Origin of the sequence: Glutamicibacter sp. BW77 (assembly GCF_002332285.1) — a bacterium.
Lineage (GTDB): Bacteria > Actinomycetota > Actinomycetes > Actinomycetales > Micrococcaceae > Glutamicibacter > Glutamicibacter bergerei.
In genome coordinates, this window is record NZ_NRGT01000086.1 from 27571 (window position 1) to 76098 (window position 48528).

Consider the following 48528-nt stretch of genomic DNA (forward strand, 5'->3'; position numbering starts at 1 on the left):
AAGTCCTACGGCGATAAGCCTTACGGCAATCGTTCCGAGGGTAACAAGCCTTACGGTAACCGTTCCGAAGGTGGCAAGTCCTTTGGCAATAAGCAGGGCGATCGTTCCGGTCGACCAGGCGCAAGCCGTGACAAGTCCAGCTCCTCAGCATTTGGAAAGAACTCCGAGGCGGCCTTTGGTAAGGAACGTTTCGGTAACTCGGTGCAGTCAAACTATGCCCGCCCAACCCAGCGTGCTCGGGCCCAGGCTCGCGTCGAAAACCAGGCAAACCGCACCGATAGCCAGGACGGCGTTCGTCTGCAGAAGGCCATGGCTAACGCCGGAGTCGCTTCACGGCGCGTCTGTGAAGAAATGATCACCGAGGGCCGCGTTGAGGTCAACGGCAAGCTCATTGTTGAACTCGGCGCCCGCGTGGATCCGACCAAGGATTCCATCCACGTCGACGGCATGCGTTTGCAGCTGAACCAGACGAACAAGTACTTCGTTTTTAACAAGCCAAAGCACGTGATGTGCACGATGGATGATCCTGAGGGTCGTCGTACCATCGCCGATTACTTCCGTCACGAGCATGCTCAGCTGCGCCTCTTCCATGTGGGCCGCCTGGACTACAAGACCGAGGGTCTGCTGATCCTGACCAACGACGGGGAACTGGCCAACCGCCTGCAGCACCCGAAGTATGAGGTTCCAAAAACTTACCTGGTACAGGTTCCTGGCCCAATTTCGCGCGCCGCGAGCAACGCCCTGCGCGAAGGCGTCCGCTTGGAAGACGGCTGGATCAAGGTTGACGATCTTAAAGTAATCGACACCACGCCGAAGTCCGTGATGGTTGAGGTGACCCTGCACTCGGGTCGCAACCGCATCGTACGTCGTATGTTCGATGCAGTCGGACACCCTGTAGAGCGCCTCGTGCGCGTAGGTATCGGTCCGATCCAGCTCGGCGATCAGAAGCAAGGCGTCATCCGACCTCTGGGTAACCAGGAAGTCGGACACCTGATGTCCATGGTGGGGATGTAACCTATGCCCACTTCTCACCTTGCCGGCCCAGTGCTGGTGATTGGCACCGGACTACTGGGCACCTCGGTGGGTCTGGGGCTGCGCGCTAAGGGCGTAGCAGTTTACCTGCAGGACATTTCGCCGACCGCACAAGCTGTGGCTCATGACATCGGCGCTGGCCAACCGCTGGATTCCGAGGCGCGAGTCGCCCCGGAACTGGTGGTCATTGGCGCTCCGCCAGATGTCACCGCGACATTGGTGGCCGAATCGTTGCTAAAGTACCCGAATTCGACGGTGGTCGACATCGCCAGCGTGAAGGGTTCAATCCTTGACGCGGTGAATGCCGATGTGCGGCTCAGCGACGCAGATCGTGCCCGCTATGTGGGTACACACCCGATGGCAGGACGGGAGAAATCAGGTCCGGCCGCCGCGCGTGGCGCGTTGTTTACCTCGATGCCGTGGGTGATCTGCGCGCACCAGTTGGCCTCCGCCGCGAGCGTGAAAACCGCCGAGGCGTTGGCCATCGATCTGGGGGCGACCTTGCACCGCATGGACGTCACCGACCACGACGAATCGGTCGCGCTGACCAGCCACTTTCCACAGGCTGCCAGCTCGATGATCGCTTCGCGTTTGTTAAACGCTCAAGCCCACCAGTTGGGTTTGGCCGGCAACGGACTGCGTGACATGACGCGCATCGCTGCAAGCGATGAAAAGTTGTGGATCCAGATTTTCTCACATAACGCGAAAGCGTTGATCCCGATCCTTTCGGGTATGAAAGAAGATCTGGACCGGCTGATCAATACGTTGAACAATCCAACGGGCCATGGCGCCTTACTGGATTTGTCGCAATTGATGAGCGAGGGCAACGCCGGGCAGGCTCGAATTCCGGGCAAGCACGGTGCCCCACCGCAAGCTTTCGCACTGGTTACCGTCGTCGTTGATGACAAACCCGGGCAGATCGCGGCACTCGTGGCGGATATCGGCGAGGCAGGTATCAACCTTGAAGATATGCGCATGGAGCATTCCGCCGGACACCAGGTAGGACTGGTGGACGTGTCGGTATTGCCCGGACGGCGCGATGAACTGATCAACGTATTGACGAACAACGGATGGAAAGTAGCCCAGTGACGCACGCAGCTAACCCAACGAACCTTGTCATCGCCATTGACGGACCAAGTGGTTCTGGCAAGTCCTCGGTTTCCAAGGCAGTGGCCCGCGCACTAGGCGCTGCCTATCTGGACACCGGAGCAATGTACCGGGCGATCACCTACTCGGTGCTCGACGCGGGAACTGACCTGTCCGATGCTGCCGCGATAGCTACCGCGGTGCGCGAAGCAAAGCTGGAAATCTCGGTAGATCCGGATCACGAACATGTGGTGATCGGCGATACCGTGGTGACCGACGCGATTCGTGAACCACGCATCTCAGAGCAGGTTTCTGCGGTGGCAACCAATCTGGAAGCGCGTGCTGAGCTGGTCCGCCGACAACGTGAAATCATCGCAACCAACGTGCGCATTGTCGCAGAGGGTCGCGATATCACCACCGTTGTCGCCCCCGATGCAAATGCCCGAATCCTGCTGACTGCTTCCGAAGAGGCGCGCCTGCGCCGTCGCGGAATCCAGCTTGGCGGAACTCAGGACGCTAGCGCGCTTGCATCCCAGGTGCTTGAACGCGATAAGAAAGATTCGACGGTTGTGAACTTTACCCAGGCCGCCGATGGAGTGATTACGGTTGACTCCTCGGACCTGGATTTTGAGCAGACCATCAACGCCGTGCTTGACGCAATCAATACGGCTGCGAAAAAGTAGTACTAACTAAGCCTTAACCGGCGCCCATCCTCGGCGAGAGCCGATGAAGATTCACGTTCCGCCCGCCACCTTGGGCAGGACCTATCGCCTTGAAGGGAATATCATGAGCGACCACAACAACTCCCACGATGGGGAATACATCCCCGTTGTAGACGACGATATCGCCGAGCGCCTAGCCGAACTGAGCGAGGAAGACGCGGAAATCCGTACTCGAGCTCTGCTCTCCGGACTCGATGACTACGATCTGGACGCCGAAGACGCCGCGCTGCTCTCCGGCCTGGATGACGACTCCGAAGATGATGCAGACGTCATCATCCCACCGGTGCTGGCCATCATCGGTCGCCCCAACGTGGGCAAATCAACGCTGGTCAACCGCATCCTCGGTCGCCGCGAAGCAGTAGTGGAAGACGTTCCGGGAGTCACCCGTGACCGTGTTTCCTACTCGGCCGAGTGGCTGGGCCGCCCGTTCACCGTGGTGGACACCGGTGGTTGGGAGCACGACGCGAAGGGCATCCACGCTTCGGTTGCCGAGCAGGCTGAAATCGCTGCAGACGTAGCCGATGCAATCCTTTTTGTAGTCGACTCACATGTGGGCGCTACCGCGACCGATGAGGCCGTAGTGAAGATGCTGCGCAAGAAGCGCAAGCCAGTCTTCCTGGTCGCCAACAAGGTTGATGATTTTAACCAAGAAGCCGAAGCAGCCTCGCTGTGGGGTCTGGGCTTTGGTCAGCCATGGCCAGTTTCCGCACTACACGGCCGCGGTACCGCGGACTTGTTGGACGCGGTGATGGAAAAGCTTCCCGCACATTCGGCCTTCGGTGGAATGATTCCTTCCGGTGGTCCGCGACGTATCGCGCTGATTGGCCGACCAAACGTGGGTAAGAGCTCGCTGCTGAACAAGCTTGCAGGCTCCGAGCGCGTGGTTGTTGACGACTATGCCGGCACCACCCGCGACCCGGTCGATGAGCTTCTGGAACTCGGTGGCGAGGTATGGCGCTTCGTAGATACCGCAGGTATCCGCCGCCGTCAGCACATGGCTCAGGGCTCGGATTACTACGCGTCGCTACGAACCCAGACCGCCTTGGAAAAGGCTGAAGTCGCAGTAGTGCTGTTGGCCGCGAATGAGACCGTCTCCGAGCAGGACGTACGCATCATCCAGCTGACCATCGAAGCCGGCCGCGCGCTGGTGCTCGTGTTCAACAAGTGGGATGAAGTCGACGAAGATCGTCGCTACGTCCTGGAACAGGAAATTGAGCGCGATCTGGCCCACATCGAGTGGGCGCCGCGTGTGAACATGTCGGCGTTGACCGGCTGGCACAAGGACAAGATCGTTGCCGCTCTACACACCTCGCTGGATTCGTGGGATAAGCGCATTCCAACTGGCAAGCTCAACGCGTTCCTTGGCGAGCTCGTCGCGGCGCACCCTCACCCGGTACGCGGTGGTAAGCAGCCACGCATCCTGTTCGGTACCCAGGCGTCTTCGCGTCCGCCGAAGTTCGTGCTCTTCACCTCCGGATTCTTGGATCCAGGCTACCGCCGTTTCATCGCGCGACGTCTGCGTGAAACCTTCGGTTTTGAGGGTACTCCGATCGAAGTTTCGATGCGCATTCGTGAGCGTCGTAGCCGTAATCGGTAACGGTTCGAAAATTACACCTCGTTTGAGGTAGGGTAATTAAGGAGCTTTTCGTAGACGGCACCCTCGCCTTCGGGCGCAGGGATAACGGCTGCGAGAGCATCGGGCTATGGCGCAGCTTGGTAGCGCGCCTGACTGGGGGTCAGGAGGCCGTGGGTTCAAATCCCGCTAGCCCGACCGATTCACGGCCTAGAATTCAACGAAGTTCTAGGCCGTGTGTCCAAATCGCTCGAAACTGTGTCCAAGGTCGATTAAACTTGCCTATATGGCGAGCATTCAGACACGAAAAAACAGCAAAGGTGTCACCACCTCATACCGCGTACGCTGGCGCGAAAAAGGCCAAAAAGGCGCGGATTCATACGAAACTTTCCACACTCTCGTAGATGCGGAAAACTACAAACGCTACCTAGAATTGAACGGCCACGACTCCGCAAAGACGAATCGTGACATACTCCGTGCGGCCTCTAATAGCCCCACAATTGAAGTCGTAGCGCAGTATCATTTGAAGCGACTCACAGACATTACCGTGCACACCATGCACACTTATGAGCGCATGATCGAAAACCATATCGTGGACAAGATCGGCAATATTCCAGCAGACATGCTCTCCGAAGAAGACATGGCCGAATGGGTCATGTGGATGCGTGAGAAGAAGCTAACCCCCAAGACGATCAAGAACGTTCATGGGTTCATCTACTCGATCATGGCCACCGCTATCTACCGCGGGTATCGCGCTGACAATCCATGTGAGCATACGCGCCTGCCAAAGAATGACCACACCGAGGATAAGACGACATTCCTTACCAAGGCTGAGCTGGCACTGATCCTGCGCCACCTAGATAAGCACTTCCACCCGTTCATCCTTTTCCTTGTCGGCACCGGCCTACGCTTCTCAGAGGCGGCAGCACTACAGCCAGGGGACTTCTCTCACGATAAGGATGACTTCAACGTGCGAGTGACCAAGGCGTGGAAGCGTGACGATAAGAACGGGCGTACCATCGGCGTACCTAAGACTGAGCGCGCTCGACGCACCGTGTCGATGGATAAGAACTTAGCTCTCACGATAGCCCCGCAGATCCAAACCTGCGCCCCCGAAGATTATGTTTTCAAAATGAAAGCCGGGGGAGAGATGACCACGCAAGCACTCCACAACAAGGCATGGAAGCCGGCGCTTATCGCAGCCAAGAAAGACGGACTCAAGAAGGCCCCACGAATCCACGACCTGCGCCACACGTTCGCCTCATGGATGCTCACCGGCGACGAGCCCATGTCTATCTTTGACCTCTCTGTGCTGATGGGTCACGAGTCCACTAACACCACATCTAAGGTGTATTCGCACCTCATGCCAGAATCCCGCATGAAGGGCGCAAGGAACATGGGAGCTTCGATGGCAGGGCTATTCACTATCGAGACGCAGAAAGAGATTGACGCTAAAGAATCGCTTGAGGTAGAGCGGTAGACGCTAAAAGACCCCGTTAGAATTTCGGTTCTAACGGGGTCTTTTCTGTTTAACGCTTAGTTCTCGAAAGTTTTGGTGTCGTATTCGAAGCCTGGTGAAGCGTCTAGGGTTATATCTTTCTTGTCAATGACTGCAAAGCCGATTTTGAACTTCACGGTCTTGCCAGCTTTGACGGTGGTGCTAGGGGAGCCGCTTAGCTTCTTCTCGGTGTCAAAGATTTGTTCTGCTTCTTCGCCGGCTGATGATGCGGTGAAGTTTGCAAGGTTGGGGTCGTACGCTTCTTCGGAGTTGTTTGCAATCGTCACGTCAAAGGTAACGAATTTCTTGCCCTCTGGTTCGGTGACGAGCATTAGTCCGACTTCGCTTGGCTTGAAGTCTTCTGGCTTGCTGATGGAAAGCGATACGCCGTTTTCGTAGGTGTATTTGTCGCCGAACTGAAGCTCTTTACTCTCTTCGGCTGCTGCCTCTACCGTTGGGCTTGCTGCTGCGGCTGGCTTTTCAGCTCCACCTTTTTCAATTTCTCCACTGTCGGAGCAAGCGGAGAGTGAGATTGCGAGCGTGGCGGCAATTGCGAGTGATGCAAGTTTTTTCACGGTTTTCCTTTTGGTGGGAGTTGTCGGGCAGAACTTCTAGGCTATCTGGTTGGCTCGCATGGTTTGGTTCATCGTCTGGCTGAATAGGTTTTTTGAAACCAAAACGTTATGGAAATCCGTAACAACTGGCCATTTGTCGGTGCGCTCGGTTAGGGTTAGTGCAACCTCTCAATCGAACATACTTTCGAACAATTGGAGAAGAAGTAGTGCAGGAAAGCACCGACGAGAAAAAGAAGAGCGCCACCCCGTTAGAGGTGACGCTCTCCAAGTTGACCGCAACTGATGTTTACCTCATCTGCGATGCGGCAGGCATTGATCCAATACTACTGATTCAGAGCTAGGGTCATAATCTCTGCTGGATCAAGGTCAAAGGCTTTGCAAATGGCCACATAAGCGGGCATTGGTATTGCGCGTTCACCCTTGAGGTATCGCCCTATCGACATTGCGGTTATCCCGGTTTTCTTGGATACCCACTCATTCGATGGGGCGACACTTTTCTCTGCAATCGCCAGGCGTATCTGCCTAGCAATCTTCTCTGTTGTGTCACTGACTTCTTTAGCCATATGGTTAGTCTACCTCATTTTGGTTAGATAGCAACATTTATGACTACTTTCCTAACCGCTTGCATTGTTACTAACCGTATGGTTAGACTATGGGTATGGACATCAACGAAACGGTCACAGGCCGAATTGAAACGGAGAAGGCAAAGCGCCGTATCCCATGGGTGGCCATCGCGGAAGCAGGGAGCATGTCAGTTGACCAGCTCAAGCGCCGACGTGATGGAAAGGTCAGCTGGGGAGCGAACGAGGTTATGGATATTTCCGAATTCCTCCAAATCCCAGTGCAAGAGTTCTTCGCCGCCGCATAAGAAAGGCCTCCGATGCACGAACATCGAAGGCCAACATTTCAACAATCACCAAATTAGAAAGGTTGTCAAAATGACTACCACCATCGTACCAATGATCGAAACCAGCAACAATGAACTAGTTGTCTCGTCCGAGCAGATCGCAACCGGCGCAGGCGTTGAGCACCGCGCAACCTTGCAGCTGATCAAGGCGAATGAGGCTGAACTTGAAGAATTCGGACAAGTCGCATTTGAAATGCGACTTACCGGCAAGGCCGGTTCGGACATTCGCGTCGCTCTGCTGAATGAACCGCAGGCAATGCTTCTCATGACGTTCCAGCGGAACACTGCCCAGGTGAAAGCGTTCAAGGTTGCATTGATCAAAGAGTTCAAGCGCCTCGCAGAAGCGCAACGCTTCGACCCAGCCACCCTCACCCGCATGGACATCCTCAAAATGGCTATCGAATCCGAAACGCGAGTCCACCAGCTCGAATCAAAGATCGAAGCCGACGCCGGGAAAGTCGCCTACGTAGACGAGCACGTAGACCCGAAAGACGTAACCCTATTCCGCACCGTCTGCCGAAACCTACAAATCAACGAATCAGACCTACGCAAAGCCCTGATCTACCGCCGGTGGATCTACGTATCCAACACGTACATCATGGGTGGCTACACGGTCAAAGAGTACGCCGCACACCATAACTTCCAGGCCTACTTCAAAGTCTGCAAGTACCACAACAAGAAGACCGGCAGTGTGACCAACCGGGAAACCTTGAAAGTCACCCCCGAGGGCGTGGCAGCAGTAACCCGGTTCGTGGAAAAGCTCACCAAAGAATACGGATCAGTTCGAGATGCCCTACCGCATCTGGAAATCAAGTACAACCAGCGCAAAGGAATCGCAGCATGAGTGCCACCGACGACGAAGAGTTCCTAACTCCGGCGCAAGTCGCCGAGAAGCTGAACATCTCCAAAACAACGGTGCTAGCCAAGATCCATAACGGTGACTGGGAGTGCACGAAGTTCTCAGACCGAATCTACCGATTCAGCGCCTCGCAGTACGAAGTAATCAAAATGGGTACCGAATACCGCAAGACCCGAACAAACAAGACGCGACTACGCGCAGCACTCAAAGCAATCAGCTAAGAGTAACCCCGCCCCAAGTCTGGGCAAACAATCACCGCATTATCCCGCTTGTCTTTCGAGACTCGCGTTACCTAGGGAGAACTCTATGTTTTTCAAGGCTGTAGACCGTAAGGCTACTAAGAATGAGATCCGCGATGCACTGTTAGTGCTCGCTACTGATAACGGTGAGGATCTTTCGAAAGCTCGTGCCGACAAGCTGGCGAACAATTTCAAGAAGGGTCACTATGACCCGGACTTGATGCGGATCATTCACTATTCAGATCCGGTAGGCGAAGAAGCGACGGCTTGTGTTGATGCCGATCAGCCGTGGCATGAGTTGTGCCGTAACTGTGCAGATGTTGCACCATTCCACCCCAACGCGGTACGCCGCATACGAGAGAAGGTAACAGCATGAGCAAGTCTTATTCAGAATCCGTAAGAGATATCCTGCGCGCTCAAGTCTATGCACTGAGCACTGGAGACGATGCCAGTTATCGCAAGCGTGTTTATGAGATGAATACCTTGGCTATTGATATGGCGCTTCGTATCGATTCGGCTCTTGAAGAATTTGCCAATCTCAGCTAACCCCAACCCCAAAAGTAAAACCCGCTAGCAGTCACTAGCGGGTTTCGTCGTTTCAAGGAGAAACAAATGAATAACCCTATTGTACCAACCATCGAGCACAACGGTCGCGTCCTCGTGGTCACTTCCGAAACCATTGCACAGGGAGCAGGCGTCCAGCATAAGAACGTCCTAGAGATGATCGCCAAGCACTCTGACCAGATCAATAGGTTCGGACCGATCGCGTTTGAAACGCGACCGCTTCCTGGTGGTGGCAATCCAATCCGGGTTGCCCTGCTGAGCGAGCAGCAATCAACGCTGGTCATGTCGTTCATGCGGAACACTGACAAGGTTATCGAGTTCAAAGTGTCGCTCGTTGATGCATTCTTCAAGATGGCCGAGCGGATCAATAACGCGATGCCACTCACCGAGGATGAGATTGTTCACCGAGCACTTGAGATTCAGACGAACAAGGTTCTGGCACTGAGTTCCAAGCTGGAAGCGATCCAGCCCAAAGCCGATTACGTGGACACGTTTGTTGCTGACGAGGATCTGATTACGTTCCGCACGTTGGCTTCTGACCTTGAGGTTGGTGAGCGTGACCTGCGGGATGCGCTGATTTATTCTGGCTGGATTTATTCGCAAACGAAGTCCCGCTGGTCGAACAGCAAAGAGAAGCTGGTCCCAGTGGCCCGGTACTCAGCGATGGCTGACAAGAAGCAGTACTTCCAAGCCGTGCTCAACCATGATGTTCCCCGGTTTGGTGGCGAGGTCATGCACACACTCAAGGTCACGGCTCCTGGCGCTAGTGCTATTGCCCGGCTGCTTATCCGCCTCGCAAACCAGTACGGCTCATTCGAAGAGTCAATCCTCCCACTCGAAACCCGTTACAACGAAAAGAAGGCTTCCTAATGCGTCTCTACAAAGCTGTTATCACTGACATTCCCGCCGAGGCGAAGGTCAACTTCTGGAAGCATTTCCCGGAGCTTAGTGCTATCGATGATTCGCCGGAAGAGTGGGGTTATTCTACTTGGGATTTCGCGGAAACGCTGATTCAGAATCCCGACTGGAAGCCGATCGGATGGGAGAAGTTCATCAACGAAATGGCAGAACGTGGCGATTGCCAGTGGGCTGTGGATCTCGCAGTTGATAGCTATCCTTTCGTGTGGCCGAACATGGGTGGAATGTTCCAGTCTCGTTCGGCGGCTCGTGCCCGTGCTAAGCGAGCCGAACGTTGGGGCGCGACGGTAACCATCATGGAAGCCGAAGTTAGCGAGTTTGTTCCGGTTGCTGAGGCTAATGCGCGTCGGAAGATTCAGGCGATGAACGAGCGTGCTGATCGGTTGCAGTCGAAAGTTGATCTGATCCGCACACAGTCTGAGTTTGTTGCTATCAAGGCGGGAATCAATGACTTGCCATTCTGATTCTGACGATACCCCTACCGGTTACTGGTTGGAAGTTATCGCCGTCGCATCCGCCTTGTTCATCTGGTCGATCTTCAGCCTGGTCGGCGCATGGGCTACCTGAGATTTGACTTCATCCTCGCCGGACTGTGTTTCGTAGCATTCATGGTTTGGGCACTAATTGAAAGGAGCGCGGCGTGAGCATCAACGACATTCCACTACAGCGCTTGAAAGAAATCCTTGCGTCTGACATGCCACTAACGATCGTGACCACCGAGGCGTTGATTGCCCGCCTCGAACAGGCCGAGCGGGATCTTGTCGTGGTCCGCGAGTCCCAGAAGAAGATAGCTAAGCAATTCGCGGCAATGGGAACTGAGAAGGGTAAGGCTGAGTGGCGTGCCCGCGAGGCCGAACAGTCCGTAGCAAGAGTGCGGGAGGTGGCGACTGGTGACCCAACCGAGTACGGCTGGTCTGAGGCCATGCTCGCCGTACTCCGCGCACTGGACGGTGATAACCGTGGCTGACCGTCTAAAGGTTCGCAGGCTCGGAGGTAAACATTGGGCGTGGTGCGTGGAAAGCAGAAACGGGCGCATCCTACCGGCGCATGGCTGGCTAGCCCGGTTTCACACCCACGCTGAAGCTATTGCCTACGCCGACCGTATGGCACGAACCAACCAAGGAGAAAACTAGTGATCCCGCGTGGCCTATTGCCCGGAACCCCAATCCAATTCGATGACGTGCAGCGAGGCGACATTATCGATACCTACAGCCCAGATAAGGAAGAGCGCAGCAGGTTCCACAAGCGCATGGGACAGAAAGTCGTGAGCTCGGGAGACTTTGGCTGCGACTTCCACACTGACTACGACATGATCTGCATCAACTTGGGGCTGTGGATACAACTACGCCACCGCACCAACCAAGGAGAAACCCGTGAGTAAGCACTTGTACAGGGTGACTATCAATTCCTACCCAACCGAGGACGGGAAGCCGTTCGTGGATCAGTCGGTGGAGTTCTGGCAGAAATGCTTGGACGCGCACTACGACCCTAGCTTGTCCGAACAGCTACCCGCATTCATGGACTGGGACTTCGAAGGATGGATCTACCAGCAGGGCAACAGTTGGTACGAAAACAGCCTCACCCCACCATCTGAAGGCGCCGGCAAGCACGTCCAAACTGACCCGCCAATGATCGTCCCATTCCAGCACCGCAAGCACTGGATGAACGGACACTCAGCACGACTCATGGCGGACCGGCTCCGAGAGTGGGGCTGCATCGTCACCGTAGAGAAATCAAAGCCGATCGAATTCGAGGAAACAGATGCCTAACACCCCGCTAAACCCGGACGCGCTCGAAGCGGCAGCTAAGGCGACGATGGGCATCGTCTATGGAAAATTGCCTGCCGAGGAAATGCACGTAGCTGTAGCTCGCGCCGCCGTGTCCGCTTACCTCGCCGCCGCCCAGTCAGTAGTGAACAGCGTGGAAGAACTCGATGCGTTGCCACATGGCACCGTGATATTCAACAGTCTTGATGAAGCAGTATCGAAGTACGGCGACGACTGGTATTTTCCCGGCATAAAACATCGATTTGCCACCGTCGTATCACTCCCCGCCCGTGTCCTGTACCTGCCGGAGGTGCCAGGTGCCTAGGAAGCCGTACGTCAAGCAAGCCAAAGAGGGTATGGCGCACTGGTGGATTCGACCCTCGGCTATACGCCTATATCTTCATAGGTATTTCCAGGGACAAAGATACTGCCAAGTTGGATCTGGAATCCGCAACCCGCGCATGAAGCCACTACTACACCGAGGGGGTAAGCCATAACCATCCAAGAAATCCTCGAAGTGCACGTGGTTGAAGTTGGGCGCAACGTTTTTACCCGTGAGGAATGGCTCAGATGCAAATGCGGTTGGATCGGCGCACGTGTCCTTTCGGAGGGCTTTGATTGGGAACCAGTGAAGCGTGACCATGTAGCCGAGGTGCTGGAAAAGCACATGCAGGAACGGGAGGCAGATGCACTTGAAAGCTTCGTATCCAGCCAGAGACAGATGTTGGAAGACATGGAGACATTCGCAGACGAGGACGACCGCGACGAAGTAGACAGGTGGTGCTCAATGATAAGCAATCGAGCTAAAGAAATTAGGGAGCTCACCAATGGGCGCTAATGAGAAGTACGAGGCGACTTACCACGGTGGGGAGTATGGGGAGATCCTAGATAGCAGCCGCTTGAATTACGCACTATCAAAAGACCCTGGCAATGGCCGAACAACAGAAGAATGGTGGGCAGTCAAGGATGAAGCGTTCAAGGAATTCGACCGTGCCATCGCCAAGGTCCGCGCCGAAGCGAAAGCCGAAGCGCTCACGGACCTAGTAAACACAAGCCTTGAGACCCGTAAGATATCCAAGTTCCAAGCAGCTTGGATACGCGGACTAGCAAGAGAATACACGCAAGGCCCTCACAAAATTGTGGGGGCCTTCACTACACCCGAAACCAACAAGGAGAACAAAAAATGAGCACCATTGAATCGCTTGAAATTACCAACTTCCAACGTATCAGCGCAGTGAAGATCGAACCAACCAACAGTGTCATCCTGCTATTCGGAAAGAACGCGGCAGGCAAGACCAGCATCTTGGATGCCATCGAAACCGGATTCTGCAAGTTCAACGCAAAATTCATCAAGCGCCCGATCCGAGACGGCGCAGGGCGAGCCGATATCAAGATCAAGCTGACCGATGGCACACAGCTACACCAAAAGTTCACACCGTCCGGCCCCACACTTACGGGCAAGAAAGCGAATGGCGACAAGCTAGGGCAGCGTGACCTTGACCAGGCGTTGAGCGTTCTCGGTGTTGATGCTGCATCGTTCATCATGTCTGGCGAGAAGAAGCAGCTTGAAACGTTGCTGAGTATCGTGGAATTGCCGTTTGTTCCTGCTGAACTTGATTCTGAAATCAAGGCTCTGGAAGCTAAGCGACTATTGGCCGGACAGCAGGCCAAGGTGATCGGTGACTTCGATGTGGACGCGAACATTCCAACCGATGAAGTCAGTCTGAATGAATTGATCATCCAGTACCGCGCCGGACAGGAATCCAATGCACAGCTCGATGCTGCACTTGATGGTGTGGAAGCCGCTACCGAATACGTGACGGTTCTTGAGCGCCAATTGATCAAAGCAAAGGAAAGCTTGAAGACGGCTGGCGAAGTATTGAAAGCCGCCCCTGACCGCGTGGAGCTTGAATCTCTCCAAGCGCAGATCAACAATGCCGAGGCTTCCAACTCGGCTATCCGAGCAAACAACTCGGCTCGTGAACAAGTTGCACGCAAGGACAAATTGCTCAGCGAATGGGCTTCATTCGATGCGCAGATTAAGGAAGTGCAGAAGCGTAAAGCCGATGGACTCGCAACTGCAGAAATGCCCGTCGAAGGACTGTCTTTCGATGAAGAAGGCGTGCTGTACCAAGGCGTGCCGTTTTCGCGGGCATCCGGCGCTGAGCAGATCATTGTCAGCGCGGCAATGATTATCGCCACCGACCCAGAAGTGCGCACGATGGTGATCCGCAACGGCAACGTCATGGATGAGCGCTCATTGCAGGTGCTCCAGTCCATGTGCGAAGAGAACAACTTCCAAGCATTTGTTGAATTCGTGTCTGATTCCGAAGACCACGAGTTCCGACTAGTAGACGGAGAACTAGCGTAATGGTTATCAAGACAGGGGCTCGGGTGGCAACTCCAAAACCGGAGACACCACCCGCAGTCGTATCCAAGACGTTCACCGAACCGAAGCCAGCAAAGGTTGAGAGCCAGCCGGAGCCGGTAAATACTATTCCGGAACGGGCGCTATCCAGTGAGCCAGTGATTTTCGAGAAGATCGAGCAAGGCACTGACGAATGGTTCGAACAGCGCAGAGGGATAGTGACTGCCTCAGTGGTCGGTTTGCTAATCACTACTAAGACTATGAAGCCCGCGAGCAACGAAACTTCGAGAGGACTAACCCGCTCGCTCGCTGCCGAAAGAATTACCGGCTTCGTTGAACCGTCATTCACGTCGCGAGACATGGAACGCGGCAACCTTGACGAACCAATAGCCCGAGAGCACTACAGCGAGCACTATGCCGAAGCGCGAGAAGTTGGTTTCATAACCCGCGAAATCGACGGTTATAAGATCGGCTACTCACCAGACGGTCTTGTTGGTGCCAAGGGGCTAATCGAAGTCAAGTCACGTGCACAGAAAAAGCAACTCGAAACGTTCCTCGAGGATTGCGTGCCACCTGAAAACATGGCGCAAATCCAATGCGGACTCTTGGTCAGTGGCCGCGAATGGTGCGACTACCTCAGCTGGACGGGCGGCATGCCAATGTACGTCAAACGCGTGTACCCGATCCCGGCATGGCAGGAAGCGATCAAGCTTGCTCTGCGTGCGTTTGAAGAAAATGCTGAGGAAATGATCAGCGAATACTACGAGCGCATCACCGGGTTGCCGGCAACTGAGCGCATCGACCACTTTGCAGATATGGAGGTTTGGTAACCATGGACATGACCGAGAGTATTGCCCCGAAGAGTGATCAGCTTAACGCTGAGGATCTTCGCACGGGGCCGCGGACTTTCACTATCGAGAACGTGACGAAAGGTAGTAGAGAGCAACCTTTCAATTTCCATCTCGCGGAGATACCTGGGAGGCCTTACCGCCCCTCAAAATCTATGCGTCGAATCATGGTGAGCGTTTGGGGTAAAGACCCGCTGGCCTATATCGGTTCGCAACTGACCTTGTTTCGCAACCCCGACACTACTTTCGGTCCGGACAAGGTTGGCGGTATCGAGATTAGCCACATGTCTGGTATCGAAAAGCTAAAAAGCATTGTGTTGCCAGCTTCGAAGAATAAACGCAAAACCCACAAGATTGAGCCCCTAACCGTAGCCGCAGTAAACGCAGAGCCAACGATTAGCCCGGATCAGTGGAACGAAATCAACATGGCTGCCACGAACGCCGGTATCGAGAATCCTGCCCAGTTTGCGGCGCAGGTACTTGGCCGACAGCTCAACGGGCCGCATGAAATCACTTTGCACGATTACGCGGTAATCATGGAAAAAATAGGAGGAAACACGAATGGCTGAAATGACAGTGACCGGCAACCTGGCCGCTGATTCCCAGTTGAAGACCACGCCGAGCGGTTCTAACGTGCTGAACTTTCGTGTCATCGAAAACAAAGACCGTAAACGCCAAGACGGCACTTATGAGACTTTGAAGACGCAAGGGTTCAACGTTTCGATCTGGGGATCACTCGGTGAAATGCATTATGAGCGTGGCCTAAAACAGGGCGACCGCGTGAAACTTGTAGGTGAGTTTTGGTCCCGCGATTACGACAAGCAAGACGGAACACGCGGTGTTGCATTGGACTTCACGGCTTGGGGGATTCACCCGTTCGAGAAGGCGCGCAATAAGCCAACACCTCAGCAGAACGTGCCTCAGCAGGGCGGTGGCAACGCGAACACCTATGAGCCTGGCGGGTGGGGCAACCCACCACAAGGCCAGCAAGGCCCGCCGCCTCAGCAGAACAACGGGGGCGGTTGGAATCAACCACAACCGCAACAGCAACCGCCACAACAGCAGCAGCCGACACAGGGTGGAGGCTGGAGCCCGCCACCTGCTAACGATCCTTGGACGCAGAACGCCAACCCCAACGGTGGCTGGGCCAACTAATAGCACCCCACAGTAAACACAAGCCGGTCTGAACAGATCGGCTTTCCTTATGCCCGAAAGGCAAAAACATCATGGACATCATCCAAATCATCCTCGTAATCGGCGCAGTCATCGCAGGCCTTTTCATCCTGTGGGCAATCATCGCCAGCGTCTTAGCAGTAGCGGCGAAGAAACAATTCGATCAGGCCGTTGCTAAGCAGGATGCCGAGTACGACGCTTTCCGCAAGCGCCACGGACTCCGCTAAACAACCTCACCTCCACCTCACGCCCGAAAGGCAACCATGAAGAAGAAAAGCATCATCGCAATGTCCGCACTCGCCGTAGGCGCGCTTGCGCTCGCCGGCTGCACCAACGCCGACGTGGCATCCCGCAACCTGTCCAAGGAAGCAGACCATTTCGAAGTTCAACGCCACATCGTAGGTGTCAACGGCATCACGAATGACTTCGCGTTCGAAGTCGTCGGGCGATGCTCAATCGCTGACCACGGCCACCAACTCGAAGTCACATGCAAGCACGGGCCCGACGAATACCGCAAGCACATCATCGGCCTGTCAGACAACACCTTCTACGTGGCCGAGCAGATGGAATCCATCGACGTGAGCGTTTATCACACGAAGGTCATCGTGAAGCCAGAGACGCTGATCCCTGAAATCGAATTGCAGACCGGCAAGCAGTAGTCATCAAGCCAGTGCATAACGTACTGGCTTTTTTAGTACCCAAAACGGGGCTGGCATCCATCACGGATGCCAGCCCCAACCCATCCCCAAAGGAACTTATTTTGCGCGCAATCACCGTACACACCACGGCCTCCTGCCAGAAATGCCGGATCACCAAACGCAAACTCGATGACGCGAAAATCCCATACGCGACCATCGACGCATCGACCAAAGAGAACGAGCCTCTAGCCGCCGCGATCAGGGCACGCGCAGAGGAACTAGGCGAGCGCTCTGAAATGCCTTATGTGACGGTCTACGACGAGCACAACGTGCTCATAGCCGATTGGTTCTCGTTCCGACCCGACCTAATCAACGAACACATCTTGGAGGCGAACTAACGTGCCGACTAAGAGGAAAGTCATCACGCCGCGGCCCTCCCACGAAGAAAACCTTCGGAGCTCCAAAGCATTCCAAGACAAGCTCGCTAACTCTCGAAACAAGGATCGACGCAACCGCAAAGTGCGCATGGTGACCAAATGATGACCGACACCCCGCCATGCTGCTCACTCTGCAAAGGCACCGCACCACACATGTTTTGCCGGTCCGGTTCCTGCCTATGCCACAGCACAGCACGACAGAAACAATCCGGGCGCGAACTCTACCGCGACCCAGTAGCCGAACAAGCCATCGGACGCACCATGCGAGACCGCAACGGCATCGGCTACCAAGGCCGGCCCATCTACCTAAAAGGAACCCGACGATGACCACACCACAAAAGCAAGCCGACGCCTTTCGTGCGCTCGCAAACCTCATCGAGTTCGGCAACGCGCCAGGCAACGAATACCGGGGCATCCCACTGCATACCTGGCTCGCATTCCGAAGCGACGAAGAGCGACAAGCATTCATACGCAAAGCCAAATTTTCAGGCTTCGAACTACGACAAACCGAATCTGAAATACACGTAAGCGTTACTCACGGCGGCCCAATCCAAACGGCGGGCCTAGAAGTATCGCTCACCGTTCCAACCCTCGACAACGAATAGGAAAACAATCATGAAGTTCTCCATCGACCCCGCAGACCTCAAAGAAGCCGTACGGTTCGCACAAACCGCGATCGCTGGGCGGCCCACCTCGCCTATCATGAGCGCCGTACTGCTCGAAGTTCAACCGCACGAGCTGCGAGCCAGCGGATCTGATTACCTTCGCTATTCAAGAGTTGCCGTACCAGTAGACGTTGAACAGTCTGGCCAGGCTCTCCTATACGGGCAAATGCTTGGACTAGCCGTCAACAAGTTCAAATCGAAGAAGCCAGTCACAGTCCGCGTCGAATCAGACCGTGCGTACCTATCGCAAGGCTCCATGAAGTTCGAAATGCCAATCATGCCCGCCAACGAGTACCCGAAGAACCTCAACGGCAACCCCGAAGATATCGGTACCATCAACGGCAACGACTTCTCCACGCTCATCCACGCACTCGAAGGCTGCGCATCAACAGACGAAGCCCTGCCCGTCCTGAAAAGCATCCACCTTGAACTGGGGGAGCGGATCGACGCGATGGCCACCGACCGCTACAAGATCGGTACCGACTACACCAACTGGGAACCAAACGCGGAAATGAAAATCTCCGCAACCGTCTCAACGGACTGGCTCAAAAACATATCCAAAACCATCGCCGGCGAAACCACCCTACACATCAGCATGGACGGCGGCGAGCCATCGCGGATCGGAGTCACCTCCGGCCCCTACACAAGCAGCATCAGCCTACTCAGTGGCGACTACCCGAAAGTTCGGGCGCTCTTCACCAACGCGAGCACCGACACCCACACCATCGACCGAAAAGAACTCATCGACGCTGTTGACGCGGTAAGCGTCATGGCTGAACGAAACACGCCAGTACGCCTCACTGCCAAAGATTCAATGATCGTGCTCGACGCTGGCGGTGGCGACAACGCCGCGTCAGTAGCTATCGAAACAGACTCTTACGAAGAGTTCATTCTTGCATTCAACCCAAGCTTCCTCCTGACCGTTCTTCGATCCATCGACACCGATCAGGTGAAGCTCTCACCAGCAGGCGCGAAGCCAGCGACCATCGAGCCAGGCGACGGTAGCAGCCGATACCTACTCATGCCAATTCGCCTGCCCAACCAATAGGAGCTTCTAAGTGTCCACTAAACATTTGGACTGGAACCCGCCACGTATAAGTACCCCATTGAATCATCTTTCCGCGGGGCGATACCTATCACCTCAGCGCTACGTTATTGGCTGGCCCGACGGCGTAGTGAAGATAGGCGAAACGTGGCACAGTTCGCGGCGCTGGTCACGTTTGCTAGCGCGTGGAGGTCAAATGATAGACCTAGCGAACTACGCAGAGCTGAGTCATTCGGTGACGGCTGAGGCTTGGCTAATTCGTAGGGTCTCGGCACTTTATCCCCGAGCCTACGAGCACAAAAGTGAGGCGGCAGAAAAGCTCGGATCGCGGGGTGCTGGTTACCTCGAATGTTTCGAGATACCTCCCGCTGACTGGGAAAACCTAAAACAGATTGCGAGGTCTGACTAGTGGCCTGGTTCAATGCCGATGACAAAATGCATTCGCATCCGAAAGTTCGCAATGCAGGCCTCGAAGCGATCGGATTATGGCTCGTTTCCGGCACATATTGCACCGACTATCTGACTGACGGAGCGGTGCCCGAATGGTTCGTAACCTCGTGGCCTAAAGGTAAGCAACTAGCCGCGAAATTAGTCACCGCAGGGCTATGGGAAACCGCCCCGGACGGATGGAAATTCTTATCTTGGACGGAGTACCAAAGAATAAAAACCCAAGTCATCGAAGAAAAGGCAAGGGCTGCTGAGCGAAAAAAACGTTTCAAATCGAAGAGTGAAGAGCAGTAAGGGAACGGCGAAAGAACGCCGTTCTGCCAGCGTTCCAAAAGCGTCATAGGCGATGGAAGAACGCCGTTCGAAAAAGTGCCCAAGACCAAGACCAAGACCAAGACCAAGTTAAGTACTTACGTAGCGTCGATAGCTTAGTTAGTTTTTGGTCATCAATTCAAAGAAAGTCAGCAGCAAATCGTTGCGTAAGTTAACGCGACGGACGCAACAAATTGCTGCTGATTATTGGAGACAAAAATGATACTCACACGCTCACAAGGCGAACGGCTGGCAGTGATCATCAATGCATCAAGGCCTGAATGGGCAATCGCAAGCATCTCGAAAATCCTACAAACCGCCAACCAAGGAAACGGACTACCCGCACACGATTTCAACCATGCAATCAGGGCTGCGGTTGCCTACGCCACGGCAACCGGCAGTGGTGGCGAATACGTCAAGCAGACACCGGGATTCATTCACGAGCCCTCGCGGTTCTGGGATGACACTGCACCCGCTGGCAAGGGTTATCAGAGCGCCCCTCGCCCATTGTGCGAAGAACACTCAACGTTCGAAGCTCACAGCTGCCCATGCTGCTGGGCCGACATAAAAACCGGCCTACGCCCCGACAACATGCTAGGCAAACGAATGACCCCGGCAACGCCCTCGAATCCGGCCGGAGTCGAAGCCGTAAAGCAAGCAATCAAATCACTGCAAGTCGCTCAACACTGAGCGGCTTTTCCCATGCAAGGAGGCAAATAGATGAGACCCACCATGGACGGTCAAATAGACGCATTTGATTTGCTCATGGCGTTACAGCCCGCGCCAGAAGCACCACCAATGGGCGACATTGGAACATTCCTAGATCCCGGTGACCTAGAAGCGATGTACGACGCGAAGATAGCTCACCATCGAGAGTTTCACGTGGACAAGGGCAACTGGAAGCCGTACCGGGGTTGGTCGGCTCAGGAAGCATCGGGAAAAGACTCGGCACATCAAGCGACCTGCTATGACGCGGAGCTTAGGTGCAGCGCCCATTGGGGCAAGGGATGCCAGTGCGTCGGAAGCCTCGTATACCGGGTCTACTGCCACGACTGCGAACACTGGACTGGGATCTATGCGCAGGCCAGTCAGGCGTGGGAAGCGCACCTAGACCACTGCTGGACTGGTTGGCGCGACCTGCCAGTGCTCGAAAGCAAGCCGTCCGGGTATTCGTACAAATGGAACATTCCAGACGGCTACCCGGAGAAGTTCACTCAACCCGGCGCACCGATCCGCGACTGCCGAGGAAACAGTAAATACGGTACGCGCCACGTTCCCAGTCACAGCCAATACGGCGGGGTGAAAGTCGGAGTCACCCAAGACTGCAAGACACACAACCAGAAAGGCGAAAAGTGATCTTATTTCACGTGTCCGGTATCCCTGCCCCTCAAGGATCCAAAACGGCGATGCCGGTCAGGAAGAACGGGAAGCTGACCGGCAAAACGAATCTAGTCGAATCATCCAAAGCGCTGAAACCCTGGCGAACACTTGTCACCCATCAAGCACGACGCGCTAAACCGAAAGGATTCACACCATATGCCGGCGCAGTGCGGGTTGAAGTGATATTCAGATTCCCGCGCCCCAAAGGCCACTACGGAACCGGACGCAACGCCGGAACACTGAAACCCTCAGCACCGGAGCATCACACCACCAAACCGGACGTAGACAAGACCCTAAGGGCAATCCTCGATGGTCTAACCGCTGCCGGGATCTACCGCGACGATTCTCAAGTAGCGGAAGTGGAAACTTTCAAACGATACGCGGTGGGTGACAACTCAGGCGCGATGATCAGCGTGCAAGCACTCTGAACGCAACGCAGAGGCTTCACATTCGAACCGATCCAGGAAGGTGAATAGGATCAGGACATGATCACCGCGGATACCATAACTTGTCGAATACCTTCTGAGACGGCAATCAAGCTAAAAGAATTGTCTTGTAGTGTAGCCAATCCTGTCTCATCAGCCGACTCTCAAACGTGGGCGACGTGGATAAGCGCTGTAGCGACAGTTGTTTTAGCAGTATTTGCTATCGCTGCATGGAGAAGTTCTCAAGCACAGATAAAGCACATGAAAGATGAAAGCGTTAAGGCTACGGAACGAAATCATGACCAGATTCTTGCTAGTGCGAATTTGGAACATCAGCGCAATCTCGAAGAGTCGCTGTTTGACTACCTCGGTGCACATGCCGATATATTCGCAGCTGGTTCGGGCGATCAAGAAGCTTTGAGGCTGGCTAGTGTTCAATTGCGCAAAAAAAGTTTGAGATTCATTATCCTGAGGTCGCTCCCTGGACGCTCTGGAGAAATGACCAATCTAGACGATCTAGCCATGATGATGGCTGAGGCAGGAACGCATACGCCCCACGATGGGGATCTCAGATATGGGCGTAATGAGCTATTCAACGGTGTCCACAACATTTTGCGGGACTTTCATGAGGAAAAACTTCCACCTGAAAAGCTCCGCGAAGAGTTTCGTGAATTATTCGTCAGGATAATGAACGGATACGACGAATACCTCGACCCTGAGTACGTCAAATTAGCTGAAAATCGTGGTTGGCTCAACGAATAGCTAAAGCCAAGGAAAGGCACTCACATACGTGGGTGCCTTTTTTATGCCCAAAAACGAAGGAGAAAACCAGAATGAACCCGTTATTCATCTGCCGTCGTAGCCCGCTTGGTTATTGGTCGATCCAATACCGCGACGGGCAGCTCCTCGGTGAATACGAGCGCTACGAAGACGCGCTCGCCCAGATCCGAGCAATCCACGGACGAACCATCCACTCAAAACCGCATCTGACAAGCCCAAAAGCTTGTGAAACAAAGTACAAGGAGAGCTAATGAGAACCTTTGACCCGTGTCTGATCAAACGAATCGGTATCGCAGTCGAGATGGCTGACGGTGAGCAGATCATGTTCTACACCGAAAGCCCAGGCACTGAAATTCAGATCGAAAACCGAAACGAAACTCAACAAGTGTTCGTGGGAAACATAACCCGGACACTAATCACGGACTCGACCACCGAAATCACCATCAGTGGCATCCGCGGATACCAAATGCACACCCGCGCCCCCGAATCCACCGCGCAATCCATTGACCGCATCCACGAAATCACAGGAGGCAACCCCGATGACTACCGATGAACTGATCAGCCAAGCGATTCACATGATCGAAACGAACCAACCCCGCATGGCAAACCTCTACATGAAAAACGCCCTTGAGCAGACCGACAAACGCCGCCGAGAACTCAACCCGCTCGCATGGCAAACCCGGCAAATGGTTCAAGGATTCCAAAACATCGGCAACGCAATCGCAAAGGCCGGTCAAGCATGGGCGCAAATCATCGAAGACTTGACTAGAGCATTTGCGCCTGAATCCGGCATCGACCGCAAAACCAACTACGCGCTAGTAGGACCGGCCAAATGAACTTCACCCGCCGCACATACCGGATAGTCATCGCAAGGTCGATGGAACGCGAAAAGCAGCTGCGTGCCGAGACTCCATATCGAGACCCATATTCGGCAGGATGGCAAATCGCCACTGCCAAATTCATCAACCAAATCAACCACACCAAACAACTGCAACGACGCAAACGAAGGGAACGGAAATGAACCTCATTGGAACAGCCAAAGGCGCAAACGTACGCGAAGTAATCAAAGACGCTCAGGAACAAGCCAAAACCTACTACGGCACCACAAAGCACGAACTGATCATCGGAACCGCCACACTCGAAACGGAAAAAGCCTGGGGTGGAGAAGTCCTAACCCAAACATTCGAAGCCGAATTCGAAGCAACCCCGAAAGAAACAATCCTATGAAGTGGTGGCACAAGCTCAAAGGTCACAAGATCCAACGCCAATTCATGCCCGGCTACCCATGGGGCCCAGAAATCAAATGCAACTGCGGAAAATGGTGGAAACGATGAGCCTGAAACAACTGCTCGCGCCACTCATCAACCTATTCCGCAAACCAGACCCACCCAAAAACTGGACAATCGTCGAATGGATCTACGACGACAACGACGAAAAAGAAATACACGTACTCCCAAACAACGACCACATCATCCACGAAATCCCATCAGACCACTGCCCATGCGGAGTGCACTGGGAACGAGAAAACGGGATCAACCTCTACACCCACCACTCACTCGACGGACGGGAAAAACACGAATGACCCAATGCACAACCGCCGACTGCGCAAACCCAACAAACCTCTACCTCTGCAACTCATGCATTAGCGACCTGCAAGCATGGCTCGACAAAGTACCCGACATGATGGACGAACTATTCACCACCATGGCCAGACTCGACGCAACCGCCCCACGCAACCGCGAAGGCGGCGACGGCATGAGCACCGAACCAGTCATGCCAATCCGCGTCGGAGCACTCGAAGTACGCGCAGCACTCCGACTCTGGGTAGAACTAACACCACAAGGCGAAATGCTCCCGCTCAACGCAAAAACATTAGCCAAAGACAAATTCTCCGGAAACTTCCTCGACATGCTCGAAGGACTATTCGACAAAGCCGAACGAGCCATCGACAACCCCATGGAAAAACACGCATACGGGAACTGCACGGCAGAATACCAATGGGGTGACCCAGCAACATGCGGGGGAGAACTAACAGCAGCCCCCGACGCAGACAGTACCGAATGCCCCGAATGCGGAACCTGGTATGACCTCAAACAACTACGCGCCGAAAGGAAACAATACTTCCGCGAAACACCAATGCCGCCAAGAGAAGCTAGGGAAACCCTACAATCACAAATGGGTGTGAACGTCGTGAAAAAAACATTCGAAAACTGGGTGGATCGAAGACTACTCCGATACGTCCTAGACCGAATCGGGATCGGCGGCAAAGAGCGAAGACTCTACTTCCCAGTAGACCTGCTCGCCACACACCAAAAGATTCGCGAGTAAACAAAAAATCTGTTACCCTCATTTCTAGGGGAAAAGTGTTTCCCCTCCAAACCTCTTACCGAATACGGTGGAGGTTATTTTTATGCCCGAAAGGCGGTCACTCCCCAAAGTGACCGCCTTTCTTGCGTTAACGCCCTTGTAGCTCAACAGCAGAGCGGGCATCAATAAACTTTCAAAGAATCCCGAGGTAGCTCCTCGGGTTAGAAAACCTCGGCGTACTCCTGCGCCGGGGTTTTCGTGTTTCAGGAGACAAAATGGATTGGAAAACAGCCGAAGGACGTTCGGCATATCGCGCACGACGCTATCAAAGCCGAATGAAAGCAATGATTCGCTTACTCGGCGGGCATTGCGCCAAATGCGATTCCCAAACGAATTTGCAATTCGATCACATCGACCCGCGAACAAAGAAATTCACTATTGCCGAGCGATGGGATGCAAGCCCGCTTGTCCTGATTCCAGAGCTCGCCAAATGCCAATTGCTTTGCGAACCCTGCCACATTCAAAAGAGCGCTGAGGAAAAATCAGTAGAACACGGTGGCGGCGAATCTGGCAAGCGAAATTGCAAGTGCGCGCCTTGTCGAGCTCGCAAAAACGAATACATGCGCCGCTGGAAAGCGGAGAGACGCAAACAGCTCATAGCAGCGTAATAACTCAGCCTGGGCAAGCTGCCAATCTGCCCAATGCCCTTGTAGCTCAATTGGTAGAGCAACCGTTTCGTAAGCGGTAGGTTCCGTGTTCGAATCACGGCTTCGGCACTTGACGGCGTGACCCCTAACTAAGCGTCCATGCGAGTAGGGTGAGTCAACGCCGTCACTACACTTCTCGGTCAAGCGACAACCTCAGCGCCTTCCATGTGGGCGACCGAGGCGTAAAGGACGGACACCACAAACGCTATTTACTCCTTGCGATAGCGGTTCGCCCTGCCGAGAACCTACTTAGATAAAGGGGAAAACGAAATGCTCAGCCAGCCATGCATTGACGCGATGCTGCACGAAATCGCATCAGGCCGAAACATCGCGATCATCCCCGAATCCCACAAAGCACTAACGGCCATCATTCGCCAGCTCACAGACCTGCTACCCGTCGAGATAGTAGACAGCGTTCGAATGATGAACGGGCAAGAATCCATAACGCTCACCAACGGCGCGAGAATCCTCTTCCCCCGCCAGGCTCGCAACCTCAGAGGCGAGAACCTAGGCCTAGCAATCATCCAAGGCCGAGGCATGACCGAGGAAGACGCCTTCCACCTAATCCCGGCGCTGGACACAACCAACGGGCCAATCCTCACGCGAGCCTAAGCATGGCAACCTCACGCACCGGCACAACCGCATGGCTCAACACCGCACGCCTAGTCATACGCGACGCACAAGACCGAGGCCAAACCAACTGCCTCTACTGCAAGCAACGCCTCAACTACAAAGACCGGCGAGCATTCAACGGCGCACAAGTCGAGCACATGATCCCATACTCAAAAGGCGGAAGCGATCACCCCTCGAACCTGATCGTCATCTGCCGAACATGCAACATCAGCAAAGGAAACCGGCAAGCACCAAAGGTCAAAACCGTAATGGCAAACAAGCCACTACGGACAAGCCGAAAATGGTAAACCCCGTTATCCCCAAATGTGCATAAGTTATTCACAGTTATCCACATATCCACAGCCTGAAGGGTAGGGGGTAGGAGGTTCCTGCCCCACCCCAGCCCCGCCCCACCTGGCATAGCGAAAATATCCCCCCGAGCTTGATTGTCAGGCTGACTAGGGATTTCTTTATTTTTGGCCTTTTGGTCTTTTTGGAGGTTCTCGGCATGGATGTTTTCGGTTTAGGTGAGCGCGGTCAAGAGCTTTGGGAGGCTCTGAAAACGGGCGAGGTTGGTCGCGATGCTTTGGTTTTGGAGGCGGCCCGAACGGCTGACCGGCTGAACGAGTTGGACAACATTATTCAGGGCAAAGGCGTCTTGGAATTGATGCAGTTCCGGCTTGATTTCCCCGAGGATGACGGCGAGCCCTTCACGGTTGAGGTCAAATTCCAGAATGTTCTCAGCGAGGCCCGGCAGCAGCAAACGGCGTTCGCGACTTTGATTGAAAAGATTTCTCGCTACGGCTTGACGGCTACGGCAACGAAGGGCGCACCCGCGGCCCCGCTTCCGACAGGCGTTACGGCGCTGGATAAGATGCGTGCCCGCGTGGCGGCTCAGAGCGGCTAAGAGGTGATGCTCCTTGTCTTTGGTTGGCTCTCAGGTTGCGCGCTATCAGATTTCGCCGAAGTGCCCGAACGTTTCGACGGTTCACGCTGAGGCTTGTATCGACCTTGCCGCGGCTTATGGCTTGACTCTTGATGAGTGGCAAGCGAATACGGTTCGCATTTGGTTCCGCATGACCCCCGAGGGGCGCTGGGCGGCTTCCACTTGGGGCTTGTCAGTTGCTCGGCAGAATGGCAAGAATGGCGCGCTTGAGGCTGTAGAGCTTTATTTGCTTGTCATGATGGGGTACAAGATTTTGCACACCTCGCATTTGCTCACCTCGGCGCGCAAGGCGTTCAAGCGCCTAATGCAGTTCTTCGGGCGCAAGGTGAATGACCCTAACGCGAAGTACCCCGAGCTAAACCAAATGGTTGTCGAGATTCGAAAGACCAACGGGCAGGAAGCAATCGAGCTTTCGAACGGTGGACTTATTGAGCTCGGAGCTCGCACGGGCGGCGCTGGCCGTGGTTCCTCTTTTGATTTCCTGATCGTTGATGAAGCGCAGGAATATGAAGAGGATGAACAGGAAGCGCTAGAGCCTACTACTTCGGCTTCACCTTCGGGTGACCCGGTGACCGTTTATATGGGCACGCCTCCGAAGGTTGTGGGGGAGCGCGGCGAACCGTTCATTCGCGTTCGCTCTGCAGCGGTTACGGGCCGTTCGAAGCGCACGGCATGGGTTGAGCATTCGCCACAAGGCGAGCTCGACAAGATGACCGAGATTGAATTGCAAGCTTTCGTTCGCGACCGTCGCAATTGGGCTGAGGGTAACCCGGCGCTCGGGATTCGTTTAGCCGAGTCCACGATTGAAGGCGAGATGGAACGGTGGTCTGCTAAGTCGTTTGCTCGCGAGCGCCTGAACATGTTCCCTTCGCCCGCCGAGGTGTTGGAACTTGCGTTCTCTGAAAAGGTTTTGAAGGCGCTGCAGGTTGGCGCCGATGAACTCGACCATGATTTGCCGGTGTCCGCGTTTGGGGTTGATATGAATCCCGAGAAAACGAAGGTTTCAATTTGCGCGGCCGTGCCAGGGGATACGAAAACCCACTTAGAGCTTGCGGCGAACTCGCCATTTAGCGAAGAGGGTATTTCCGCTCTTGTCAATTGGCTTTGGGAGCGGTGCAAAAGGCGCGTTCCTGTGGTTATGGATGCTTTCAGCCCGGCGCGTGACTTGCTCGAAGCGCCGCTGAAAAAGCGGGGTCTTACCGTTCGAATTCTTGACACGAACGAATTCATTCAGGCTTGCGGGCAGCTTTATCACGCGGTAAAGCGTGAGCGTTCGATTACGTGGTTTGTCGAGCAAGAGCATTTCTTTGTGTCTATGAAATCCACGGTGAAAGAGCCGATCAAGAATCGACCGGGTTCTTTCAAGTGGAATCGCTCGGATTTGGAAGTTGATCTTATGCCGACTATGGCCGCGACTTGCGCGCTTTATGGTTCGGTCAAATTTGGTCGTCGTAAGCGTTCTAGCGGTGGCCCTGATGGTGGCTCTTCGCGGAAGCGTCATGCGGTGGTTTTGTGATTGGAGGTGGTGCGTGTGCTACGTGAACTAGACGCTTCGGAGCGATCGAAGTTTGAAGAGATGCTGCGCACCATTCGGCAACGCTCGCCACGTAATCAGTTGCGCCGGAACTTGCATGATTCTAAGCGCCGGTTGGATCGGGTCGGGTTTTCGGTTCCGCCTCATATGGTGGATTTCCAGACACCGCTCGGCTGGGGCGAGAAAACCGTATCGGTTCCTAGTTCGCGCATTCGCCCTGAGGGTTTCCGCCTTCCCGGTAATGGAACTGAGCTTGACGAACTGCAAGAGGTTTTCGACGGGCGCTATGTGTCGCGTTCTTTGCGTGGCGCTATCAAGTCATCTTTGAGGCATGGCCCGGCGTTCGTCTTCACCGCGAGCGGTGACACTAGTGCTGGTGACCCTGAGGTTATCATCGTTGTGCGAACCGCCATGCAAGCTACTTGCATTCAAGACTCGCGCACGGGCATCGTGACGGCGGCTCTTGAAGTAGTGAGCGGCAACAGCGTGAATATGCACGTTCCCGGTTGGATTTTGGCGATTGATCGCGTCGATGGTCGATGGGTTGTCGTCGATGAAGCGCGCCAAGGCCATGACGTGGTTGGCTGTGAGCCGTTCGTTTGGGATTGGGATGTTGACCGCCCGTTCGGGCGTTCGCGCATCACCCGCCCGCTGATTGGCGCAATGGAACGCGGCGTGCGCACCCTGCTACGCATGGAAGTCACGGCTGAATTCTTCTCTGCTCCGCAACGGGCTTTGCTTGGCGCGAGCGAAGAGCACTTCACCGATGAAAGCGGCAACCGAATCGACTTGTGGAAGGCGATCACGGGCGGCGTGTGGGCTTTGCCTGACGTGTGGGATGACGAAGAGGGCAAGCTAGTTCGGGCGCAGTTGCAACAGCTTTCTCAGGCTTCGATGCAACCGCATTCTGAGATGTTCAAGTCAATTGGTTTGCAAGTTTCCTCGGAAACTTCGATGCCTATGAGCTATTTGGGCATTCAGGAGAATCAGCCCGCCTCGGCCGATGCTATTCGAGCAGCCGAGGCCGACATGCTCTCACTGATCGAGTATCAGATTGAGCTTTCCTACGAATCGGCGATGCTGAATCTTGCGCGCAAGGTTCTAGCGGTAAAGCGTGCAACATCGTTCGCGGCGATTGAGCGTGTCACTCGTGGCCTGTCGATTCGTTTCGCTGATCCTGGTACGCCTACTGTCGCGGCCCGTTCCGATGCGGCGTTGAAGTATGTTCAAGCGTTCCCTGATGGTGATCCTGAACTTGCTATGGAGCTTTACGGCTTGTCTGATGATCAGATCAAGCGCAACACGGAATACATGCGGAAGTCGAACGCTGGTTCGGTCTTAGATCGCCTCGTTGGCGGCGACGTGACCGGCGAACGCCCTCCGGCACCTAGTGCTCCTGAGGATTCGTAATGTCACGGGCTGTCCTTAACCGCTTACCTGCCGCGAATGACGACATTTCGCGTCGGGTTGCGGCTGATTTGCGTCGAATTTTGGCGCGTATCGATTTGGATAATCCGGTTTCGGCTCGTGCGGCGTTGTTTGAACTTGTTCCACCCTTGATTGAGCGGTGGGGCGATGTTTCTGCAACGGCGGCGGCTGAATGGTTCGAAGGATTTCGCGCAGCCAATGGCCTGCCTGGCCCGTTTCGATCAGTGCTAGCCCCGCCGTTGCCGATCGAACAGGTGAACGCCCGGATTGGTTTCGCAACTCGCGAGGCCGGTCACCTGTTCACTGGCCAGACTTCGGAATTCGCGGACTTTATGTTGCTGATCGCTAACGAATACTCGTTGGCGCCGGGGCATAACACGGTGTGGAATAACTCTGCTCGTGACGGTGCGGCATTTGCTCGCGTACCTGAGCCTGGTGCTTGCGATTTCTGCCTGATGCTTGCCAGTCGTGGATTCGTTTACTCTCGCGGCACTGTCGATCAAACTCAGGGCGCAGACGGTGAGATGACCCGCTTTCACGGCGGCTGCCGGTGCCATGCGATGCCGGTGTGGGAAGAAACCCGCGCACGCGTCGAGTACGGGTATGACCCAGAAAAACTGCTCGCCGAGCGTCAGGGCGCCTGATCGCCCGTAATTTTATTTTCCCGCCCTAGATGGTGCCGGGTTCAACCGCCGAGACGGCAAACAAAATGTGGAGGTAGCAATGCTGAAATCTGTCATGCCAACTTATGAGCCGTTGCCGTATTACATGTCCGCGATGGGCATGCAGGGCGCACGGTTCCTTGAAGGTAACGACGGCACTGGTTCGGACGATTCCGACAAATCGAACGAATCCGACGATGCTACGGACTTGAAAGAATCCGAGGGGCAAGCGCCGGACGAAGACAAGTCGAAGGAATCCGGCGACAAGGATTCGGAAGGCAAAGGCGAGGACGCGGCCGGTGAAGATGCGGACGCGGATAAGTCCGACGACGAATTCAAATCGGGCGAATCGAAGAAAGCCGTTCTGGCCGATCTTCGCAAGGCTCGCGACGAACGAAATACGTTGCGCACTGAGAACGAGACGCTGACCGAATCCGTATCTGAGCGAGACGCGGTGATTGCTACTAAAGACGCTGAGATTGCCTCGTTGAAAGCCGAAGCTCAGGTTTCTACGTTGGCAGCGACTCACGGAATTGTTGACGAAGCCGATGTTGAATTGTTGGCTTCAATCTCCGATGAGGAGAAGCGCACGAAGCTCGCTGAGCGACTCGCAAAGGACGCACGAAACCGAGTGAATCGACGTGTAGGCGCGTCGGGCAAAGGCACGCCCGCAGGGTCTTTGGACGCTGGGCGCGACCTCTACGAAAGCCGCAAGAAATAATCAATTCTTTTACCCCTTTAGGAGGGAATCGTGGATCTCACTATCAAGCGTGAATCCTTCGGCCAGGACGATCAGTCTTGGCTCGGCTCTGCCCATGGCACTAATGCTGCGCAGACCATTACCTTGGACGTTTCGACATTCACCAAGGACACTCATTACCCGGACGGTTGGCTGAAGTCTGGCCTGCCGCTGGCTAAGTCTGGCGAGACGTATGTCCTTTGGACCGAGCTTGCCGACCTTGCTGGCTTCCTGTTCACCACGGTTAAGGCTCCTGCCGATCCGGCAACGCCGGTTGGTGGCGCAATTCTTGAGCATGGCCGCGTAAAGGCAGCCAAGCTTCCCGTATCCGTTGACGAAGCCGGGCAGGCTACTGCCTCCGGTCGAATCATCTTCGCCTAAGGAGGCAATCTTATGTCGCTTGTTCTTTCGAGTGATTACATCACTCCTACTGAGCTGACTGGTTATGTCCGCTCGGCTTTGGCCGACCTTCCGCAGAATGCGTTCGGCCTGTCCGCGTACCTTCCAGACGTGCCAACGGATGATATTGATTTCCGTGCGTCGGTTGGTGGCGGTGGCTTGTCGCGTGCGGCATCGTACCGTTCGTATGACACGGAATCGCCCATTTCCGGGCGTCGCGGAATTTCTCGCATCCACGGTGAGCTTCCTCCAATTTCGGAGAAGCGCCGCCTCGGTGAGTACGACCGCCTAAAGATGCGCAAGCTTGATGAAGGTATCAAGAATGCAATCTTGAATGACGCGGTTGAGCTGGCAACGGCAATTAAGGCCCGACTCGAAATTGCCCGCGGCGACGCGCTGATGAATGGCTCGGTTACGGTGTCTGAGAACGGGCTCGCTCTCGAAGCCGACTTCGGGCGCGCAGCGAATCACTCGCAGACCGCGATCATTCGCTGGGATCAGGCCGATTCCGACCCGATCAACGACCTACTGGCATGGGTCGGTGTGTACGTCGCGACCAACGGCGTGCGCCCGGCCGAAATGTTGGCCTCCGAGCAGCTGGTTTCCGTTCTGATGCGAAACAGCGCTATCCGCGGGTATGTCCTACCTGCCGGTTCGACTCAGAACATCGTCACCATTGATGCCTTGAATGCCCTGCTGGCTTCGTTCCGACTGCCGACGCTCGTAACTTACGATGCGCAGGTGGAGGTAGAAGAAGGGGTTGCTCAGTCCATCCTCGACCCAAAGCGCATCCTGTTCTTGCCGCCTGCCGGTAAGAAGCTCGGCGAAACCCTGTGGGGTGTCACTGCTGAGGCGCTGGACGAGAACTACGGCATCGACTCGACCGAGGCGCCGGGCATCGTGGTTGGTTCGTACTCGGATAACGACCCGGTGGCGCAGTGGACTAAGGCATCTGCTATCGCGTTGCCGGTTGTGCCGAACGCAAACCTGACCCTTTCGGGTCTGGCTCTCACCTAAGCATGAGATTTCACTAGGCCGTCTGAATATTCAGGCGGCCTAGTGGCGTTTCCTTATTCTTTTAGGAGGTTCCCGTAATGGGGATCATTTCTCTTGGCCATGCGTCCGCTTTGGACGTCTCTGGCCGCCTTCATGAATTCAAACCGGGTGAAGAGTTGCCTGATTGGGCGACTGGCAAGCAACCCGCGCCAAACCCCGTTGCCGTGGAGATTGTTGCCGACCCTACCGAGGATCAGGCCGCGCTAGTCATCGCTAGCGCTGAAAATGACGCGGCGGGCATCATCGCCAAAGCCCAGGTGGATGCTGAGGCCATTCTTGCAGAGGCTCGCACGGCGGCCGAGCAGGATCAGAAGGATAAGTCTGACCCTGCCGAAGGCGAGGGCGCAGAATCGGCGGAGAGCGACGAAAACGCTACCGCTGAGGAATCGGGCGAGCCAGACTTCACTAAGCCCGCAACGCCTAAGCGTGGGCGCCCGCGTAAGCAGGTCTAAGCATGGCCGTACCATTCGCAACTATTGAAGACTTGCGCTCTCACTGGCCGGGCATGCCGACCGAATATGACGCCGAGGGGGATCAGAAGCTCAAAGAGTCTTCGATTGTCCTTCGGAAGCTTTACCCCGGAATTGACGGGCGAATTTCGACAGGGAAGCTTGACGCGGAAGTTCCCAAGCTCATTGTTTGCCGAATGGTCAAGCGTGCCTTGCTCGCAGCTATCAACGATGTTGAGGGCGTGGCATCGCGCAACGAAACCGCGGGCGGTGTGAGCACTGGCCTTTCGTTTAGCAACCCGAACGGCAACTTGTATCTGACGAAGGATGACAAGGCGCTTTTGGGTAGCGGGAAGAGTGGCCGCAAGGCGTTCATGATCGTGCCGGGGTTGCCGTAATGTTGCCCCGATTCGCTAACCAGACTGTTGTCGTGCTCATGCCCGAAGAGATTGTGGAGCGCGGGGAGACGGTGGAGAGCTGGACGGTTCCGACGCGCACGCCGATTGATGGGTGTTCTGTGCAGCCGGGGAACGGTGGCCGCGACTTTGAGCATGCTGATGGTGTGGTCGCTGACTTCACGGTCTACCTTCCCGAGACTGCCATGGTGCCACGTCGCGCAAGGGTTGAGCTTCCCGTTACTGACGGTCAGTTCGTGCTACTTGGCGAGCCTGAGCCGTGGATTTACGGATTGCGTACTGACCACGTTCGAATTCGATTGCGGAGGCGTGATGGCTAGAAAAATCAAGGTCAAGCTGAAAAGCGCGGGCGCTCGGGCGCTACTCAATGACCCGGCTGTTGCCAGCCTACTTATGAGTGAAGGGCAGAAGATCGCCAACCGCGCCGGGCCGGGCTATGAAGCCGTGGCAGGAACTCGGGGGCAGACTCGCGCCCGTGTCTTCATTGGCACAGAGACGACAGAGGCCGCTATCGACAATGCACGCAACGCGACACTGTTGCGCGCACTTGGTGGCGGCTAATGCAAGCTCCTGCCGATGTTGAGTACCTGGTGCGCGAGTACCTGAAACCGCTGGCGGGCGTACCCGTTTCTTCAAAGATGACGAACGACAAGAATTTTTTGGTCGCTTTCTCTTTGGGTGGCCCCGAAGCAACGCTGGTGTCCGGTCGCCCGAGGCTGGTCTTTGACTGCTACGGCGAGCGCGAGGCTTTAGCGATCAAGCTGGCGCAACGGGTGTGGGGGCTAGTCAAGGGCTTGGACGGTCTTTTTCTTGATGGGGTGCAGTTCTACGAGGTGGAAGCAAACCTTCCGGTCAATCTTCCGCATCCTGACAAGCCGACCCTGTTTCGGTATCAGTTCAATGCGGCTATCCATGTCCATCATGCGGTGATCGCTTAGCCCTCGCGCTCCAACTCACTCACGTTTTTATGCCACGTACCAAATTGCGGTGCGTGGCGTTGTTCTTTAATGCCCGGAAGGGGTAATAACCATGGCTATTGATGCCAAGAATGTTCTTGTAGGTGGGCCGGATCAGGCAACCACCGGGGCGATCCTTTCGGGTGGCCCAGAAGCTGTTCTGCCGACTGCGCCGGGAGAGGCGGCCGGGGCCGATTGGGAAGACTCGGGGTATATCTCCGAGGACGGACTCACGCTGACCCCCGAACGGTCAATGACCGGGATCAAAGACTGGTCGGGTGCGACCATCAAGGAAATCTTGGAGGAATTCAACGGCACTCTGGCGTGGGCTCATTTGGAGACGAACGAAGCGGCGTTGAAGAACTACTTCGGCGACGACAATGTGACGGTCACCCCGGCAACTGACAGCACGGGCCGCATCATCAAGGCTTCCATGGGCGCTACGGATATGCCGCGTAAGCCGTGGCAGTTCCGCGTCAAGGACGGCAAAGCCAAGGTGCTGATTGTGGTGCCTGACGGCCAGGTGTCTGAGCAGGGCGAAGTTGCGTTCACGAAGACGAACGCGATCACTTGGCCGATCACGCTAAAGACGTTCCCAGATGCGGACGGATACAACGTTCACATCTACACCGATGACGGGGTTTTCTCCGCCTAACAGGCTGGTGGGCCGGGGTTTCTTCATGCGGGAGCGCTCCCCGGCTCACCCTTTTTCTAATGCGCTCCCATTCCAAATTTTTGAAAGGTGTTCCCGCAAATGGTTTTCAAGCCTAGTTTCAAGCAGAACGTTTTTGAGTTTCAGCTCTCCGGTTCCAAGAAGAAGTTTTCCATTCCGTTGCGCCAGTACATTAGCGCCGATTTGGCCGAGCGCTTAGAGGAAGCGGCGACGACTGCGCAGCCGATGATCAAGAAGATTCAGGAAGCCAAGGAACTGGCGAGCGCTTCGGGTGAAGAGCCGGTTCTGCCTGATGATTTTGACCCCGATATGTTGGCGTCGCTGTCTCGAATTCAGCGTGAGCTTTTCGAGAAGTACGCGCCGGGTTGCTACGCCGCTGGCACTAAGGGCGAAATTCAGGAAGTCATGCAGGAATGGGGCCGGGTTTCCAACATTGAGTTGGGGGAATCTTCGGCCTCGTCCAGCTCCTAAGGGAGTATGGCGAGGCCATTGAGTATCATCTGCTGACTCTCGGGAAGCACATAGATGACCTTGGCACTTTTGAGCTCTCGTGGCGTGACCTTTGGGTGATTGTGCGTCATGCTCCGGCCGGTTCGGCTATTGCGCGTGCGATGCATCCAGAGGTTGCCGCTTGGGCCAACGGTGAAGTCAATGCGCAGCTCTTGGCGCTCATTGGCGACATGCTCGCCGAGGGAAATTGGCAGCGTGCAGGGCGTAAAAATGCGCCGCATCCGAAGCCGATTGACCGCCCCGGCGCTGAAAACGGTTCGCGCTCGTTCGGCAAAGACCCTATTCCGATTAGCCAGTTCGATGACTGGTGGGAATCCAATTGACCCTTTGGGGTCTTTTTTTATGCCCGAAGGGGGTCTAAATGGCTGGTAGCGGCGTTGATATTGCTCAGGCTTACGTCCATCTCATTCCGTCGATGGAGGGTGCGCAGGGAACGATTGCCGACGTCTTGACCCCCGGCGCGAATAAGGCGGGGGAGCAGGCGGGCAAGAGCGCGGGCGGCAAGTTTTCCGGGTCGTTCAAAAAAGGCCTAGTTGCGCTCGGTGCGGCGGCGGCTGTCACAGGCGCGTTTGCTGGCATGTGGAAAATTGGCGACACGTTCGACCAAATGGCTAACTCAATTCGCGTCGGCACTGGGGCGACGGGTGATGACCTTGAAGGTCTGGTGCAGGTTGCCAAGAACGTTGGCAAGACGGTACCGAATGAGTTCGGCGATATTGGTACGGCGGTTGCCGATATCAACACCCGCATGGGCCTATCGGGCGAGACGATGGAAACCGTCGCGGCGCAGTACCTGCAAGCGGGCAATATCCTCGGTGAGGCCGTGGACGTTGGCAAGACTTCCGCGGCGTTTAGTGCTTTCAAGATCGAGGGCGACGACGTTTCTAAGTCGATGGATCACCTTTTTCAGGTATCCCAGGCTACAGGCGTTGGCATGAATGACTTGGCTTCTCAGGTATCCGAGAATGCTCCGGCTGTTCAGGCGCTCGGGTTCAGCTTCGAAGAGACTGCTGTGCTGATTGGTTCGCTGGATAAGGCCGGCCTGAACTCGACTCAGGTCATGTCGTCCATGTCTCGGGGGCTTGTCAACCTTGCCAAGGACGGCGAAGAGCCAGCCGAGGCGTTCCAGCGTGTGCAAAGCGAGATTGGCGGATTCATTGAATCCGGCGACAAGGCGGCCGCGCTGGACTTGGCATCTGAGGTGTTCGGTACTCGCGGCGCCTCGCAGTTCATCGGGGCGTTGGAGTCCGGCGCCATAAACATGGATGACCTTGGCAAGGCTGCAGGGCAGACCGCGGACACGATCCTTGGCACTGCTGAGGAAACTATGAGCTTTGGCCAGCAATGGGATGTGGTCAAGAATAATGCGACGCTGGCGCTAGAGCCGTTGGCCTCGGGTATTTTTAGCACCATTTCCACGGCACTTACTGACATGATGCCGAGCATTCAGGCGTTCGGGTCTTGGCTGGGTGAGAATCAGTGGGTTCTCGGCATTGTGGCGGGAATTATCGGCGTGACTCTGGTTGCGGCTGTTGTGGCGTGGACTACGAGCATTTGGGCGGCGAATGCGGCCCTGCTGGCAAGCCCGATCACATGGGTTGTCCTTGGCCTTGTCGCCCTTGTGGCTGGCATCGTTTACCTTGCGACTCAAACCGAGTTTTTCCAGACCATTTGGGATGCGGTTTGGGGGTTCATTCAGACTTCGATTCAGGTTGCCGGTGACTTTATCGGTTCAACGCTAACTTGGATTAGTGATACGTGGTCTGCTGTTTGGAGCGCGGTATCTTCGTTTGCGCAGTCTGTTTGGGATGCGATTACCGGCTTCATTAGTTCGGCGATCACTGGCGTGCAGACTGTTATTGCGAATGTCGTTTCAGCGATTAGCGCAACGTGGTCGAGCGTGTGGAACACGATCAAGACTGTGGCTTCGGCGGTTTGGGCTGGAATCGTGGCTTTCGTTACGGGCTACATCAATGCGGTGAAGCTGGTCATCTCGACGGTAATCAATGCGATCAAGAGTATTTGGTCAAGCGTCTGGAACGGCATCAAGAGCGTAGCGAAGTCAGTCTGGGAAGGCATTGTTGGATTCGTCAAGACTTACATCAATAACGTCAAGACGAACATTTCAAACATTCTGAACACGATCAAATCTATCTGGTCTAGCGGCTGGAATTTCGTGAAGACCACCGTCTCGAATATTTGGGATGGAATTATGGGCTTCTTTTCTGGCGCCGTATCCACGGTTTCAGGGATCTTTGGACGAATCGGCGATGCGATCATGACCCCGTTCCGCAATGCGTTCAATTCGATTGCCGGATTCTGGAATAACACGGTCGGAAAGATCAGCTTTACTATCCCGGACTGGGTTCCTGGTGTGGGTGGCAGCGGCTGGTCTGTGCCGAACATTCCTATGTTGGCAAAGGGTGGCGTTGTCACGAAGCCGACGCTTGCGGTTGTGGGCGAGGCCGGGCCGGAAGCTGTCATTCCATTGTCGAAGCTATCTCAGCACGTGCCGGAAGGCGGCGGCGGGGGCATGGCTTCCGGCGACGTTGATCGGATTATCTACGCGCTTCAAAAGTTGGCTGAGCGCCCGGTTGAGGTTCAGGCAGATATTGGAGTTAGCGACATTTCTCAGGGTCTTTACGCTCGGGGAAGCAATTCCAACCGATCCAACGGCAAAGTAAGTCTAGGGGGGCCGGTGAGTTGAGTTTTATCTTCGGTGGCGTGGATACAAATAGCCTGGCTGGGGTGACGGCGACTCTTGTTGAGTGGCCGTCACTCGGCGGGTTGTCTTTGGAAACTGAGGACACAGAAGGCCGGGATGCGCGGTATTTCTACGGCGCTTCTCAGTCTCACACGGCGTTCACTTTTGACGTTCTTATCGAGGGGTCTACGCCGGAACAGGCTGCAGAGCGACGCGATAATTTCGTGGGCTTGATTGCCCCGCACCGTGGCGCGCAGAGCTTGATTGCCGAGCTGGATACGGCATGGCAGTGGTGGGAAGTCATGGTTTCGGGCCAGATCGACTGGCGCCGTGCTGGCTGGCATCGCGGTAAGAGCTTCACGTTGCGCGCTGATGTTTCATTCGAGACGGTGGGCGATGCGGCGGCGATGGAGGCCGAACAGGTGCCGGTTAGTTTCGCTTCGTCGCTTTCGTTCACTTTGGATCGTGGAAATACGGTTGCTTATCCGCAGATTGAGTTTCCATCTGGCGCTCAGGCGACGGTGAAGGTTGGCGGCTTTGAGGTTGTGGTTTCGGCTACGACTTCGGGGCGCACGAACGTTTTGGATTATCAGGCGATGGAGTTTTATCAAAAGGATGCGACGACGGGCGCGAGGTTGGCCAGCATCGTTCGTTTTATGAGTCATTTTCGCCGTGCGTCGTTTACGCCGGGGCAGACGGTGAGTGTTTCGGTGCCGGGCGCGCCTACGGGTTCGCGTCGCTTGTATGCGAATGCGCGCAGGATTTAGGGGGCTCTTTTGTGGGATAACCGTTTTTCGTGGTCTGGGGAGGTTCCGACTTCATACCCTGATTTGAATCCTGTTGCGTTGCAGCGTATCGCGCCAGCCTCGGGCTTGGATTATGCGGATGCTGTGACCCCTTCGCGCATGTGGCAACGCGTGGTCGGCGGCGCGAATGATGGATACGTTGCGGGCCAGTGGGGCTACCAGATGGGTTTGAATCAGGTAAATCCGGCGACTGATCAGGGTGGTTTCAAGCTTCCTCATTTCAGTGGCTTGTGGCCTTCCAATGGAAAGCTCTTGATGGGCTTGTGGACGCGCCAAAGTTACGTCATGGCACATTCTCCGCTCATGTCTACGCGAGGCGGTTCTAGCCCGGTTGCGTACTTGGCGACGGCGGCTAGTGGCCGGTTGCGTCACCAGGTGTATAGCTCGACTGGTGCTAGCTTGCTTGACCAGTATGAGGATACGCCTTGGGTGCAGACGCTCGGTTGGCAGTTTGTTGGGCAGTTGCTTGATTATGGTGCGCAGACTTCGCAGCTTTTCAGCGTGCTTGCTGAAACTGGCGCGTCTTGGATCGGCCCTGTGCGCGCCTTGGCTGGTACGCCTAACCCGGCTTCGACGGCTGATCTTGATGTGTACGCTTTGCAGTCTGCTGGGTATTGGACTACGGGCGTTTTTGACGAAGCGCTAGTAGCTCACCCTGGGGCAAGTTTCGACCTGCCAGGGTTCGTTGATTCGGTGGCTCTTGGCAAATGGGCAGACGGGCAAAAGGACGCGAATCGGACACGCTACACGTTGAGCGAGTCATCTATTACCGCCCAAGTTGCGGGCACCCTTTCGACGGGTGCTGAGCGGGTTTCGTGGAGCGCTCAGCCTGTCGTTACGGGCGCACCGGCTGAGGTTACGCCTTATTGGTCTACTGACGCTGGCGCGACGTGGCAGACGGGCTCGCAGCTTCCCGCCGCGTTGAATGGCCTGTTGCGGTGGACTGTGCCGATGACGGTTGGCCAGTCATTCAGCGGTTTCACGGTGGACGTTCCGAGCGAGCCAGCGCCGACGCTTGAAGCTATCCCGAATCAGACCTTGGAACAGGGCGGCCTGGTCAATATTCCTTTGGTGTTCTCTAATCAGGGTGCGCCGTCGTGGAGTATTAGCACGCCGCCTGTCGCTTCGGCGACTATCTCAGGTTCGGTGCTTACTTTAGCCTCGGGCTTCGAAGTCGGCGACGGTCAAGTGACGGTTACTTTGACTGAAGAAATTGGGCGCAAGGTTTCGCGTACTTTCACGGTGACGGTGACGGCGCGTGAGTGGGAAGCTGGCGCGCCTCCGAATTATCCGCATGCTCCGATCATTCTTTGTGACGGTAACGATGTGCCGGTGACTGTGATCATTGATTCTTTGGGTGCTGTGGTCACGTCTGAGGTGAACGGCGAGCATAAGTTTGAGTTCACTTTGCCCGCGACTCATAAGTACGCTTCGACGTTGACTAGCGAGCGATTCGTTGAGGTGGAGGGGGAGCGTTACCGGATTCGGCGGATCACGGATAAGCGGTCTGGCCGGAAGGTTCACACGTCCGTTTATGCTGAGGCTGAATTTTATGATTTGGCTACGGCTGGGCAGATTGACGCGCAGGAGTTCCGGCAGGTGGCGGCGGGCGACGTGATGACTATCGCGTTGGCTGGCACGGGCTGGTCTGTGGACGTGGCGAACGTGCGGACTTTGCGCACGTATTCGATTGAGAACACGAATCCGCTCGCCCTGTTGCGTGAGGTTCAAAAGAATCACGGCGGCGATTTGGTGTTTGATAACCGCAATCATCGGGTTTCACTGGTCACGAATTCGGGCCGCGATAACGGCGTGGCGTTCTTCTACGGCAAGGGTCTGAGCGATCCTAAGCGCGTGATTGATACAACCTCGCTAATCACCCGGATCTATGCGCGCAACGCGGACGGGCAAACCATCGCCTCGGTGAATAACGGTGTGCCGTATGTGGAGGATTATTCGCACACGTCAGAAGTTCGTTCGGCGACTTACGATTTCAAGTCTGGCACGTCGCCTTACACGATGCTCGCAATGGCCAACGCGACCCTGGCAAACCGTTCGAAGCCGTCGTATTCATACGAGGTCACGGTTGCCGATACAGGCAACGAGCTTGACGCGTTCGATGCGGGCGATTTCGTGACGGTAGTTGACGAAGAGATTGGTATTTCGGACACGCAGCGCATTGTGCGTTTGGAGTACGACATTATCAAGCCGTGGCGCTCGGGCATCACGCTCTCGGCCAAGCTTCGCGAATTAGGCTCTTCGGAATCCACGGACGCGGGTTTGCTCACGACTGATGCTGGCGCGTCCGCTTTTGACCTTGTGCCTTTCAACCTTCTACTGAATGCACGCTTCGATAACGGGCTGGCTCATTGGGCTAGCCTCGGCGCGGAAGTCGTGGACGGCGAAGGCACGGGGGATCAAGCGGTCATGTTTAGCGGGCCGGGCGAGCGGTGGATTGAGCAGACGGTCACGCCGGACAATCGCGAATCGTATGCTTTCAGCTTTGACGTGCGCAGTACGGGGCCGACTGGCTTCGTGCCTGATCTTGGCGTTGAGGCTGTGGTTACTTACGCGGATGGAACGTCTGAGACTATCCAGCTCGAAATTTCTTAGGGGGTCACGTTGCAGGGAACGTTACGCACGTCGGGTAATCCGAATCTGATCAAACTGCGCGTGACCTCGAAGGGCTTGCCGACCGGCGCGACGGTGGAGGTAACCGACCTGATGCTACAGCCTGGGGGCGTGGTGTCGGGTTGGTTGCCCCACGTAACCGAAATGCCGTGGTCGGCGGGGATTGTGCCACCGGAAGGGGCTGAGGAATTGAACGCCAGAATTGACGCACTCGAATCTCAGGTTGCGGAGTCGCAGATTTATTTGAACCGTATTATGGCACCGGCTCAGGTTTGGGTTGGTGATTCTTCGGGCAATAACGCGCATGTTGAAACGCTTTGGGATGCTGACCTTGGCTGGGTTTCGTGGATTGATGTTGCCGCGTTGCCGGGCTCTGGCGATATTGGTTTTTGGTATCCGAGCAGTGATGCGGTTCAGTCGTCGTCTCGTCCTTATGGTTGGTCGATGCAGGTCTTCACGCAGGGTTTGGCGGGTGTTGGTTCGTTGCGGCCTCGTGTGGATTATATGAATGGTGCGACGGTGGCGGGTTCGAATGCTGAGTTGTCGTTGACGGCGTGGCCGGATTGGTCTTACCGGGTGGAGCACGATTTCATTCTTCCGGCTTCTCGTGCGGCGCGTCCGGCATTCGTGTTGGTTGGCAAGACGGCGGGCGCGACGGGGCGCATTGGTTTGACTCGCCCGAAGCTTGGCACTAAGTCGGAGAGGAGCCAGTAGTGATCGATTTGCCTGTTGCGACTCGTCAGCCTTATCCTTCGAAGAATCCTTGGTATGACGTATCCCAGTATCTCGCGGGCGGCCTTACGCCTTATGCTGATCAGTCGGTGATTTCGTGCGCTGACGGGAACTTTGTTCATTATTCGTTCCATATCCGTATTGATAGGCAGTTCCAAGACCCTGACTACGTTTACCTTTTTCGGTCAATGCACCCATCTTTGAAAGTCGCAGCGAACGGCAAGGCTTCGGGGTGGTTCGGTAGCGATGTGCACGGCGTTGAGTTTGGAACTCACGGATGGATCGCAATGCCGATATGGCGGTCACAGGGGATCACGCTGGCCGATTACGGCATGGTGTTCCTCAACCTGACCGCAGCCAGGAGTAAACCATGACTGAGTTGGAACGCCTCGCGCAACCTTACCCAGATAATAAGCCGTGGGTTGACCTCATGGCTTTTATCGAACCGTCTTGGCGCACTGGCATGAACACGGCGTCGTTCCATTTCAACGGTCTGATTGAGGGCAATACGGCGCATTTGCATTTGCGGACGCGCCGGGGCACAAACTCGATAGTCGCTCTGGATCTGCCCGATGCGTTCGTACCGGAGGGTAACAAGATGTTGCAAGCGTTCTCGCCGTGGCATGACTTCGGGATCGGGATGCACTTGCGCACAGACGGAACGTTACGCCTCTACACGCCGGGGAGAAGCTTGGCGGATGGGTCCGTGGAGGATCTTTCGTTTCAATATTCCTACACGCGGAAGGTGGGCTGAACCATGAATCTTGTTCCGAATCAGGCGTACCCGGACAAGGCCTCGTGGGTGCAGGTCGAAGGGATATTCGTCAATGGGTGGATCGGTGACGGCACCCGGTTTCTTCGCCTAATAATCGACGGGAACAACGTTTCAGTCAGTGGCCGGATAGTCATAGGCAGTTCGCGCCGCATCGCCGGTTATCTGCCCGGCGAGTTTCGCCCACCCGTGAACCAAAGCCTGCCCGCCTTCATCCAGAACGGGCCACCGTGCATCATGGAACTTTGGGCGGACGGAGCAATCGCATTGTCATTCAACAGTCTGGGGATGACTGAGGCAGAAATGCTGACCGCCTACGCGGGGCGGGACGTATATGTGTACGGCAACTATCCGAGGCGAGGTTTGGCGTAATGGCTATCGATCTTCCGCAACTGCCGTCTCGTTATCCCGACCAACTGCCGACCTACGATCTTTCATCGTTGCTTGTTAACGGCATCACTGCCAAGCAATCCGGGAGCGTCACGGCGGCGGTTGGTGCTAATCATGTTTATTGGGATGTGCGCGTAGTTACTTCCGGAGCGATCGACCCGGACTATACGCGGTTCCTTGAAGGCATCCCGGTTGAGTTGATGCCACCAACACACATCACGCGATTGGCTTTGCATGGTGTTAGCGCGGCACAAGTTCAGTGGAATGCTTCATGGAATTTCATGCAAACCTACGGCGTGCGAATAGCAAACGGTGAACTCAGCTTTGAAGCACGCACACTACGGAGGCCAGCATGAGCAGTATTTACGACTTCCCGAAAATGCCGATGCCTTACCCAGAGCAAAACCCTTGGTACGACTTATCAAGCCTTGTGCTCAACGGGTGGGCGGCTGACCCGGTGAGCTTCCCTTTCATGGCGAAGATCGACGGCAACGAAATCAGCATCTACCTACGCACGCGGCGCGGAACTGACCGGTTCATCACGAGCGACTTGCAAGACGAAATTATCCCGGCTGGTGACCGAGTTTTTGGAGCATACGCCGCAGCGCCCGGCGACATAGCGTTTTGGATGCGAACGGACGGGCGAACACAAATCTTCTCCATCACCGGGGATTATGCGACGCTCACCAACGGGAGCCTGAGTAACTACGTGGTGGAATCCACCTACCTACGGAGGGCATCGTGACCGAGCTAGCACTTTTGAACACCGCATACCCGGACACTAACCCGTGGTTCGACCTACGCGAATACCTAGTCAACGGCTGGCGCTCGACAGGCTCGCAAACATGCGGAGTCTCGGCCTTACCAAACCTACTTTTCTGGCCAATGCGACTCGTCGGGGATGACGCAACAAGCAATCAATTCATGGCGGGCATCCCACTAGCGCTCTTGCCACCGCAAAACCTACCCTTGCCGATTTACATGCCGGTCGGGGCCGCATACTGCTACGTGAACCGCACAAGCCGACTCATAAGCTATTCATCTAACACAATGGCCGGGTTGCCCCTGTGGGATCGAAAAGGCGAGCTAATCGTCACCGGAATGACCCCGCGAGGATTGCCGTTCTAGGAGGTCAAATTGCGCCTACAGCAACCGATCTACGTTGATAAGCCTGTTGCGTCGATCAAGCTAAAAATCAGCGCGACAGACGTGCCAACGTCCGCGAGCGTCACGATCACAGATATCCAGTTGCAAGCCGGCGAACAACCGACCGGAGTCGTGCCAAACCCCGCCGAAGTCGGAACAACGATAGGCCGGGCGCAATACCGCAACGGAGTAATCAACCCCGGCTTGCAAGTCGTCGCCCTATCCAACGCAGACAAAGCCGCGCCCGTATACATGCGAATCCGAGGCAAGGGCGAAACCCGCGTCGGCGCATACAAATTCGGGGCACTCAACGGCGTTGCCGAAGTAGACGGACTCAATCACTACGCCTCGCAAGGCTACGGGCGCGCACCGATCATTACCGAGCGCCAAGACCTCACACTAAACACAGTCCTAGCCGGACGCGCACACCTACAAGCATCATGGAATGAGAGGTCATAATGGCGAACGTTTGGGCATGGGTTGGCCTATCTTGGACCGACCGAATCCGGCTAGTGCTGGATCAGTACGGCGACCGAATCACCGACCTATCAATATTCGGCTGGATCGTCGCCAAAGACGGCACACTCACCGAAACATTCGACCCCGCGCAGCTCGACGCATACCGGGCAAAATGGCCGCACATCCGCTGGTGGGGTTGCTTCCGAAACATGGATGACCCCATAGATGGGCCATACACAATCTTCGAAGCGTTGCGCGACTCAGCGACCGCCCGAAACCGCCTCGCTGATGAAGTCGAAGCGAAAATGTTCGACATGTACCCGTGGCTTCACGGCGTAGATTTGGACATGGAAGCGGGCGGCAATGCGCGCTCGGCCGATTCCGAAGAGCTCTTTCGAGTCATCACCAACCGGGCGCACACGCTCGGCAAGAAAGCATCTGGCGCACTACCCGCACTGACAGCTACCGGTTCAGTCGGCGGTGAAAACTGGGTGCGCTACAAGCAGCTCGGGCAGATCCTCGATCACGTTTCAATCATGTCCTACGACTTCGCTTGGTCCGGTAGTGCGCCCGGCCCGGTATCTCCCGGCTTCTGGCTTGAACAGGTTTACGACTGGGCATACACGCAGATCGACCCGGGCAAGATCAGCATGGGCATTCCGCTCTACGCCTACTTCTGGTCGATCCATGATTACCCTTCATCCTGGGGAGCTACCCGGCGAGGCGTTTCAGGCACTTACTACAGTGCGTGGCAGTACTTCACCGGGGCGCGCCCTTGGTCGGACACCGGCACGCATGAGGCCATTGGCTGGCTCTGCTACCGCGATGAGTCCAGCAAGACGCTCTGGGGAGTGCTTGAAGGTTACGACTGGCTGGAAGCGACGCAATGGGATTCAGTGGCCGGCGCAGTCGGTGGAGAATTCCAGAGCAAGCAATACGCCGTCCGCTACGGGCAGCCGGCCACCGTGCCAATTTGGGGTGTCACCGACAACTCAGTCGGCAGCTCGCGGATTGATTACAAGATGCGCGCCGAGCCGGTCATTGCATCCAACGGGCAGACGGTAACCCCGAAAGTCGGCTTCACGCTCACAACCGAGCTAATCCAGCGCGAAGCAATTGCCGCGACAATCATTGACGATTATGCGTCGAGTAGCCAGCAGCTCAGCAACGTTTACAGTGAGCCTTCGGGCGCGTGGGCTTTCGAGCAAGTTACCGACACGTATAAGCAATATCGGGGCACAGGCGAACTCGTTTTTGATAACGCGTTCGGCGCGCAGCCACTCTATGCAATGGCACGCTTCCAGTTCGCAACGGGCGGCACGTTCTCGGTCACGTCGCAAGGCATCACCGCGGAACTCACGAACACCGGCACGCTGCGGCTCATGCGCGGCACAACGGTACTCCGCTCAACGAACGTCGGCGCGCAGCAGGTCGGAGCCACCGCGCAAGTTGGCCGGTGCGTGCTCGCCTTGCGGGTGCGTGAGGGCTCGGCTCGCGTGTACTTCTCCAACGCAGAAACAACGATTCCTATGCGACTCGAAGCGACCACCACGCCGCCCGGAGGCGCGACGGGCTACAAGGCAACCGGGCAAGCATGGATTGACCATATTTACTTGGGTGACGGGTGGCTCTATCAGCCACGCGAAGCAATCGAAGTAGAGATAAACGGTCAACGAAAAGTGCTCGGTCGAGTCGAGCGAACCAATGTCACATGGGATTCGCAAAACCGATTCCGACCAAACACCGACGTGGAAGAATCCGCAACCCGCGAAACCGGGTACGCGCTCGACTGGGTATTTACTCACTGGAAAGACGCGCCGATAAACCCCGGAATCGAAACTACGGTCACCATTCGGCCACTCGATCATGACGCATGGATTGGTCGCAATTACATTTTGGATCGCGACGGCGGATCGCTGGTGTACTTCACCGACGCGACAACCGTTGTCCACTGGCTAGGCCGCGCAGTCCTTGACTGGGGGTTACAGGGGGTTGCTCTATGGTCAATCGGGCAAGAGGACGTGAGAACCTGGTCGGCGATTGCTGGCGGTGAGTTCAGTCAAGCAAGTAAGCGTTTGGACGATTGAGTCAACTATTAATTTAGTTCCCAAATTGGTAGAATTAGGGGTATAAGAACGGCCTCGGAAAGTGCGGAAACACTAACCGAGGCCTACCCCGAATCTAGTATCAGTAGAAAGGGGCTACCTGCAATGGTACCCAATTCATCTTCCCCCGCCAAAACTTGCTCATTCGACGGGTGCGCGAAGAATGTAAAAACTCGTGGCCTATGCCAAGGCCACTACATGCAGAAGTGGAAAGGAAAGCCACTCACGCCGCTTGTTGGGCAGGCTCTCACGAACGGAATGACAAACCTTGAGCGCCTGATGTTTCGAGTCAAAAAGACCAAATCGTGCTGGAATTACACTGGCTCATTGGTTGATGGTTACGGAAGTTTCCACTACAAAAATCGTACATACCTAGCTCATCGGGCATCATACGAAATGCAAGTCGGCGTAATACCCGAAGGGAAGTTCCTTGACCATATTTGCCACAACCGAGCTTGCGTAAACCCGGCGCACCTCCGCGTTGTCACGAACAAGCAGAACATCGAAAACATCGCCGGTCCACACCGTGACAGCAAGTCGGGAATACTCGGCGTTGGATGGGATGCAGCTAAGGATAGGTGGGTTGCCAGAGTCATGCATCATGGCATCACCTACGATCTTGGAACGTTCCGCGACCCCGCCGAAGCTGGCGAAGCGGCAAGGGTGAAGCGTCTCGAATTGTTCACGCATAACGACATTGACCGTCGCGCATCATAACTACTACCTCAATGGCTCTCGTTTCGACGGGGGCCATTGCTATATCCGAAAGGTGATTTGATGCCTACGTGGCTCAACATTTCGACCGCCATAATCGAAGCCGACGAAAACCAAAAGGCCATAATCACCGAGCCGGTGATACTCGGCCTAATAACTCTCTTCGGCGTCATCTTCACAGCTTATCTAACCTATCTTGGCGTAAAAGCTAAGACCGACCGGGCACAGCAGGACTCAGACCGGCGCCGAATGTCGGCAATGGAAAACCGGCTGGACATGACCGAGCGGCGCAACGTGGGGCTATGGGCTTATTGCCGGGCTCTCATTGACCATATTTACAAAGGCGGGGGAGCGCCGCCGCCAGACCCGCCCCACACGATCAAAGACCTATTCGACTAGTGAACTGCTCCCCAAATGT

72 protein-coding genes and 1 tRNA gene are annotated in these 48528 nt (G+C 55.5%); 71 read left to right on the plus strand and 2 right to left on the minus strand.

The genetic code is table 11. From position 1 onward, the window contains the following. From CIK74_RS17140 to CIK74_RS17165, 6 genes are all read left to right on the plus strand, one after another. On the plus strand, nt 1–1014 hold a 1014-nt coding region (locus CIK74_RS17140; protein WP_096257592.1), incomplete at its 5' end, for a pseudouridine synthase. Nucleotides 1015–1017: 3 nt separating this feature from the next. Beyond that, on the plus strand, nt 1018–2121 hold the full coding sequence (locus tag CIK74_RS17145; protein ID WP_096257594.1) for a prephenate dehydrogenase: 1104 nt from the start codon (nt 1018–1020) through the stop codon (nt 2119–2121). Beyond that, nucleotides 2103–2801 carry a (d)CMP kinase gene (gene cmk / locus CIK74_RS17150; RefSeq protein WP_096257596.1) on the plus strand — a complete coding sequence of 233 codons (699 nt, stop codon included), beginning with the start codon at nt 2103–2105 and terminating at the stop codon, nt 2799–2801. The genes CIK74_RS17145 and cmk overlap by 19 nt, the downstream gene beginning before the upstream one ends. Before the next feature lie 103 nt (nt 2802–2904). Then, complete coding sequence (der, locus tag CIK74_RS17155) at nt 2905–4437, plus strand: ribosome biogenesis GTPase Der (RefSeq protein WP_096257598.1); 1533 nt, start codon at nt 2905–2907, stop codon at nt 4435–4437. A 100-nt stretch (nt 4438–4537) separates the two neighbouring features. Then, nucleotides 4538–4611, plus strand: a tRNA-Pro gene (locus tag CIK74_RS17160). Between the two features lie 88 nt (nt 4612–4699). Beyond that, the gene (locus CIK74_RS17165) at nt 4700–5893 is read left to right on the plus strand and encodes a site-specific integrase (RefSeq protein ID WP_096257600.1); all 1194 of its coding nucleotides are present in this window, start codon (nt 4700–4702) and stop codon (nt 5891–5893) included. Nucleotides 5894–5949: 56 nt separating this feature from the next. Here CIK74_RS17165 and CIK74_RS17170 read toward each other — a convergent pair whose 3' ends face one another. Further along, the gene (locus tag CIK74_RS17170; RefSeq protein WP_096257602.1) at nt 5950–6486 is read right to left on the minus strand and encodes a DUF5067 domain-containing protein; all 537 of its coding nucleotides are present in this window, start codon (nt 6484–6486) and stop codon (nt 5950–5952) included. A gap of 206 nt (nt 6487–6692) precedes the next feature. On the opposite strand from CIK74_RS17170, the gene CIK74_RS19165 reads away from it, so the two are divergent. Next, nucleotides 6693–6827 (plus strand): hypothetical protein, encoded by a 135-nt coding sequence (locus CIK74_RS19165; RefSeq protein WP_256382840.1) that lies wholly within the window; start codon nt 6693–6695, stop codon nt 6825–6827. Here CIK74_RS19165 and CIK74_RS17175 read toward each other — a convergent pair. After that, nucleotides 6810–7049 (minus strand): helix-turn-helix transcriptional regulator, encoded by a 240-nt coding sequence (locus CIK74_RS17175; protein ID WP_096257604.1) that lies wholly within the window; start codon nt 7047–7049, stop codon nt 6810–6812. The genes CIK74_RS19165 and CIK74_RS17175 overlap by 18 nt on opposite strands. Before the next feature lie 95 nt (nt 7050–7144). Here CIK74_RS17175 and CIK74_RS18855 point away from each other — a divergent pair, with 95 nt between their 5' ends. From CIK74_RS18855 to CIK74_RS17495, 64 genes are all read left to right on the plus strand, one after another. Continuing rightward, nucleotides 7145–7354: a hypothetical protein gene (locus CIK74_RS18855; protein WP_170947929.1), complete on the plus strand. Its 210-nt coding sequence runs from the start codon at nt 7145–7147 to the stop codon at nt 7352–7354. A 70-nt stretch (nt 7355–7424) separates the two neighbouring features. Further along, nucleotides 7425–8237, plus strand: a complete 813-nt coding sequence (locus tag CIK74_RS17180; RefSeq protein WP_170947930.1) for a Rha family transcriptional regulator — start codon at nt 7425–7427, stop codon at nt 8235–8237. Continuing rightward, nucleotides 8234–8473 carry a DNA-binding protein gene (locus CIK74_RS17185; RefSeq protein ID WP_096257608.1) on the plus strand — a complete coding sequence of 80 codons (240 nt, stop codon included), beginning with the start codon at nt 8234–8236 and terminating at the stop codon, nt 8471–8473. The genes CIK74_RS17180 and CIK74_RS17185 overlap by 4 nt, the downstream gene beginning before the upstream one ends. An 85-nt stretch (nt 8474–8558) precedes the next feature. Continuing rightward, the gene (locus CIK74_RS17190; protein WP_096257610.1) at nt 8559–8867 is read left to right on the plus strand and encodes a hypothetical protein; all 309 of its coding nucleotides are present in this window, start codon (nt 8559–8561) and stop codon (nt 8865–8867) included. Beyond that, entirely contained in the window at nt 8864–9037 is a 174-nt protein-coding gene (locus CIK74_RS18860) for a hypothetical protein (RefSeq protein WP_170947931.1), read from the plus strand. The genes CIK74_RS17190 and CIK74_RS18860 overlap by 4 nt, the downstream gene beginning before the upstream one ends. A 66-nt stretch (nt 9038–9103) precedes the next feature. Continuing rightward, the gene (locus CIK74_RS17195) at nt 9104–9925 is read left to right on the plus strand and encodes a phage regulatory protein/antirepressor Ant (protein ID WP_096257612.1); all 822 of its coding nucleotides are present in this window, start codon (nt 9104–9106) and stop codon (nt 9923–9925) included. Further along, nucleotides 9925–10437: a hypothetical protein gene (locus CIK74_RS17200; protein ID WP_096257614.1), complete on the plus strand. Its 513-nt coding sequence runs from the start codon at nt 9925–9927 to the stop codon at nt 10435–10437. The genes CIK74_RS17195 and CIK74_RS17200 overlap by 1 nt, the downstream gene beginning before the upstream one ends. A gap of 176 nt (nt 10438–10613) precedes the next feature. Next, complete coding sequence (locus CIK74_RS17205; protein ID WP_096257615.1) at nt 10614–10940, plus strand: hypothetical protein; 327 nt, start codon at nt 10614–10616, stop codon at nt 10938–10940. Nucleotides 10941–11105: 165 nt separating this feature from the next. After that, a complete protein-coding gene (locus tag CIK74_RS17210; RefSeq protein ID WP_096257617.1) occupies nt 11106–11354 on the plus strand; it encodes a hypothetical protein in 249 nt (82 codons plus the stop codon). Next, nucleotides 11347–11742, plus strand: a complete 396-nt coding sequence (locus CIK74_RS17215) for a hypothetical protein (protein WP_096257619.1) — start codon at nt 11347–11349, stop codon at nt 11740–11742. Before CIK74_RS17210 ends, CIK74_RS17215 begins: the two co-directional genes overlap by 8 nt. Then, nucleotides 11735–12064 carry a hypothetical protein gene (locus CIK74_RS17220; protein ID WP_096257621.1) on the plus strand — a complete coding sequence of 110 codons (330 nt, stop codon included), beginning with the start codon at nt 11735–11737 and terminating at the stop codon, nt 12062–12064. Before CIK74_RS17215 ends, CIK74_RS17220 begins: the two co-directional genes overlap by 8 nt. A gap of 198 nt (nt 12065–12262) precedes the next feature. After that, the gene (locus tag CIK74_RS17225) at nt 12263–12577 is read left to right on the plus strand and encodes a hypothetical protein (protein ID WP_141392987.1); all 315 of its coding nucleotides are present in this window, start codon (nt 12263–12265) and stop codon (nt 12575–12577) included. Continuing rightward, nucleotides 12567–12926 carry a hypothetical protein gene (locus tag CIK74_RS17230; protein WP_096257625.1) on the plus strand — a complete coding sequence of 120 codons (360 nt, stop codon included), beginning with the start codon at nt 12567–12569 and terminating at the stop codon, nt 12924–12926. The genes CIK74_RS17225 and CIK74_RS17230 overlap by 11 nt, the downstream gene beginning before the upstream one ends. Continuing rightward, nucleotides 12923–14110 (plus strand): AAA family ATPase, encoded by a 1188-nt coding sequence (locus CIK74_RS17235; RefSeq protein ID WP_096257627.1) that lies wholly within the window; start codon nt 12923–12925, stop codon nt 14108–14110. Before CIK74_RS17230 ends, CIK74_RS17235 begins: the two co-directional genes overlap by 4 nt. A 23-nt stretch (nt 14111–14133) precedes the next feature. After that, nucleotides 14134–14937: a lambda exonuclease family protein gene (locus CIK74_RS17240; RefSeq protein ID WP_240520580.1), complete on the plus strand. Its 804-nt coding sequence runs from the start codon at nt 14134–14136 to the stop codon at nt 14935–14937. A 2-nt stretch (nt 14938–14939) separates the two neighbouring features. Beyond that, entirely contained in the window at nt 14940–15524 is a 585-nt protein-coding gene (locus tag CIK74_RS17245; RefSeq protein WP_096257631.1) for a hypothetical protein, read from the plus strand. Next, nucleotides 15517–16110 carry a single-stranded DNA-binding protein gene (locus CIK74_RS17250; protein ID WP_096257632.1) on the plus strand — a complete coding sequence of 198 codons (594 nt, stop codon included), beginning with the start codon at nt 15517–15519 and terminating at the stop codon, nt 16108–16110. Before CIK74_RS17245 ends, CIK74_RS17250 begins: the two co-directional genes overlap by 8 nt. Before the next feature lie 71 nt (nt 16111–16181). Continuing rightward, nucleotides 16182–16355 (plus strand): hypothetical protein, encoded by a 174-nt coding sequence (locus CIK74_RS18865; RefSeq protein WP_170947932.1) that lies wholly within the window; start codon nt 16182–16184, stop codon nt 16353–16355. 36 nt (nt 16356–16391) lie between these two features. Further along, nucleotides 16392–16787 carry a hypothetical protein gene (locus CIK74_RS17255; protein WP_096257633.1) on the plus strand — a complete coding sequence of 132 codons (396 nt, stop codon included), beginning with the start codon at nt 16392–16394 and terminating at the stop codon, nt 16785–16787. A 101-nt stretch (nt 16788–16888) separates the two neighbouring features. Next, nucleotides 16889–17164 carry a glutaredoxin domain-containing protein gene (locus CIK74_RS17260; protein WP_170947933.1) on the plus strand — a complete coding sequence of 92 codons (276 nt, stop codon included), beginning with the start codon at nt 16889–16891 and terminating at the stop codon, nt 17162–17164. A 362-nt stretch (nt 17165–17526) separates the two neighbouring features. Next, complete coding sequence (locus CIK74_RS17265) at nt 17527–17808, plus strand: hypothetical protein (protein WP_096257635.1); 282 nt, start codon at nt 17527–17529, stop codon at nt 17806–17808. A gap of 10 nt (nt 17809–17818) precedes the next feature. Further along, complete coding sequence (dnaN, locus tag CIK74_RS17270; RefSeq protein ID WP_096257636.1) at nt 17819–18916, plus strand: DNA polymerase III subunit beta; 1098 nt, start codon at nt 17819–17821, stop codon at nt 18914–18916. A gap of 405 nt (nt 18917–19321) precedes the next feature. Then, nucleotides 19322–19654, plus strand: a complete 333-nt coding sequence (locus tag CIK74_RS17280) for a hypothetical protein (protein ID WP_096257638.1) — start codon at nt 19322–19324, stop codon at nt 19652–19654. 237 nt (nt 19655–19891) lie between these two features. Then, entirely contained in the window at nt 19892–20362 is a 471-nt protein-coding gene (locus CIK74_RS17285) for a hypothetical protein (protein ID WP_096257639.1), read from the plus strand. Nucleotides 20363–20392: 30 nt separating this feature from the next. Continuing rightward, entirely contained in the window at nt 20393–21028 is a 636-nt protein-coding gene (locus CIK74_RS17290; protein WP_096257640.1) for a DUF6349 family protein, read from the plus strand. A gap of 50 nt (nt 21029–21078) precedes the next feature. Next, nucleotides 21079–21480, plus strand: coding sequence for a RusA family crossover junction endodeoxyribonuclease (locus tag CIK74_RS17295; RefSeq protein ID WP_096257641.1), 402 nt, complete (start codon nt 21079–21081; stop codon nt 21478–21480). A 57-nt stretch (nt 21481–21537) separates the two neighbouring features. After that, on the plus strand, nt 21538–22239 hold the full coding sequence (locus tag CIK74_RS17300) for a hypothetical protein (protein WP_141392988.1): 702 nt from the start codon (nt 21538–21540) through the stop codon (nt 22237–22239). 71 nt (nt 22240–22310) lie between these two features. Then, entirely contained in the window at nt 22311–22508 is a 198-nt protein-coding gene (locus CIK74_RS17305; RefSeq protein ID WP_096257643.1) for a hypothetical protein, read from the plus strand. Beyond that, nucleotides 22508–22810, plus strand: a complete 303-nt coding sequence (locus tag CIK74_RS17310; protein ID WP_096257644.1) for a hypothetical protein — start codon at nt 22508–22510, stop codon at nt 22808–22810. The genes CIK74_RS17305 and CIK74_RS17310 overlap by 1 nt, the downstream gene beginning before the upstream one ends. Further along, entirely contained in the window at nt 22797–23093 is a 297-nt protein-coding gene (locus CIK74_RS17315; RefSeq protein WP_096257645.1) for a hypothetical protein, read from the plus strand. Before CIK74_RS17310 ends, CIK74_RS17315 begins: the two co-directional genes overlap by 14 nt. A gap of 181 nt (nt 23094–23274) precedes the next feature. Then, nucleotides 23275–23484: a hypothetical protein gene (locus CIK74_RS17325; protein ID WP_096257647.1), complete on the plus strand. Its 210-nt coding sequence runs from the start codon at nt 23275–23277 to the stop codon at nt 23482–23484. 103 nt (nt 23485–23587) lie between these two features. Beyond that, on the plus strand, nt 23588–23839 hold the full coding sequence (locus tag CIK74_RS17330) for a hypothetical protein (RefSeq protein ID WP_141392989.1): 252 nt from the start codon (nt 23588–23590) through the stop codon (nt 23837–23839). A gap of 98 nt (nt 23840–23937) precedes the next feature. Next, complete coding sequence (locus CIK74_RS17335; protein WP_141392990.1) at nt 23938–24585, plus strand: hypothetical protein; 648 nt, start codon at nt 23938–23940, stop codon at nt 24583–24585. A gap of 254 nt (nt 24586–24839) precedes the next feature. After that, complete coding sequence (locus CIK74_RS18595; RefSeq protein ID WP_141392991.1) at nt 24840–25232, plus strand: hypothetical protein; 393 nt, start codon at nt 24840–24842, stop codon at nt 25230–25232. 309 nt (nt 25233–25541) lie between these two features. Further along, nucleotides 25542–25883 carry a hypothetical protein gene (locus tag CIK74_RS17345; protein ID WP_096257652.1) on the plus strand — a complete coding sequence of 114 codons (342 nt, stop codon included), beginning with the start codon at nt 25542–25544 and terminating at the stop codon, nt 25881–25883. A 508-nt stretch (nt 25884–26391) separates the two neighbouring features. Continuing rightward, nucleotides 26392–26790 carry a hypothetical protein gene (locus CIK74_RS17355; RefSeq protein WP_096257656.1) on the plus strand — a complete coding sequence of 133 codons (399 nt, stop codon included), beginning with the start codon at nt 26392–26394 and terminating at the stop codon, nt 26788–26790. A gap of 13 nt (nt 26791–26803) precedes the next feature. Beyond that, nucleotides 26804–28345, plus strand: coding sequence for a hypothetical protein (locus tag CIK74_RS17360; RefSeq protein WP_096257658.1), 1542 nt, complete (start codon nt 26804–26806; stop codon nt 28343–28345). 15 nt (nt 28346–28360) lie between these two features. Beyond that, on the plus strand, nt 28361–29773 hold the full coding sequence (locus CIK74_RS17365) for a hypothetical protein (RefSeq protein WP_141392993.1): 1413 nt from the start codon (nt 28361–28363) through the stop codon (nt 29771–29773). Further along, nucleotides 29773–30435, plus strand: coding sequence for a hypothetical protein (locus CIK74_RS17370; RefSeq protein WP_096257662.1), 663 nt, complete (start codon nt 29773–29775; stop codon nt 30433–30435). The genes CIK74_RS17365 and CIK74_RS17370 overlap by 1 nt, the downstream gene beginning before the upstream one ends. Before the next feature lie 79 nt (nt 30436–30514). Further along, nucleotides 30515–31174, plus strand: a complete 660-nt coding sequence (locus CIK74_RS17375; RefSeq protein WP_096257664.1) for a hypothetical protein — start codon at nt 30515–30517, stop codon at nt 31172–31174. Between the two features lie 30 nt (nt 31175–31204). Continuing rightward, nucleotides 31205–31573 carry a K structural protein gene (locus tag CIK74_RS17380; protein WP_096257665.1) on the plus strand — a complete coding sequence of 123 codons (369 nt, stop codon included), beginning with the start codon at nt 31205–31207 and terminating at the stop codon, nt 31571–31573. 12 nt (nt 31574–31585) lie between these two features. After that, entirely contained in the window at nt 31586–32608 is a 1023-nt protein-coding gene (locus tag CIK74_RS17385; RefSeq protein WP_096257667.1) for a major capsid protein, read from the plus strand. Nucleotides 32609–32685: 77 nt separating this feature from the next. Then, the gene (locus CIK74_RS17390; RefSeq protein WP_096257669.1) at nt 32686–33099 is read left to right on the plus strand and encodes a hypothetical protein; all 414 of its coding nucleotides are present in this window, start codon (nt 32686–32688) and stop codon (nt 33097–33099) included. 2 nt (nt 33100–33101) lie between these two features. Further along, nucleotides 33102–33494, plus strand: coding sequence for a Gp19/Gp15/Gp42 family protein (locus CIK74_RS17395; protein WP_096257671.1), 393 nt, complete (start codon nt 33102–33104; stop codon nt 33492–33494). Beyond that, nucleotides 33494–33832, plus strand: a complete 339-nt coding sequence (locus tag CIK74_RS17400; RefSeq protein WP_096257673.1) for a hypothetical protein — start codon at nt 33494–33496, stop codon at nt 33830–33832. Before CIK74_RS17395 ends, CIK74_RS17400 begins: the two co-directional genes overlap by 1 nt. Next, entirely contained in the window at nt 33825–34073 is a 249-nt protein-coding gene (locus CIK74_RS17405; RefSeq protein ID WP_096257675.1) for a hypothetical protein, read from the plus strand. The genes CIK74_RS17400 and CIK74_RS17405 overlap by 8 nt, the downstream gene beginning before the upstream one ends. Then, nucleotides 34073–34450, plus strand: a complete 378-nt coding sequence (locus tag CIK74_RS17410) for a hypothetical protein (protein ID WP_096257677.1) — start codon at nt 34073–34075, stop codon at nt 34448–34450. Before CIK74_RS17405 ends, CIK74_RS17410 begins: the two co-directional genes overlap by 1 nt. 91 nt (nt 34451–34541) lie before the next feature. Continuing rightward, nucleotides 34542–35123: a hypothetical protein gene (locus CIK74_RS17415; RefSeq protein WP_096257679.1), complete on the plus strand. Its 582-nt coding sequence runs from the start codon at nt 34542–34544 to the stop codon at nt 35121–35123. 99 nt (nt 35124–35222) lie between these two features. Next, on the plus strand, nt 35223–35612 hold the full coding sequence (locus tag CIK74_RS17420; RefSeq protein ID WP_096257681.1) for a hypothetical protein: 390 nt from the start codon (nt 35223–35225) through the stop codon (nt 35610–35612). Between the two features lie 95 nt (nt 35613–35707). Beyond that, complete coding sequence (locus CIK74_RS17425; protein ID WP_096257683.1) at nt 35708–35974, plus strand: hypothetical protein; 267 nt, start codon at nt 35708–35710, stop codon at nt 35972–35974. A 38-nt stretch (nt 35975–36012) separates the two neighbouring features. Then, complete coding sequence (locus CIK74_RS17430) at nt 36013–38358, plus strand: phage tail tape measure protein (RefSeq protein WP_096257685.1); 2346 nt, start codon at nt 36013–36015, stop codon at nt 38356–38358. Further along, entirely contained in the window at nt 38355–39122 is a 768-nt protein-coding gene (locus tag CIK74_RS17435; RefSeq protein ID WP_096257686.1) for a hypothetical protein, read from the plus strand. Before CIK74_RS17430 ends, CIK74_RS17435 begins: the two co-directional genes overlap by 4 nt. Nucleotides 39123–39200: 78 nt before the next feature. Next, entirely contained in the window at nt 39201–41774 is a 2574-nt protein-coding gene (locus CIK74_RS17440; protein WP_096257687.1) for a phage tail protein, read from the plus strand. A gap of 9 nt (nt 41775–41783) precedes the next feature. Further along, a complete protein-coding gene (locus tag CIK74_RS17445) occupies nt 41784–42506 on the plus strand; it encodes a hypothetical protein (protein WP_096257688.1) in 723 nt (240 codons plus the stop codon). Next, nucleotides 42506–42898 carry a hypothetical protein gene (locus CIK74_RS17450; protein ID WP_096257689.1) on the plus strand — a complete coding sequence of 131 codons (393 nt, stop codon included), beginning with the start codon at nt 42506–42508 and terminating at the stop codon, nt 42896–42898. The genes CIK74_RS17445 and CIK74_RS17450 overlap by 1 nt, the downstream gene beginning before the upstream one ends. Next, a complete protein-coding gene (locus tag CIK74_RS17455; RefSeq protein WP_096257690.1) occupies nt 42895–43278 on the plus strand; it encodes a hypothetical protein in 384 nt (127 codons plus the stop codon). Before CIK74_RS17450 ends, CIK74_RS17455 begins: the two co-directional genes overlap by 4 nt. A 3-nt stretch (nt 43279–43281) precedes the next feature. Further along, the gene (locus CIK74_RS17460; protein WP_096257691.1) at nt 43282–43668 is read left to right on the plus strand and encodes a hypothetical protein; all 387 of its coding nucleotides are present in this window, start codon (nt 43282–43284) and stop codon (nt 43666–43668) included. Continuing rightward, nucleotides 43668–44042: a hypothetical protein gene (locus CIK74_RS17465; protein WP_096257692.1), complete on the plus strand. Its 375-nt coding sequence runs from the start codon at nt 43668–43670 to the stop codon at nt 44040–44042. The genes CIK74_RS17460 and CIK74_RS17465 overlap by 1 nt, the downstream gene beginning before the upstream one ends. After that, nucleotides 44039–44431, plus strand: a complete 393-nt coding sequence (locus tag CIK74_RS17470) for a hypothetical protein (protein ID WP_096257693.1) — start codon at nt 44039–44041, stop codon at nt 44429–44431. The genes CIK74_RS17465 and CIK74_RS17470 overlap by 4 nt, the downstream gene beginning before the upstream one ends. Further along, nucleotides 44428–44814, plus strand: a complete 387-nt coding sequence (locus CIK74_RS17475) for a hypothetical protein (RefSeq protein WP_096257694.1) — start codon at nt 44428–44430, stop codon at nt 44812–44814. Before CIK74_RS17470 ends, CIK74_RS17475 begins: the two co-directional genes overlap by 4 nt. 9 nt (nt 44815–44823) lie before the next feature. Then, nucleotides 44824–45291: a hypothetical protein gene (locus tag CIK74_RS17480; protein ID WP_096257695.1), complete on the plus strand. Its 468-nt coding sequence runs from the start codon at nt 44824–44826 to the stop codon at nt 45289–45291. Then, entirely contained in the window at nt 45291–47378 is a 2088-nt protein-coding gene (locus CIK74_RS17485) for a glycosyl hydrolase family 18 protein (protein WP_096257696.1), read from the plus strand. The genes CIK74_RS17480 and CIK74_RS17485 overlap by 1 nt, the downstream gene beginning before the upstream one ends. A gap of 216 nt (nt 47379–47594) precedes the next feature. Then, on the plus strand, nt 47595–48113 hold the full coding sequence (locus tag CIK74_RS17490) for an HNH endonuclease signature motif containing protein (protein WP_170947935.1): 519 nt from the start codon (nt 47595–47597) through the stop codon (nt 48111–48113). Nucleotides 48114–48173: 60 nt separating this feature from the next. Continuing rightward, nucleotides 48174–48509 (plus strand): hypothetical protein, encoded by a 336-nt coding sequence (locus CIK74_RS17495; protein ID WP_096257698.1) that lies wholly within the window; start codon nt 48174–48176, stop codon nt 48507–48509. The last annotated feature ends 19 nt before the right edge of the window (nt 48510–48528 follow it).

Bases quoted from the DNA above. Each gene is read 5' to 3' on its own strand.
- CIK74_RS17405 (WP_096257675.1), top strand. From the start codon at position 33,825: ATGGCTAGAAAAATCAAGGTCAAGCTGAAAAGCGCGGGCGCTCGGGCG.
- CIK74_RS17255 (WP_096257633.1), top strand. From the start codon at position 16,392: ATGAAGAAGAAAAGCATCATCGCAATGTCCGCACTCGCCGTAGGCGCG.
- CIK74_RS17315 (WP_096257645.1), top strand. From the start codon at position 22,797: ATGACTACCGATGAACTGATCAGCCAAGCGATTCACATGATCGAAACG.
- CIK74_RS17180 (WP_170947930.1), top strand. From the start codon at position 7,425: ATGACTACCACCATCGTACCAATGATCGAAACCAGCAACAATGAACTA.
- CIK74_RS17370 (WP_096257662.1), top strand. From the start codon at position 29,773: ATGTCACGGGCTGTCCTTAACCGCTTACCTGCCGCGAATGACGACATT.
- CIK74_RS17265 (WP_096257635.1), top strand. From the start codon at position 17,527: ATGACCACACCACAAAAGCAAGCCGACGCCTTTCGTGCGCTCGCAAAC.
- CIK74_RS17145 (WP_096257594.1), top strand. From the start codon at position 1,018: ATGCCCACTTCTCACCTTGCCGGCCCAGTGCTGGTGATTGGCACCGGA.
- CIK74_RS17200 (WP_096257614.1), top strand. From the start codon at position 9,925: ATGCGTCTCTACAAAGCTGTTATCACTGACATTCCCGCCGAGGCGAAG.
- CIK74_RS18860 (WP_170947931.1), top strand. From the start codon at position 8,864: ATGAGCAAGTCTTATTCAGAATCCGTAAGAGATATCCTGCGCGCTCAA.
- CIK74_RS17305 (WP_096257643.1), top strand. From the start codon at position 22,311: ATGAACCCGTTATTCATCTGCCGTCGTAGCCCGCTTGGTTATTGGTCG.
- cmk (WP_096257596.1), top strand. From the start codon at position 2,103: ATGGAAAGTAGCCCAGTGACGCACGCAGCTAACCCAACGAACCTTGTC.
- CIK74_RS17465 (WP_096257692.1), top strand. From the start codon at position 43,668: ATGGCTATCGATCTTCCGCAACTGCCGTCTCGTTATCCCGACCAACTG.
- CIK74_RS17400 (WP_096257673.1), top strand. From the start codon at position 33,494: ATGTTGCCCCGATTCGCTAACCAGACTGTTGTCGTGCTCATGCCCGAA.
- CIK74_RS18595 (WP_141392991.1), top strand. From the start codon at position 24,840: ATGGATTGGAAAACAGCCGAAGGACGTTCGGCATATCGCGCACGACGC.
- CIK74_RS17455 (WP_096257690.1), top strand. From the start codon at position 42,895: ATGACTGAGTTGGAACGCCTCGCGCAACCTTACCCAGATAATAAGCCG.
- CIK74_RS17310 (WP_096257644.1), top strand. From the start codon at position 22,508: ATGAGAACCTTTGACCCGTGTCTGATCAAACGAATCGGTATCGCAGTC.
- der (WP_096257598.1), top strand. From the start codon at position 2,905: ATGAGCGACCACAACAACTCCCACGATGGGGAATACATCCCCGTTGTA.
- CIK74_RS18865 (WP_170947932.1), top strand. From the start codon at position 16,182: ATGGACATCATCCAAATCATCCTCGTAATCGGCGCAGTCATCGCAGGC.
- CIK74_RS17410 (WP_096257677.1), top strand. From the start codon at position 34,073: ATGCAAGCTCCTGCCGATGTTGAGTACCTGGTGCGCGAGTACCTGAAA.
- CIK74_RS17375 (WP_096257664.1), top strand. From the start codon at position 30,515: ATGCTGAAATCTGTCATGCCAACTTATGAGCCGTTGCCGTATTACATG.
- CIK74_RS17420 (WP_096257681.1), top strand. From the start codon at position 35,223: ATGGTTTTCAAGCCTAGTTTCAAGCAGAACGTTTTTGAGTTTCAGCTC.
- CIK74_RS17345 (WP_096257652.1), top strand. From the start codon at position 25,542: ATGCTCAGCCAGCCATGCATTGACGCGATGCTGCACGAAATCGCATCA.
- CIK74_RS17230 (WP_096257625.1), top strand. From the start codon at position 12,567: ATGGGCGCTAATGAGAAGTACGAGGCGACTTACCACGGTGGGGAGTAT.
- CIK74_RS17390 (WP_096257669.1), top strand. From the start codon at position 32,686: ATGGGGATCATTTCTCTTGGCCATGCGTCCGCTTTGGACGTCTCTGGC.
- CIK74_RS17460 (WP_096257691.1), top strand. From the start codon at position 43,282: ATGAATCTTGTTCCGAATCAGGCGTACCCGGACAAGGCCTCGTGGGTG.
- CIK74_RS17470 (WP_096257693.1), top strand. From the start codon at position 44,039: ATGAGCAGTATTTACGACTTCCCGAAAATGCCGATGCCTTACCCAGAG.
- CIK74_RS17485 (WP_096257696.1), top strand. From the start codon at position 45,291: ATGGCGAACGTTTGGGCATGGGTTGGCCTATCTTGGACCGACCGAATC.
- CIK74_RS17250 (WP_096257632.1), top strand. From the start codon at position 15,517: ATGGCTGAAATGACAGTGACCGGCAACCTGGCCGCTGATTCCCAGTTG.
- CIK74_RS17165 (WP_096257600.1), top strand. From the start codon at position 4,700: ATGGCGAGCATTCAGACACGAAAAAACAGCAAAGGTGTCACCACCTCA.
- CIK74_RS17330 (WP_141392989.1), top strand. From the start codon at position 23,588: ATGAGCCTGAAACAACTGCTCGCGCCACTCATCAACCTATTCCGCAAA.
- CIK74_RS17185 (WP_096257608.1), top strand. From the start codon at position 8,234: ATGAGTGCCACCGACGACGAAGAGTTCCTAACTCCGGCGCAAGTCGCC.
- CIK74_RS17290 (WP_096257640.1), top strand. From the start codon at position 20,393: ATGAGACCCACCATGGACGGTCAAATAGACGCATTTGATTTGCTCATG.
- CIK74_RS17245 (WP_096257631.1), top strand. From the start codon at position 14,940: ATGGACATGACCGAGAGTATTGCCCCGAAGAGTGATCAGCTTAACGCT.
- CIK74_RS17495 (WP_096257698.1), top strand. From the start codon at position 48,174: ATGCCTACGTGGCTCAACATTTCGACCGCCATAATCGAAGCCGACGAA.
- dnaN (WP_096257636.1), top strand. From the start codon at position 17,819: ATGAAGTTCTCCATCGACCCCGCAGACCTCAAAGAAGCCGTACGGTTC.
- CIK74_RS17190 (WP_096257610.1), top strand. From the start codon at position 8,559: ATGTTTTTCAAGGCTGTAGACCGTAAGGCTACTAAGAATGAGATCCGC.
- CIK74_RS17395 (WP_096257671.1), top strand. From the start codon at position 33,102: ATGGCCGTACCATTCGCAACTATTGAAGACTTGCGCTCTCACTGGCCG.
- CIK74_RS17415 (WP_096257679.1), top strand. From the start codon at position 34,542: ATGGCTATTGATGCCAAGAATGTTCTTGTAGGTGGGCCGGATCAGGCA.
- CIK74_RS17295 (WP_096257641.1), top strand. From the start codon at position 21,079: ATGCCGGTCAGGAAGAACGGGAAGCTGACCGGCAAAACGAATCTAGTC.
- CIK74_RS17325 (WP_096257647.1), top strand. From the start codon at position 23,275: ATGAACCTCATTGGAACAGCCAAAGGCGCAAACGTACGCGAAGTAATC.
- CIK74_RS17220 (WP_096257621.1), top strand. From the start codon at position 11,735: ATGCCTAACACCCCGCTAAACCCGGACGCGCTCGAAGCGGCAGCTAAG.
- CIK74_RS17195 (WP_096257612.1), top strand. From the start codon at position 9,104: ATGAATAACCCTATTGTACCAACCATCGAGCACAACGGTCGCGTCCTC.
- CIK74_RS17335 (WP_141392990.1), top strand. From the start codon at position 23,938: ATGATGGACGAACTATTCACCACCATGGCCAGACTCGACGCAACCGCC.
- CIK74_RS17285 (WP_096257639.1), top strand. From the start codon at position 19,892: ATGATACTCACACGCTCACAAGGCGAACGGCTGGCAGTGATCATCAAT.
- CIK74_RS17175 (WP_096257604.1), bottom strand. From the start codon at position 7,049: ATGGCTAAAGAAGTCAGTGACACAACAGAGAAGATTGCTAGGCAGATA.
- CIK74_RS17355 (WP_096257656.1), top strand. From the start codon at position 26,392: ATGGATGTTTTCGGTTTAGGTGAGCGCGGTCAAGAGCTTTGGGAGGCT.
- CIK74_RS17430 (WP_096257685.1), top strand. From the start codon at position 36,013: ATGGCTGGTAGCGGCGTTGATATTGCTCAGGCTTACGTCCATCTCATT.
- CIK74_RS17385 (WP_096257667.1), top strand. From the start codon at position 31,586: ATGTCGCTTGTTCTTTCGAGTGATTACATCACTCCTACTGAGCTGACT.
- CIK74_RS17490 (WP_170947935.1), top strand. From the start codon at position 47,595: ATGCAGAAGTGGAAAGGAAAGCCACTCACGCCGCTTGTTGGGCAGGCT.
- CIK74_RS18855 (WP_170947929.1), top strand. From the start codon at position 7,145: ATGGACATCAACGAAACGGTCACAGGCCGAATTGAAACGGAGAAGGCA.
- CIK74_RS17235 (WP_096257627.1), top strand. From the start codon at position 12,923: ATGAGCACCATTGAATCGCTTGAAATTACCAACTTCCAACGTATCAGC.
- CIK74_RS17300 (WP_141392988.1), top strand. From the start codon at position 21,538: ATGATCACCGCGGATACCATAACTTGTCGAATACCTTCTGAGACGGCA.